General features: G+C 67.9%; 60 protein-coding genes (2 of these 60 cut by a window edge). 59 read left to right on the top strand and 1 reads right to left on the bottom strand.

Annotated features, from left to right (window positions below; all coding sequences use genetic code 11):
- The 32 genes from VNF92_06030 to VNF92_06185 form a co-directional block, all read left to right on the top strand.
- Positions 1 to 507, top strand: the 3' portion of a protein-coding gene (locus VNF92_06030; GenBank protein HVA57429.1) for a proline racemase family protein. 453 nt of this gene lie to the left of the window's left edge; the window shows 507 of its 960 coding nt (coding positions 454-960); its start codon lies beyond the left edge, outside the window; it ends in the stop codon at positions 505 to 507.
- Positions 504 to 1646, top strand: coding sequence for an FAD-dependent oxidoreductase (locus VNF92_06035; protein HVA57430.1), 1143 nt, complete (start codon positions 504 to 506; stop codon positions 1644 to 1646). The genes VNF92_06030 and VNF92_06035 overlap by 4 nt, the downstream gene beginning before the upstream one ends.
- Positions 1643 to 1903 (top strand): (2Fe-2S)-binding protein, encoded by a 261-nt coding sequence (locus tag VNF92_06040; GenBank protein ID HVA57431.1) that lies wholly within the window; start codon positions 1643 to 1645, stop codon positions 1901 to 1903. The genes VNF92_06035 and VNF92_06040 overlap by 4 nt, the downstream gene beginning before the upstream one ends.
- Positions 1896 to 3155, top strand: a complete 1260-nt coding sequence (locus VNF92_06045; protein ID HVA57432.1) for an FAD-dependent oxidoreductase — start codon at positions 1896 to 1898, stop codon at positions 3153 to 3155. The genes VNF92_06040 and VNF92_06045 overlap by 8 nt, the downstream gene beginning before the upstream one ends.
- A gap of 101 nt (positions 3156 to 3256) precedes the next feature.
- Positions 3257 to 4504: an isocitrate dehydrogenase (NADP(+)) gene (gene icd, locus VNF92_06050; GenBank protein HVA57433.1), complete on the top strand. Its 1248-nt coding sequence runs from the start codon at positions 3257 to 3259 to the stop codon at positions 4502 to 4504.
- A gap of 42 nt (positions 4505 to 4546) precedes the next feature.
- Positions 4547 to 6025 carry a leucyl aminopeptidase gene (locus VNF92_06055; protein ID HVA57434.1) on the top strand — a complete coding sequence of 493 codons (1479 nt, stop codon included), beginning with the start codon at positions 4547 to 4549 and terminating at the stop codon, positions 6023 to 6025.
- 59 nt (positions 6026 to 6084) lie between these two features.
- Positions 6085 to 8067: a Plug domain-containing protein gene (locus tag VNF92_06060; protein HVA57435.1), complete on the top strand. Its 1983-nt coding sequence runs from the start codon at positions 6085 to 6087 to the stop codon at positions 8065 to 8067.
- Positions 8068 to 8104: 37 nt separating this feature from the next.
- Entirely contained in the window at positions 8105 to 8986 is an 882-nt protein-coding gene (locus VNF92_06065; protein ID HVA57436.1) for a YicC/YloC family endoribonuclease, read from the top strand.
- Positions 8983 to 9624, top strand: coding sequence for a guanylate kinase (gene gmk / locus VNF92_06070; protein HVA57437.1), 642 nt, complete (start codon positions 8983 to 8985; stop codon positions 9622 to 9624). The genes VNF92_06065 and gmk overlap by 4 nt, the downstream gene beginning before the upstream one ends.
- A 13-nt stretch (positions 9625 to 9637) precedes the next feature.
- The gene (locus tag VNF92_06075; protein ID HVA57438.1) at positions 9638 to 9847 is read left to right on the top strand and encodes a DNA-directed RNA polymerase subunit omega; all 210 of its coding nucleotides are present in this window, start codon (positions 9638 to 9640) and stop codon (positions 9845 to 9847) included.
- 46 nt (positions 9848 to 9893) lie between these two features.
- Positions 9894 to 11114, top strand: a complete 1221-nt coding sequence (coaBC, locus tag VNF92_06080; protein ID HVA57439.1) for a bifunctional phosphopantothenoylcysteine decarboxylase/phosphopantothenate--cysteine ligase CoaBC — start codon at positions 9894 to 9896, stop codon at positions 11112 to 11114.
- Positions 11104 to 12084, top strand: a complete 981-nt coding sequence (locus VNF92_06085) for a uracil-DNA glycosylase family protein (GenBank protein ID HVA57440.1) — start codon at positions 11104 to 11106, stop codon at positions 12082 to 12084. The genes coaBC and VNF92_06085 overlap by 11 nt, the downstream gene beginning before the upstream one ends.
- The gene (gene dnaB, locus VNF92_06090; protein HVA57441.1) at positions 12035 to 13441 is read left to right on the top strand and encodes a replicative DNA helicase; all 1407 of its coding nucleotides are present in this window, start codon (positions 12035 to 12037) and stop codon (positions 13439 to 13441) included. The genes VNF92_06085 and dnaB overlap by 50 nt, the downstream gene beginning before the upstream one ends.
- Positions 13438 to 14835: a DNA repair protein RadA gene (gene radA, locus VNF92_06095; GenBank protein HVA57442.1), complete on the top strand. Its 1398-nt coding sequence runs from the start codon at positions 13438 to 13440 to the stop codon at positions 14833 to 14835. Before dnaB ends, radA begins: the two co-directional genes overlap by 4 nt.
- A complete protein-coding gene (gene ispD / locus VNF92_06100; GenBank protein HVA57443.1) occupies positions 14832 to 15530 on the top strand; it encodes a 2-C-methyl-D-erythritol 4-phosphate cytidylyltransferase in 699 nt (232 codons plus the stop codon). The genes radA and ispD overlap by 4 nt, the downstream gene beginning before the upstream one ends.
- Positions 15527 to 16198 (top strand): L-threonylcarbamoyladenylate synthase, encoded by a 672-nt coding sequence (locus VNF92_06105; protein HVA57444.1) that lies wholly within the window; start codon positions 15527 to 15529, stop codon positions 16196 to 16198. The genes ispD and VNF92_06105 overlap by 4 nt, the downstream gene beginning before the upstream one ends.
- 3 nt (positions 16199 to 16201) lie before the next feature.
- Complete coding sequence (locus tag VNF92_06110; GenBank protein ID HVA57445.1) at positions 16202 to 16678, top strand: low molecular weight protein arginine phosphatase; 477 nt, start codon at positions 16202 to 16204, stop codon at positions 16676 to 16678.
- Entirely contained in the window at positions 16675 to 17490 is an 816-nt protein-coding gene (locus VNF92_06115; protein ID HVA57446.1) for a shikimate dehydrogenase, read from the top strand. The genes VNF92_06110 and VNF92_06115 overlap by 4 nt, the downstream gene beginning before the upstream one ends.
- A gap of 8 nt (positions 17491 to 17498) precedes the next feature.
- On the top strand, positions 17499 to 18230 hold the full coding sequence (locus tag VNF92_06120) for a double zinc ribbon domain-containing protein (protein HVA57447.1): 732 nt from the start codon (positions 17499 to 17501) through the stop codon (positions 18228 to 18230).
- A gap of 18 nt (positions 18231 to 18248) precedes the next feature.
- Positions 18249 to 19259 carry a type I glyceraldehyde-3-phosphate dehydrogenase gene (gap, locus tag VNF92_06125; GenBank protein HVA57448.1) on the top strand — a complete coding sequence of 337 codons (1011 nt, stop codon included), beginning with the start codon at positions 18249 to 18251 and terminating at the stop codon, positions 19257 to 19259.
- A 10-nt stretch (positions 19260 to 19269) separates the two neighbouring features.
- On the top strand, positions 19270 to 20469 hold the full coding sequence (locus VNF92_06130) for a phosphoglycerate kinase (GenBank protein ID HVA57449.1): 1200 nt from the start codon (positions 19270 to 19272) through the stop codon (positions 20467 to 20469).
- Positions 20466 to 21215, top strand: a complete 750-nt coding sequence (tpiA, locus tag VNF92_06135; GenBank protein ID HVA57450.1) for a triose-phosphate isomerase — start codon at positions 20466 to 20468, stop codon at positions 21213 to 21215. The genes VNF92_06130 and tpiA overlap by 4 nt, the downstream gene beginning before the upstream one ends.
- A gap of 82 nt (positions 21216 to 21297) precedes the next feature.
- Positions 21298 to 21714 carry a preprotein translocase subunit SecG gene (secG, locus tag VNF92_06140; protein HVA57451.1) on the top strand — a complete coding sequence of 139 codons (417 nt, stop codon included), beginning with the start codon at positions 21298 to 21300 and terminating at the stop codon, positions 21712 to 21714.
- Positions 21715 to 21716: 2 nt separating this feature from the next.
- Complete coding sequence (carA, locus tag VNF92_06145; GenBank protein ID HVA57452.1) at positions 21717 to 22832, top strand: glutamine-hydrolyzing carbamoyl-phosphate synthase small subunit; 1116 nt, start codon at positions 21717 to 21719, stop codon at positions 22830 to 22832.
- A gap of 89 nt (positions 22833 to 22921) precedes the next feature.
- Complete coding sequence (locus VNF92_06150; protein HVA57453.1) at positions 22922 to 23278, top strand: HU family DNA-binding protein; 357 nt, start codon at positions 22922 to 22924, stop codon at positions 23276 to 23278.
- 139 nt (positions 23279 to 23417) lie between these two features.
- Positions 23418 to 23660 carry a MoaD/ThiS family protein gene (locus VNF92_06155; protein HVA57454.1) on the top strand — a complete coding sequence of 81 codons (243 nt, stop codon included), beginning with the start codon at positions 23418 to 23420 and terminating at the stop codon, positions 23658 to 23660.
- On the top strand, positions 23660 to 24106 hold the full coding sequence (locus VNF92_06160; GenBank protein HVA57455.1) for a molybdenum cofactor biosynthesis protein MoaE: 447 nt from the start codon (positions 23660 to 23662) through the stop codon (positions 24104 to 24106). Before VNF92_06155 ends, VNF92_06160 begins: the two co-directional genes overlap by 1 nt.
- A complete protein-coding gene (gene moaA / locus VNF92_06165) occupies positions 24103 to 25086 on the top strand; it encodes a GTP 3',8-cyclase MoaA (GenBank protein ID HVA57456.1) in 984 nt (327 codons plus the stop codon). The genes VNF92_06160 and moaA overlap by 4 nt, the downstream gene beginning before the upstream one ends.
- Positions 25087 to 25399: 313 nt before the next feature.
- Positions 25400 to 26329, top strand: a complete 930-nt coding sequence (gene mdh / locus VNF92_06170) for a malate dehydrogenase (GenBank protein ID HVA57457.1) — start codon at positions 25400 to 25402, stop codon at positions 26327 to 26329.
- Positions 26330 to 26417: 88 nt separating this feature from the next.
- Positions 26418 to 27101 (top strand): succinate dehydrogenase cytochrome b subunit, encoded by a 684-nt coding sequence (locus VNF92_06175; protein HVA57458.1) that lies wholly within the window; start codon positions 26418 to 26420, stop codon positions 27099 to 27101.
- Between the two features lie 2 nt (positions 27102 to 27103).
- Positions 27104 to 29017: a fumarate reductase/succinate dehydrogenase flavoprotein subunit gene (locus VNF92_06180; protein ID HVA57459.1), complete on the top strand. Its 1914-nt coding sequence runs from the start codon at positions 27104 to 27106 to the stop codon at positions 29015 to 29017.
- Positions 29014 to 29787 carry a succinate dehydrogenase/fumarate reductase iron-sulfur subunit gene (locus VNF92_06185; protein ID HVA57460.1) on the top strand — a complete coding sequence of 258 codons (774 nt, stop codon included), beginning with the start codon at positions 29014 to 29016 and terminating at the stop codon, positions 29785 to 29787. The genes VNF92_06180 and VNF92_06185 overlap by 4 nt, the downstream gene beginning before the upstream one ends.
- A gap of 17 nt (positions 29788 to 29804) precedes the next feature.
- Here the strand turns inward: VNF92_06185 and dcd are convergent, their stop codons facing one another.
- Positions 29805 to 30359: a dCTP deaminase gene (gene dcd / locus VNF92_06190; GenBank protein ID HVA57461.1), complete on the bottom strand. Its 555-nt coding sequence runs from the start codon at positions 30357 to 30359 to the stop codon at positions 29805 to 29807.
- 184 nt (positions 30360 to 30543) lie between these two features.
- Here dcd and ndhC point away from each other — a divergent pair, with 184 nt between their 5' ends.
- The 27 genes from ndhC to VNF92_06325 all read left to right on the top strand — a co-directional run.
- Positions 30544 to 30948 carry an NADH-quinone oxidoreductase subunit A gene (gene ndhC, locus VNF92_06195; protein HVA57462.1) on the top strand — a complete coding sequence of 135 codons (405 nt, stop codon included), beginning with the start codon at positions 30544 to 30546 and terminating at the stop codon, positions 30946 to 30948.
- A complete protein-coding gene (gene nuoB, locus VNF92_06200) occupies positions 30939 to 31562 on the top strand; it encodes an NADH-quinone oxidoreductase subunit NuoB (GenBank protein HVA57463.1) in 624 nt (207 codons plus the stop codon). The genes ndhC and nuoB overlap by 10 nt, the downstream gene beginning before the upstream one ends.
- Positions 31559 to 32263: an NADH-quinone oxidoreductase subunit C gene (locus VNF92_06205; GenBank protein ID HVA57464.1), complete on the top strand. Its 705-nt coding sequence runs from the start codon at positions 31559 to 31561 to the stop codon at positions 32261 to 32263. Before nuoB ends, VNF92_06205 begins: the two co-directional genes overlap by 4 nt.
- A gap of 5 nt (positions 32264 to 32268) precedes the next feature.
- Positions 32269 to 33582, top strand: coding sequence for an NADH dehydrogenase (quinone) subunit D (gene nuoD, locus VNF92_06210; GenBank protein ID HVA57465.1), 1314 nt, complete (start codon positions 32269 to 32271; stop codon positions 33580 to 33582).
- Positions 33579 to 34124: an NAD(P)H-dependent oxidoreductase subunit E gene (locus VNF92_06215; GenBank protein HVA57466.1), complete on the top strand. Its 546-nt coding sequence runs from the start codon at positions 33579 to 33581 to the stop codon at positions 34122 to 34124. Before nuoD ends, VNF92_06215 begins: the two co-directional genes overlap by 4 nt.
- Positions 34124 to 35437: an NADH-quinone oxidoreductase subunit NuoF gene (nuoF, locus tag VNF92_06220; protein ID HVA57467.1), complete on the top strand. Its 1314-nt coding sequence runs from the start codon at positions 34124 to 34126 to the stop codon at positions 35435 to 35437. The genes VNF92_06215 and nuoF overlap by 1 nt, the downstream gene beginning before the upstream one ends.
- Complete coding sequence (locus VNF92_06225) at positions 35438 to 37006, top strand: 2Fe-2S iron-sulfur cluster-binding protein (GenBank protein HVA57468.1); 1569 nt, start codon at positions 35438 to 35440, stop codon at positions 37004 to 37006.
- Positions 37003 to 38283 carry an NADH-quinone oxidoreductase subunit NuoH gene (nuoH, locus tag VNF92_06230; protein HVA57469.1) on the top strand — a complete coding sequence of 427 codons (1281 nt, stop codon included), beginning with the start codon at positions 37003 to 37005 and terminating at the stop codon, positions 38281 to 38283. Before VNF92_06225 ends, nuoH begins: the two co-directional genes overlap by 4 nt.
- The gene (locus VNF92_06235) at positions 38283 to 38780 is read left to right on the top strand and encodes an NADH-quinone oxidoreductase subunit I (GenBank protein HVA57470.1); all 498 of its coding nucleotides are present in this window, start codon (positions 38283 to 38285) and stop codon (positions 38778 to 38780) included. The genes nuoH and VNF92_06235 overlap by 1 nt, the downstream gene beginning before the upstream one ends.
- A complete protein-coding gene (locus VNF92_06240) occupies positions 38780 to 39328 on the top strand; it encodes an NADH-quinone oxidoreductase subunit J (GenBank protein ID HVA57471.1) in 549 nt (182 codons plus the stop codon). The genes VNF92_06235 and VNF92_06240 overlap by 1 nt, the downstream gene beginning before the upstream one ends.
- Positions 39318 to 39611, top strand: coding sequence for an NADH-quinone oxidoreductase subunit NuoK (nuoK, locus tag VNF92_06245; GenBank protein ID HVA57472.1), 294 nt, complete (start codon positions 39318 to 39320; stop codon positions 39609 to 39611). Before VNF92_06240 ends, nuoK begins: the two co-directional genes overlap by 11 nt.
- On the top strand, positions 39611 to 41812 hold the full coding sequence (gene nuoL / locus VNF92_06250) for an NADH-quinone oxidoreductase subunit L (GenBank protein HVA57473.1): 2202 nt from the start codon (positions 39611 to 39613) through the stop codon (positions 41810 to 41812). The genes nuoK and nuoL overlap by 1 nt, the downstream gene beginning before the upstream one ends.
- A complete protein-coding gene (locus VNF92_06255) occupies positions 41809 to 43401 on the top strand; it encodes an NADH-quinone oxidoreductase subunit M (GenBank protein HVA57474.1) in 1593 nt (530 codons plus the stop codon). Before nuoL ends, VNF92_06255 begins: the two co-directional genes overlap by 4 nt.
- The gene (locus tag VNF92_06260) at positions 43401 to 44927 is read left to right on the top strand and encodes an NADH-quinone oxidoreductase subunit N (protein ID HVA57475.1); all 1527 of its coding nucleotides are present in this window, start codon (positions 43401 to 43403) and stop codon (positions 44925 to 44927) included. The genes VNF92_06255 and VNF92_06260 overlap by 1 nt, the downstream gene beginning before the upstream one ends.
- 67 nt (positions 44928 to 44994) lie before the next feature.
- Complete coding sequence (locus VNF92_06265) at positions 44995 to 46362, top strand: phosphomannomutase/phosphoglucomutase (GenBank protein HVA57476.1); 1368 nt, start codon at positions 44995 to 44997, stop codon at positions 46360 to 46362.
- Between the two features lies 1 nt (position 46363).
- Positions 46364 to 48829 carry a UPF0182 family protein gene (locus VNF92_06270; protein HVA57477.1) on the top strand — a complete coding sequence of 822 codons (2466 nt, stop codon included), beginning with the start codon at positions 46364 to 46366 and terminating at the stop codon, positions 48827 to 48829.
- Positions 48826 to 49782: a carbamate kinase gene (locus tag VNF92_06275; protein ID HVA57478.1), complete on the top strand. Its 957-nt coding sequence runs from the start codon at positions 48826 to 48828 to the stop codon at positions 49780 to 49782. The genes VNF92_06270 and VNF92_06275 overlap by 4 nt, the downstream gene beginning before the upstream one ends.
- A 2-nt stretch (positions 49783 to 49784) precedes the next feature.
- On the top strand, positions 49785 to 50930 hold the full coding sequence (sucC, locus tag VNF92_06280; GenBank protein ID HVA57479.1) for an ADP-forming succinate--CoA ligase subunit beta: 1146 nt from the start codon (positions 49785 to 49787) through the stop codon (positions 50928 to 50930).
- Positions 50927 to 51799 carry a succinate--CoA ligase subunit alpha gene (gene sucD / locus VNF92_06285; GenBank protein HVA57480.1) on the top strand — a complete coding sequence of 291 codons (873 nt, stop codon included), beginning with the start codon at positions 50927 to 50929 and terminating at the stop codon, positions 51797 to 51799. The genes sucC and sucD overlap by 4 nt, the downstream gene beginning before the upstream one ends.
- 48 nt (positions 51800 to 51847) lie before the next feature.
- Positions 51848 to 52276 (top strand): nucleoside-diphosphate kinase, encoded by a 429-nt coding sequence (ndk, locus tag VNF92_06290; protein HVA57481.1) that lies wholly within the window; start codon positions 51848 to 51850, stop codon positions 52274 to 52276.
- Between the two features lie 93 nt (positions 52277 to 52369).
- Positions 52370 to 52900: a DUF177 domain-containing protein gene (locus tag VNF92_06295; protein HVA57482.1), complete on the top strand. Its 531-nt coding sequence runs from the start codon at positions 52370 to 52372 to the stop codon at positions 52898 to 52900.
- Between the two features lie 35 nt (positions 52901 to 52935).
- Complete coding sequence (rpmF, locus tag VNF92_06300) at positions 52936 to 53118, top strand: 50S ribosomal protein L32 (protein HVA57483.1); 183 nt, start codon at positions 52936 to 52938, stop codon at positions 53116 to 53118.
- Positions 53119 to 53120: 2 nt separating this feature from the next.
- A complete protein-coding gene (plsX, locus tag VNF92_06305; GenBank protein ID HVA57484.1) occupies positions 53121 to 54143 on the top strand; it encodes a phosphate acyltransferase PlsX in 1023 nt (340 codons plus the stop codon).
- Positions 54140 to 55129, top strand: a complete 990-nt coding sequence (locus VNF92_06310; protein ID HVA57485.1) for a beta-ketoacyl-ACP synthase III — start codon at positions 54140 to 54142, stop codon at positions 55127 to 55129. The genes plsX and VNF92_06310 overlap by 4 nt, the downstream gene beginning before the upstream one ends.
- A gap of 2 nt (positions 55130 to 55131) precedes the next feature.
- The gene (gene fabD, locus VNF92_06315) at positions 55132 to 56073 is read left to right on the top strand and encodes an ACP S-malonyltransferase (GenBank protein ID HVA57486.1); all 942 of its coding nucleotides are present in this window, start codon (positions 55132 to 55134) and stop codon (positions 56071 to 56073) included.
- Entirely contained in the window at positions 56070 to 56807 is a 738-nt protein-coding gene (gene fabG, locus VNF92_06320) for a 3-oxoacyl-[acyl-carrier-protein] reductase (GenBank protein ID HVA57487.1), read from the top strand. The genes fabD and fabG overlap by 4 nt, the downstream gene beginning before the upstream one ends.
- A gap of 67 nt (positions 56808 to 56874) precedes the next feature.
- Positions 56875 to 56972: the 5' portion of an acyl carrier protein gene (locus VNF92_06325; protein HVA57488.1), read on the top strand. It continues 142 nt past the right edge of the window; only the first 98 of its 240 coding nucleotides appear in the window; its start codon is at positions 56875 to 56877; its stop codon lies off the right edge, out of view.

The following is a 56972-nucleotide window of genomic DNA, read 5'->3' on the forward strand; positions in this document are numbered from 1 at the left end:
GCGGTGCCGGGCGTGGGCACGCTGAGCGGCGACGTGGCGTGGGGGGGCAACTGGTTCTTTCTCACCGGGTACGACGCGCTCTCCCTGACCGCTCAACACATTCCCGAGTTGACCCGCATCGCGATGAAGATCCGCGAGGCCATCCGGGCGCAGGACATCACCGGAAGCGACGGCGCCGACATCGATCACATCGAGCTGTTCGGCCCGCCCTCCACCCCCAACGCGGACAGCCGGAACTTCGTGCTCTGTCCGGGCTCGGCCTACGACCGGTCGCCATGCGGCACGGGGACATCGGCCAAGCTGGCCGTGCTCCACGCACGCGGACAGCTGGCGCCGGGCCAACGCTGGGTGCAGGAGAGCATCACCGGCAGCACGTTCACCGCATGGTTGGAGGAACGGGGCGGGCAGCTCGTGCCGCACATCCGCGGCCGGGCGTTCATCACCGCGCAGAGCACGCTCTTCTTCGATCCCGCCGATCCATTCCGCTCCGGGTGGCGCGCCGGATGAGCGGCCCGCCGCGTCCCGACGCCGTGATCGTGGGGGCGGGTATAGTCGGTGCCGCGTGCGCCTATGAGTTGGCACGCGCCGGGTTGCGCGTTATGGTGTGCGACACCGCGTTCCCGGGAAGTGGGGCCACGGCGGCCGGCATGGGGCACATCGTCGTGATGGACGACTCGCCCGCGCAGCTGGCCCTCACGGCGCTCTCGCGGCGCTTGTGGGCCGACCTCGCGCCGGGGTTGAATGCCCCCTGCGAGGACCGCGCGCCGGGCACGCTCTGGATCGCGGCCGACGCGGGCGAGATGCGGGCGGTGGAAGACAAGCGCGCCCTCTGCGCGTCGGTCGGCGTGCGGGCGGAGGTGCTCGATCGTGACGCGCTCGCCGCCGCCGAACCGAATCTCCGGCCCGGCTTGGCCGGCGCGCTGCTCGTGCCCGACGACCGGGTGCTCTATCCGCCCGGCGCTGCCCGGTGGCTGCTCGAAGCGGCGCGCGAGCACGGCGCCGTGATTCGCGCCGGCGTGACCGCCAGCGCCGTCGCCCCGGGATCGGTGACCCTCCACGCCGCCGGGCGCACCGAGAAGACGGACGCCGGGGCGATCGTGCTCGCCGCCGGCATCGATACGGGTTCGCTCATCCCAGGCCTGCCGGTGGTGCCGCGCAAGGGACACCTCGTGATCACCGACCGATACCCGGGGCTGGTGCGGCACCAGCTCGTGGAACTCGGCTACCTGCACAGCGCCCATACGATGACCGGCGCGTCCACCGCGTTCAACCTCCAGCCGCGGGCCACGGGCCAGGTGCTCATCGGCTCCTCGCGCGAACTCGTCGGACGCGACGCGTCGATCAATCGCGCGATCGTCGCCGACATGGTCCGCCGCGCCGTGGAGTTCGTTCCGCGGCTGGGACACTGCCTGGCCATCCGCACCTGGACGGGATTCCGCCCGGCCACGCCCGACGCGCTGCCACTCATCGGAGCCTGGCCCGCCGTCCCCGGTGTCTGGATCGCCGCCGGCCACGAAGGATTGGGGATCACCACGGCCACCGGTACGGCCGCGCTCATCGCCGCTGGGGTGCTGGGGACGGCGCCTCCCATCGATGCCGCACCGTTTCGCCCCGACCGGCCGATGCATGCCGCGGAGGCGGCATGAGCGGCGCGATCACCATCACCATCGACGGCCGCACCCACGAGGTGCGGCCCGGCACCATGGTCGTGGTGGCGCTGCTCGACGCCGGCACGTCGGCCTTCCGCACCTCGGTCCGTGGAGCGCCCCGCGGCCCAGTGTGCGGTATGGGTGTCTGCTTCGAATGCCGAGTGACGATCGACGGGCAGCCCCATCAGCGCGCCTGTCTCGTAACCTGTGAACCGGGGATGGACATCCGCACCGCGAACCTCGCCGATGGCTGACGCCCTGCGCGTGGACGTCGCCGTGGTGGGCGCCGGCCCGACAGGGCTTGCCGCGGCTGCGCGCGCCGCGGAGTCCGGCGCGCGCGTGGTGGTCGTGGACCAGTCGTCACATCTCGGCGGGCAGATCTGGCGCCACCGCGAGCGCGCCGAGCTCTGGGCGGCGGCGCGCGCCTGGATGGACCGCTTCGAAGCGTCAAACGCACGGTATCTCCCGCGCGCGACGGTCGCCGACGCCTGCGGCGGACGGTTGATGGTCGTGACGTCCGAGGGGCCGCTCACGATTCATGCCGCCGCGACGGTGCTCGCCACCGGGGCGCGCGAGCTGTTCCTGCCGTTCCCCGGTTGGACACTGCCCAACGTGTTCGGGGTGGGCGGACTCCAGGCCCTCATCAAGAGCGGCCTCTCGGTGCAGGGCAAGCGCGTCGTGATCGCGGGGACGGGACCGCTGATCTTTCCCGTCGCGGCCACCGTGGCTGCGCACGGGGCACGCCTCGCCGCAGTGTGCGAGCAGGCGCGGCGCCGTGACGTGTTCGCCTTCGGTGCCGGCCTCTGGAATTCGCCGGCCAAGCTGTGGGCCGCGGCGACGTACCGCCGTGCATTCCGCGGCGTGCCGTTTCGCATGGGCACGTGGGTGGAACGCGCCGAGGGGGCGCGGCAGGTGGAACGCGCCACGCTCACCGACGGCGGCCGGCGGTGGACGGTGGAGTGCGACCTGCTGGCCACGGCGTGCGGACTCGTCCCCAACGTGGAGCTGGGAATCGCCCTCGGCTGCCGCATCGCGGGAGGGATGCTCGTCGTGGACGACGCGCAGCGCACGTCGGTGCCCAACGTGTACGCCGCGGGAGAATGCGTGGGGGTTGGCGGTGTGGACCTCGCGCTCCTGGAAGGGGAGATCGCGGGGCTCGCCGCCGCGGGCCAGCCGTCCAACCGGCTGCACCGGGCGCGCGATCGCGCCCGCGCGATGGTCGCGCGCCTCGACAGGGCGTTCGCTCCGCGGGCCGAACTCATCAGCCGCGCCGACGCGGACACGGTGGTCTGCCGCTGCGAAGACGTGCGGGTCGGAGACCTGAACCCCGACTGGAGCGGCCGGGAGGCCAAGCTGGCCACGCGCGCCGGCATGGGCGCCTGCCAGGGCCGCGTGTGCGGAACCGTGCTGGAGCGGATGTACGATTGGGCGCCTGGCACGGTACGGCCTCCGATCGCGCCCGTGTGCGTGGACGCGCTCGCCGCCGGCGGCGACCTGATCGGGTGACGCACAGCCATCGCGGCCGGTTGCCCGCAATCCGGACAAACCTGTAGCTTACGCTGCGCAGAAGGTCGTGCGGTTTCACCGTTCACATACAGGCGCCCCCAATGGCGACGTACAAATACGCAAAGGTCCCCGCACGCGGGGACGGCATCGGCTACCAGGACGGGGAACTCAAGGTCCCCGATCATCCCATCATTCCGTACATCGAAGGCGACGGCACGGGCGCCGACATCTGGCGTGCCTCCGTTCGCGTGTTCGACGCCGCGGTGGAGAAGTGCTTCGGCGGCAAGCGCAAGGTCGCCTGGATGGAGGTGTTCGCGGGCGAGAAGGCATTCACCACCTACAAGGACTGGCTGCCCCAGGAGACCGTGGACGCGTTGCGCGAGTTCCGGGTGTCCATCAAGGGTCCGCTCACGACTCCGATCGGTGGCGGCATTCGTTCGCTCAACGTGACGCTGCGCCAGGTGCTCGACCTCTACGCCTGCATCCGTCCCGTGCGCTACTTCGAGGGCGTGGGCAGCCCGATGAAGGAGCCGGGCCGGCTCGACATCATCGTGTTCCGAGAGAACACCGAGGACGTGTACGCCGGTATCGAGTGGAAGGCCGGGTCCGCCGAAGCCGACAGGCTCATCGCGATCATCAAGAACGAACTGGGCAAGGAGATCCGGGAGCACTCGGCCATCGGCATCAAGCCGATGTCGGAGTTCGGCTCCAAGCGCCTGGTGCGGATGGCCATCCAGTACGCGCTCAACCACAACCTGCCGTCGGTGACGCTGGTCCATAAGGGGAACATCATGAAGTTCACCGAGGGGGCGTTCCGCGACTGGGGCTACGAAGTGGCGCGTGACGAGTTCGCGGGGCTGGTGGTGGCCGAGGGCGATCTGGGCAGGGCGGGGACCGGCGCCCGCGCCGACGCCGTGGTGATCAAGGACCGCATCGCGGACTCGATGTTCCAGCAGCTGCTCCTACGGCCCAGCGAGTACTCGGTGCTGGCCACGCCCAACCTGAACGGCGACTACCTCTCCGACGCCGCCGCGGCGCAGGTGGGAGGCCTGGGGATCGCCCCGGGTGGGAACGTTGGGGACGGCGTGGCGGTATTCGAAGCCACGCACGGGACGGCCCCCAAGTACGCCGGCCTCGACAAGATCAACCCGGGCAGCGTGATCCTGTCGGGGGTGATGATGTTCGAATACCTGGGATGGACCGAGGTCGCCCGGATGATCGTGCGGGGCCTCGAGAATGCCATCGCGGCCAAGCACGTAACGTACGACCTGGCCCGCCAGATGCCGGGCGCAGTGGAGGTCTCCACGTCGGCGTTCGGCGACCAGATCATCAAGGGCATGACCACCTGAACGGCCGGCCTGGACCTATCACCATACACTCATATCCACCCCATGGCCATTCCGATCGCAGCGCGTGCCGCCGAGTTTGGCACGCTCGACACGCCGCTCCTCGCCATCGCACTCGGCGCCGGTGATGCGCTCCCGCCCGCGCTCGCCCCTGTGGACGCGGCCACCCTCGGCGCGATCGGCCGCGCCCTCGCATCGCGTGACTTCCGCGGCGGCCGCGATGAAGTCCTCACGCTCGCCGGCGGCGCGCAAGGCATCCGCCGCGTGCTGCTCGTGGGCACGGGAAAGCCGACGCGGCGCACCGACGCGCTGCGCCGGGCCGCCACGCTGGCGGCCCGAAACGCGGCCCGGCTGGGCACCGGCGCCATCGCCTTCTACGCCGGTCCACTCACCGCCGCCGAGTCCGAAGCCGTGACCGTGGGGCTCATCGCCGGCGGGTGGCGCTACGACGACGTCAAGACGCCGCCGCCGGCCGATGAACGGCGCGCCGCGCTGGCGGCCGGCACCGTCCTCGCTCCCGACCTTGCGGCCGCCGAGCGCGGCGTCGTGACCGGAACGGCGATCGGCGAGGGCCAGTCGCTGGCCCGCACGCTCGGTATGATGCCGGGCAATCTCTGCACGCCTGATTTCCTCGCCGACACGGCGCGTGACATCGCCAAGCGACACGGCTTGCCGTGCACGGTGCTCGGCCGCGCCGACATGGAAAAGGAGGGGATGGGGTCGTTCCTGGCCGTGGCCCAGGGTACGCCGCAGGACCCCAAGCTCATCGCGCTCGAATACCGGAAGGGCCCCAAGAACGGCAAACCGGTGGTGCTCGTCGGCAAGGGACTGTGCTTCGACTCGGGCGGTATCTCCATCAAGCCGGCCGCGAGCATGGAATGGATGAAGTACGACATGTGCGGGGCAGCCGGCGTGCTGGGCGCCATGGAGGCGATCGCCCGCCTGGGGCTCGCCGTGAACGTGGTTGGCCTCGTGGGCTCCACCACCAACATGGTCTCGGCCACGGCGGTCAAGCCGGGCGACGTGGTGAAGAGCCACCTGGGCAAGTACATCGAGATCATCAACACCGACGCCGAGGGGCGGCTCGTGCTGGCTGACGTCCTGTCGTACGCCCGCCGCTACGAACCGACGGCCGTGATCGACGCGGCCACGCTCACCGGTGCCTGCGTGATCGCGCTTGGACACAGCGCCACGGCCGTGCTCGGCACCGACCGACAGCTCGTGCAGGAAGTGCTCGACGCCGGCGACCGGTCGGGCGAACGCGGCTGGGAGTTGCCGCTGTGGGACGATTACAAGCCGCTCATCAAGTCCGAAGTGGCCGATATCAAGAACGTCGGCGGCCGCGCGGCGGGAACGATCACGGCCGCGCTGTTCCTGGCTGAATTCGCCGAGGCGTTCCCGTGGGTTCACCTCGACATCGCCGGCACCGCGTATAGTGAGACCGATCTGGTGACCATCCCCAGCGGCCCCACGGGCGTACCGGTGGGCATCTTCGTCGAGTTCGTGCGGGGGCGGGCGAGCTGACGCGTTCACTGGTCCGCGCCCTCTGGTGTGCCGGCCTCGGCCTCCTGGTCGGGGCCGCTTTGCCTTCGGCGGCCCGCGCCCAGGGGCGGGACACGGTCGTCAAGCGCGACACGTTGGTCAGGCGCGATACCTCGGCCAAACGCGACACGCTGGTGAAAACGGACTCCGCGGCCAGAGCGGCGGCCCGCGTGCCTGGCAACACCGTGCCACCAGCGGACACGACGGTGCGGGCCGACACCGCTCCGCCGCACATACCGCTGCCCGTCGATACGGTGCGGCGCGACACGATCAAGGCACCGTTGGCCCACGCCGAACTGCCGCAGACCGCGGATCCCACGGGCAGCTATCACCTCGACCGGGACGAGATCTTCGCCACCGGTGCCCAGAACGTGGGCGATCTGCTCGACCGGCTGCCCGGCGTCACGCAACTGCGCGCCGGATGGATGGCCGCGCCCATGACGGCGACGTACCTCGGCGACGCGGCGCGGGTGCGCGTGTTCCTGGACGGGGTGGAATACCAGTCCTTCGATCCCCATGCCGGCGGCTCCCTCGACTACAGCCAGATCCCGCTCTGGCCCATCGAGGCGGTCACCGTCGAGCGGTCGGCGAGCGAAGTCCGGGTGTACATGAACACCTGGGAAGTGGACCGCACCACGCCGTACACGCGCACCGACATCACCACCGGCGACCATCAGACCAACCTCTACCGCGGGTTCTTCGGGCGCCGGTTCAAGCACGGGGAGTCGCTGCAGTTCGGGGTGGAACAGTACGGAACGGCTCCCGAACCGCAGGGAGCCACCAGCGATCAGCTTTCGCTTATGGGACGAGTCGGCTGGGCCCATGGTCCGTTCAGCGTGGACGCGTTCATGCTCCAGGTGCGCACCCATCGAGGAACGATCACCGACCCGTACAGCCTCGACTCGCTCGATCAGTTGGATGCGACGCGGCGTGATGCGTATCTGCGGTTCGGGGTCGGGAGTCCGGACCGGGGCCCCTGGTTGCAGGCCATCGCCGCGACGACGCGCTACCAGTTCGCCGGCGGAGCGACGACGGTGCCCACGATCATCGACTCCACCAAGGCGGCCGGCGACACGACGGTGTCCGGCGCCCAGTACCTGCTGACCGGCGGATTCACGCGGTGGGGGGTGCGGGTGAGCGGGGCCGCCCGCTATTTCGCGTCGTTCAATCGCGCGTTCGTGGCTCAGGACAGCGCGCACGACACGACGACCGTCCAGGGATCCCCGGCCGCCGATTCGTCCGGGGCGCCTTCCGTGAAACCCTGTTGCTGGCGCCACGGACTGTTCGTGCCGAGCGTGCGGGCCGACTTCAATCTGTGGAAGTTCTCGGTGTCGGCGTTCGCCGAGGGGCAGGGACCCGATTCCGTGTCGCGCCGCGAGGCGAACGCCGTGTTCGCTCCGTTCAGCTTTCTCCGGTTTGCGGGAGCGGTGGGCTCGGAGCGAGATGCCCGAACTCCGGACAGCCTCCTCACGCCGGGCTACCGGCGCCTCGAAGCCGGCCTCCGCATCCACGACCTCTGGCTGGGCGGCGGCACCATCATGCGAGGCGCGGTGATGCTGGCGGCCCCGGCGCTGGTCAACGATTCCCTCACCCGGGTGAGCGAACCGTCGGCCACGGCCACGTTCATTTCGGTCCGGGGGCGGATCTGGAGGGGCATCAACGCCGACGCTTTTGCGCTCAAGTGGAACGACAGCACGGGGTTCTACCGTCCGCAGTACCAGACCCGGGCCCAGTTGTACATCAGTACATCGCTCCTCGACCGGTTCCCGGACAACTCATTCCATATTTTCTTCGGCGCCACCCACGAGTACCAGTCTGCGACGTACTTTCCCGTCGGCGCCGCCGGAGTGGAGCGGCTGCCGGGCTACCGGACGATCGGGGCTCAACTCGAAATCCGCATCGAACGGGCGGTACTGTCGTACCGGTTCACCAACGCGCTCGGGGAGAAATACCAAACGGTGCCCGGGTTCCAGATGCCACGGCAGTCTTCGGTGTACGGCATACGTTGGTACTTCTGGAATTGACAAGGTCGTTGTGGTGCCGTAACTTACGAGTCTGTCCATGATTCGGAGCATGACGGGATTCGGCACCGCCGACGGCGCGGTGGGCGGCGCACGGGTCACCGTGGAACTGCGCTCGGTCAACCACCGGTTTTTCAATCCCAGCATCAAACTGCCGGGTGCCATGGCGCGATGGGAAGGCGAGGTGCGGGAGGCGGTGCGCCGCGGTATCGGCCGCGGCGCGGTGACCGTCACGGCGCGCGTGGAGGCCGCGGCGTCCGCGAGCGCGGCGATCGACGAACAGCGGTTCGGAGCATACGTGGCGCGGTTGCGCGAGTTGCAGCAGCGGCACGGACTGCCACCGGAGTCGCTCGACGTGGCGGCGGTGCTGCGCCTGCCCGACGTGGTGGTGAGCGGTAGCGCCGAGCCGGCGGTGGAAGGCACGGCCGACGAGTTGGTGGACGTGGTGGACCGGGCCGTGGCGGCGCTCACGGCCATGCGGGAGGCAGAGGGCGCTCGGCTGGCAGTCTACCTCGACGAGCGGCTGGCGATCGTGGAGGGGGCACTGACGCGCATCGGTGCGCGCGCGCCGGAGCGTGTGGTGGAGCAGCGCGATCGCCTGCGGGCGTCGGTCCAGGAGTTGGCCGGCGGCGTGGCGCTCGACGAGGGTCGGCTGGAGCAGGAGATCGCGCTCCTCGCCGATCGGCTGGACGTGAGTGAGGAGATGTCGCGGTTCCGCGCCCACGTGGCGGCATTCCGCGACACGATTCGCGGCGCGAGCGGTGACGGGGTGGGCAAACGGCTGGGGTTTCTTCTGCAGGAAATGCTCCGCGAGGCGAACACCACGGGGAGCAAGGGGAACGATGCGGTGGTGGTGACCGACGTGGTGCTGATCAAGGAAGAGTTGGAACGGATTCGCGAGCAGGTCGAGAATCTCGAATGAGTAATTTTCCCGTCATCCTGTCGGCCCCGTCGGGCGGCGGGAAGACGACGATCGCCCGGACGCTGCTGGCCCGCCGGCCGGACCTGGGATACTCGGTGTCGTGTACGACGCGGAGCCCGCGGGCTGGTGAAGTGAATGGACGGGACTATTACTTCTTGTCGCGCCGGGAATTCATCGACCGACAGGGGCACGGGGATTTCGCGGAGTCGGCGGAAGTGCACGGGAACCTCTACGGCACCCTGCAGGCGGAAGTGGATCGAGTGTTGCAAGCCGGCAAGCACGTGATCATGGACATCGACGTTCAGGGGGCGCTGCAGTTCCGGCGCGTCTTCCCACAATCGGTGACCGTGTTCGTGTTGCCGCCGTCCGGCGAGGTGCTGTTGCAGCGACTGCGGGAGCGCGATACGGAAAGCGGCGCCCAGATGGTGGCGCGGCTGCACTCCGCGCTCCAGGAATTGCAGGCGGTGGATGAGTATCAGTACGTGGTGGTGAACGATGATCTCGGCACGGCGGTAGATCTGGTGTCGTCGATCATCGATGCGGAAGTGGCCAGTCGCGATCGCGTGGCGAACCTGCGGCATCAGGTCACGCAGTTGATCGACCGGTTGGAGCGGGAAATCGAGAACCATTCTCTCTGAACAGGGCCGTCTAATGCGAGTGTTCACACCCAGGGAAGTCGCGCAGCATGCCGCCAACAAGTATCTCGGCGTGCTCGTGGCATCGAAGTACGCGCGCGTCCTCAACGAGTTCCCGCGCGACCGTTCCGCGATGGGCGAGAAGAAGCTCACCACGCGCGCCATGGAAGAGCTGTCCAGCGGAAAGCTCGTCTATCGCGTCGTGCCGCGGCGCCGCGGCGAGTAGCCGCGCCCAGCCATCGCGGGCACACGCCCGCCTCGCTTCGAGTCGCATGAGTCTCGCGTCCCCTCGGCCCTACGCGTCGCGCCGCGTTCTGCTCGGCGTCACCGGCGGAATCGCCAGCTATAAGTCCGCCTGGGTGGCGCGTTTGCTCACCAAGGCGGGCGTCGAGGTGGACGTGGTGATGACCCGCGCCGCCACCGAATTCGTGGGGCCGGTTACGTTCGAAGCCCTCACCGGCCGGCCCGTGCATACCGAGCTGTTCGACCCCGGCCACGCCCTCGAACACATCACCCTCGCCCGCCAAGCCCACGCAATCGTCGTCGCGCCGGCGACGGCCGACTTCCTGGCGCGCGCCGCCTCGGGACAGGCCGACGACCTCCTCACCGCCTGCCTCCTTGCCGCCACGTGCCCGGTGCTGCTCGTGCCGGCCATGAACGACCGCATGTGGGCACACCCGCAAACCCAGCGCAACGTGCGGCACCTGGCGGAACTCGGCTACCACGTCCTGCCGCCGGACGAGGGCCTGCTCGCGGTGGGCGAGGGCAGCGGCCCGGGGCGTATGCCGGAACCCGAGACGATCGTCGCACACGTGGGGCGCCTGCTCGAGACGCGCGGGCCACTCACCGGCAAGCGCGTAGTGGTCACCGCCGGACCGACTCGCGAGGCGATCGACCCGGTGCGATTCATCTCCAACCACAGCAGCGGCAAGATGGGCGTGGCCGTCGCCGCAGCCGCCTGGCGGCGCGGGGCCGACGTGGAATTGATCGCCGGGCCGCTGTTGGTCGAGCCTCCCGTGGGCCCGCGGGTCACCCACGTGGAGACCACGGCCGAAATGGCCGACGCGGTGCGGCGTGCGCTGGGAGCCGCCGACGCGCTGGTGATGGCGGCGGCGCCCGCCGACTTCACCCCGGCGCACGTGGCGACGTCCAAGATCAAGAAGGGCGCCACGGCGCCGACGCTCACCCTCGATTTCACGGTGGACATTCTGGTCTCGACGCGCAGCGCGCGCCGGCCGGGGAGCGTGATCGTCGGATTCGCCCTCGAAACGAACGACGTGCTCGCACACGCACGCGCGAAACTCGACGACAAGGAACTCGACCTGATCGTCGTCAACGACGCCACCGAGCCGGGCGCGGGGTTCGGCGTGGACACGAACCGGGTCACGCTGCTCGATCGCGCGGGTGGAGAGACCCGCCTCGACCTCATGCTCAAGACCCAAGTGGCCGAGGCCATCCTGGACCGCGTAGAGGGAATGCTCGGTGGACGCTAGGGAGCAACTGCGACGGTACCTGGAGCAGCGCCGAGAGATGGGCGAGTCGGAACTCGTGCTCGATAATCTCTCGGTGGAGGACGCCCTGCGTCTGCTCGGCGCCGGGAACCCGGTCCCGGGGGGCAGCGCCGACTGGCGCGCCACGCTCAAGCAGGCGGGCGCGACCCCTGGCGATGCGGCCCCGGTCAAGCCTCCGCCGCGCCAAACACAGCCGCCCGCCCGCGAGCACGAGCCGGCCCCCGAGGCGCGGAACGCGCCGGCCGTCGATCCGATGCGCAAACGCGGGGCCTTCGAGCCGCCGCGGGCCCAACCCCAGTCGACGGCAGCCCCCACCGGCGCTCCGCCCAATGGACTCGTCGTGGGGAATAGTTCGCGCGAACTATTCGGCGCCCAGCAGCAGCCGCAGTACGGCACGTTGGATGAGATCGCCAGAGCGGTGAGTTCCTGTACCAAGTGCGCGCTCCACAAGGGGGCGCGAAACGCGGTGCCCGGTGAAGGCAGCCCGAATGCCGCCCTCATGTGCGTGGGGGAGGCGCCGGGCGCCACCGAGGACGAGACCGGGAGGCCCTTCGTGGGGCAGGCAGGCCAACTCCTCACCAAGATCCTTGCCGCGATCGACCTGAAGCGCGAGGATGTGTTCATCGGCAACGTGCTCAAACACCGCCCGCCCGGCAACCGCAACCCGTTGCCGGACGAAGTCCGGGCCTGCAGCCCGTATCTGATCCGTCAGATCGAGTTGATCCGGCCCAAGGTCATCCTGGCGCTGGGTACGTTCGCCGCGCAGACGTTGCTCGAAACGAAACTCACGATTGGGAAGCTCCGGGGACAGGTGCACCGATACTATGGCGTGCCACTGATCGTCACCTATCATCCGGCCGCCCTGCTCCGAAACCCCTCTTGGAAGCGCCCTACCTGGGAAGATGTCCAGCTTGCCCGCCGAATACTCGACGACACCATCGCCCGTGGGTGACGCGTTCCGCGACCGGCAGCCGCCGTACTCGGAAGACGCCGAACTCGCCGTGCTGGCCGCCATGCTCATGGACCAGGACGCGATCGAGCGCACTGGAGAGATCCTCAACGACTCGATGTTCTATGTCGAGCGCAACCGGCGCGTCTTCCGGGCCATCACGGCGATCTCCCAGCAGGGCACGGTGGTCGATCCGCTCACACTCGCCGAGGAGCTGAACCGGCGGGGCGAACTCGACGCGGCGGGCGGCAAGGAATACATCGGCTTCCTGGTGGACGCCGTTCCGACCGCCGCCAACGTCGAGTATCACGCCAAGATCGTCCTCGAGAAGGCGCTGATCCGTTCGCTCATCCAGGTCTCGACCGGAATCGTCACCGACGCGTTCGCCGGCCAGCATACGGCGGCGGAGCTGCTCGATGCGGCGGAATCGCGGATCTTCCAGGTGAGCGAGCAGCGGAAGAATGCCGGGTTTGTCCGCCTCAAGAATCTGATGTGGCCGGCCATGGAGCACATCGAGTTGCTGCAAAAGGGCGGCAAGACGATCACCGGCGTGGCCAGCGGTTTCACCGACCTCGACGAGATTACGTCGGGGTTCCAGAACTCCGAACTGGTGATCGTCGCGGCGCGGCCCTCCATGGGGAAGACGGCCTTCACGCTCAACCTCGCGCAGCACGCGGCGATCGAGAACAATGTCGCGGTGGCCTTCTTCTCGCTGGAAATGAGCAAGGAGGCGCTGGTACAGCGCATGCTGACCAGCGAGGCCCGCGTGGACGCGCAGCGCCTGCGCAAAGCGACGCTGCGCGACGACGACCTGCCGCGCCTCGCCCGCGCGGCGGGCATTCTCAGTTCGGCGCCGATCTGGATCGACGACTCGCCTGGCCTCACGCTGCTCGAGATGCGTTCCAAGGCCCGCCGCCTCAAGGTGGAGGCCAACATCGGGCTCGTCATCGTCGACTACCTGCAGCTCATGTCCGGGCCTACCAATGCCGAGAGCCGGCAGCAGGAGGTGAGCCAGATTTCGCGCGGGCTCAAAGCGCTGGCCAAGGAACTCGGGGTCCCGGTCGTGGCGCTCTCCCAGCTCTCGCGCGCCCCCGAGCTGCGTACCGGCGAGAACAAGCGGCCACAATTGTCCGATCTGCGGGAATCTGGTGCGATCGAGCAGGACGCCGACCTTATCATGTTCCTCTACCGCCAGGAGTTCTACGACGGTCCCACCGACAAGGACGGCAACTCGCTCGAAGGCAAGTCGGAGGTCATCGTGGGCAAGCAGCGCAATGGTCCCACCGGCATCGTGAACCTGTACTTTCACAAGCACTACACGCGGTTCGAGAACTACACGCAGCGTAACACCGGGCCGTGAGTTCAAAGGCCAGAACCGTGTACCGCTGCACCGAGTGCGGCGCCGACCACCCCAAGTGGGCCGGCCGCTGCGAGACGTGCGGCGAATGGAACACGCTGGTCGAGGAGCCGGTGGCGATGGCCGTGGCGCCCCGCACCGGCGCGCAACGGCGTGCGCTGGGCGCGCGCGGGTTGGGGGGCGGGGGCAGCGTCGCACCCGCGCCGCGCCTGCGCGAGGTGAAGGGGGGCGCCACCGAGCGCTGGGCCACCGGCATCGACGAATTCGACTTCGTGCTCGGCGGCGGACTGGTGCCGGGCTCCATGGTGCTCGTGGGCGGCGAGCCCGGGATCGGCAAATCGACCATCCTGCTGCAGGTGGCGGCCAGTCTGGAACAGGCCGGACGCGCGACGCTCTACGCCTCGGGCGAGGAGTCGCCGCTCCAGGTGAAACTGCGCGCCGACCGGCTGGGCGGCGCCGCAGCCGAGGTGTCGCTCCTCGCCGAGACGAATCTGGAAACCGTTATCGCCACGGCAGCGGAGCGCGCGCCGGCGCTCCTCGTGGTGGATTCCATCCAGACCCTGTTCACCTCCGATCTCGAGGGAGCGCCAGGCAACGTGGGGCAGGTGCGGGAGTGCGCCGCCCGCCTCATGCGCTTCGCCAAGGAGAGCGGCACGGCGGTGATGGTCGTGGGGCACGTGACGAAGGGGGGAGGGATTGCCGGCCCCAAGACCCTGGAGCACATCGTGGACACGGTGCTCTACTTCGAGGGAGACGCCACCCTCGACCACCGGTTGCTCCGCGCCACCAAGAACCGGTTCGGCAGCGTGGACGAGATCGGCGTGTTTCGTATGACCGAGCAGGGGCTGGTGCCGGTGGCCAATCCGTCGGAGCTGTTCCTGGGCGACCGCAACTCATCGGCCTCCGGCAGTGCGCTCACGGCATTGATGGAGGGCTCGCGACCGATCCTGCTGGAAATCCAGGCGTTGGCCACGCGCGCCGGATTCGGTACGCCGCAGCGCGTGAGCACGGGGCTCGACAACCGGCGGTTGGCCCTGCTGCTCGCCGTGCTCGACAAGCGCGCCGGACTCACCTTCGCACAGTTGGACGTGTTCGTGAACGTGGTCGGCGGCGTGCGCCTCCAAGAGCCCGCCGGCGACCTCGCCGTGGCGGCGGCGCTCGCGTCGAGCATCCACGACCGCGCCCTGCCGAGCGACGTGCTGTTCCTGGGCGAGGTCGGGCTCGGCGGCGAGGTGCGCCCCGTGTCGCAGGCGGAACGACGAATCGCCGAAGCGGCCAACCAGGGCATGAGCCGCGTGTATCTGGCCGAACGTGGCATTCCCAAGCGACGCAACCCCAAGGTGCAAACGGTGGGCGTGCGCACGGTGAACGACCTGTTCGAACGGCTGTTCGCGTGAGCCCTCCCCCCCGGAACGTGGGCGCCGTGATCGTCGCCGGTGGCACCGGCACGCGCGTGGGCGGCGCGGAACTCAAGCAGTTCCGGTGGATCGCGGGCAAGCCGATGCTGCTCCACTCGCTGCAGACGTTCATGGCCCACCCGCGCGTGGTGGCCGTGGTGTGCGTGCTTCCCCGCCAGTATGCCGGCGACCCGCCGCCGTGGATCTTCCAGTGCGATGTGGACCGGCTGCTCGTCTCGGTGGGCGGCCGCACGCGCACCGAGTCGGTGTACAATGGGCTCGACGACCTGGCAGACGAGGCCGAGATCGTGCTCGTACACGACGCCGCGCGTCCGTTCGTCGACGCGGCGACCATCGACCGCGTGATCGCCGGCGTGGAGCAGGGCGGTCCCGCCGTGGCGGCGCTCCCCGTGGTGGACACACTCAAGGAAGTGGACGACGCACGAAACGTGGTGCGTACGGTGGATCGATCGAACCTCTGGCGCGCGCAGACGCCGCAAGGGTTCCCGCGTCGCCTCATCGTGGACGTGCACCGCGAGGCGCACGCGCGCCACCTCGATGCCACGGATGACGCCGCGCTGTGCGAACAGTTCGGACATCCGGCGGTCGTGGTGCGCGGTGACGAACGAGCCATGAAGATCACCGAAGAGGCGGACTTCGCGCGCGCCGAGGCGTTGTTTCCCCTGCAGGCATGAGACCGGCCCCCCTCAGCTACCCGTTCTGGTCCCCGCAGGAGGTGCAGTCGGCCCTCCGGCCGGCTCTGGATCAGATGGAACGCCGCAAGGTGCTCGCCTATCCCACCGAGACGGTATACGGGTTCGGCGGGGCGATCGACCGCGAGTCGGTGGGCGCGCTCATCCGCCTCAAGCGTCGCCCCACAGGCAAGCCCTTCCTGCTCCTCGTGGACGGAACGGAAACACTGGCCCGGCTCGATCTCCATATGCCGAGCTACGCCGCGAACCTCGTAGCCCGCCACTGGCCGGGGCCGCTCACGCTGGTGCTCTCCGGGGGCGAGAACCGGGTGCCACCGCAGCTGCGAGGCCCCGAGGGAGGCGTGGCGGTCCGCTGGACGAGCCACCCCGCCACGGCGCGCCTCATCCAGGCGCACGGCGACGCGATCACGTCCACCAGCGCCAACCGCCCGGGGGTTCCGCCGGCGATGACCGCAGGGGAGATTCTGGCGCAGTGGTCTGATGCCGTGGCGCTCGGCGAGCTGCGCGTGCTCGACGGCGGCCGCCTCGCGCCCTCTGCTCCCTCAACCGTGGTGGACTGCATGGGTCGTCATCCCCGCGTGATCCGGCCCGGCGCCATCTCGGCGCGTGTGCTGCGCGAGAGCGTGCCCACTCTGGTCGGAGACGCTTGAGCGGTGCGCCTGCTCTTCGTCTGTACCGGCAATACCTGTCGCAGCCCGCTGGCCGCGGCCATCGCCCACACGGTGGCCGCCGAGCGCGGACTGGACGATATCGACGCATCGAGCGCCGGCACGAGCGCCTGGGAAGGGGCGTCGGCGTCGGACGGCGCGCTGCTCGTTGGGCTCGAGCGCGGGCTCGATCTCAACGCGCACCGTTCGCGGCAACTCGATCGCGAGTTGGTGGAGCAGGCCGATCTCGTGCTCGCCATGGGGCCGCACCATCTGGAACGCATCGAAGCGCTGGGCGGAGCGGGCAAGTCGTTCCTGCTCACCGCCTATGCGTCCCATGGAAAGAACACGCGGCCGGTGAACGACCCGATGGGCGCCGAGTTGGACGTCTATCGCGCTACCGCGGACGAACTGGACCGTGCCGTGCGCCAGACGATCGACCGCCTGATGGCCGAACGCGGGTCCGCCGGGGACACCGCGTGACACTCCGCCCGGGGCGGCTGGTGCTGATCGGCCATCCGGTGGCGCACTCGCTCTCTCCCAAGATCCAGAACGCCGCGCTCCGCGCCGCGAACATCCAGCTCACCTACGAACTGCTCGACGTTGCGCCCGCGTCGCTGGACCGCGTGCTGACCTCGCTGGCCGCCCAGTCAGCCGCCGGCAACGTGACCATCCCGCACAAGAGCCGCGTGGCCGAGCACTGCCACCGGCTGCTGCCGATGGCCCAGCGCACCGGAGCCGTCAATACCTTCTGGACCGAGCATGGCGGCCTCGTGGGCGACAATACGGACGCGGATGGATTCGACGACGCCGTGCGCGACCTGCTCGGCACGCTTCCGCACGACGCCGAGGTCGGCGTGATCGGGGCGGGCGGGGCCGCAGCAGGGATTATCGCGGCAATCGAACGATGGGATGCCTGCCGCGTTCGGCTGTACAATCGGACGGACTTCCACGCGCGCGCGTTGGCGGCCCGATTCGAAGGCATCGCCACCGTCGCACGCTCGGTCCGGGACGCCGTCGCCGGCGTTCCGCTCGTCGTCAACGCCACACCGGTGGGAATGCACGATGACACGCTGTCCATTCCGCTCGACGCGCTGGCACCCGGCGCCGCGGTGTTCGACGTCGTGTACCGGCGCGGTGGCACCGCGCTCGTGCGCGAGGCGCGCGTCCGCGGCCACCGCGCCGGCGGGGGACTTCGCATGCTGGTGGGCCAGGGTGCCCGCTCGTTCGAGCGGTGGTTCGGGTTCGCCCCCGACCGGGATCTGATGTGGGAGGCGGTCCGCGATCTGGGCTGATCCGCCGCATGATTCCGGCGGCCCTCGCTCTCCGTGACCTGCTCCTGCCGGTGGCCTGCGCGGCGTGCGGGCGCCCGCTGGACCTCGGAGAACCGGGCATCGTGTGCGGGCGCTGCTGGGCGCGGCTGGCGGCGTTGCCGGCGCCGCGCTGCGCACGGTGCGGGCATCCCAAGCTGCGCCCCGAGTGCCGCTGGTGCGAACTCCTCCCGCCCTATGTGCGCGCGGCCCGGTCGGTGTGCTGGGTGCACCGCGGCACCGGCCAGGCGATCGTCCACGCGCTCAAGTATCGGGGGTGGCACGCCGTGGCGCCGGGCATGGCTGAACGTCTGGGCCGGCTCGACTGGCCGGACGACGTGCTGGCGGAGCGCGCCGCGGTGGTACCGGTGCCGTTGGCGCCCGCCCGGGAACGCGAACGCGGGTACAACCAGAGCGAACGGCTGGCCCGCGCGCTCGCCCTGTGGTGGGGCCTCCCCGTCTGGCCTCAGGTGCTCACACGCACGCGCCACACGGGAACGCAAACGCAATTGACACCGGAGCAGCGACTGGTGAACGTTTCAGGCGCGTTCAGCGTGCCGGAATTCTCGCGCGGTGCGCTGCGGCGATCGCACGTCGTGTTGGTGGACGACGTGGTGACGACTGCCGCCACGCTCAATGCGTGTGCCGCCGCGCTGCACGCGGCAGGTGCGCGCCTCATCAGTTTCGCAACATTCGGCCGGGCACCCGCGGAGGGCGACCGGTGAACGACATGGGAGACGACGATGGCGACTCGTGTAGGAATCAATGGCTTTGGGCGCATCGGGCGCCAGGTACTGCGCGCGGCCAGACTGCAGGGCGTGCACGACCTGGAGTTCGTGGCCGTCAACGACCTCACGGACACCCGAACGCTGGCCCACCTATTCAAGTACGATTCGGTGCACGGCACCTATGAGGGCGCGGTCTCGGCGTCCGCCGACAGCATCATGGTGGACGGCCACTCGCTCAAGGTGCTGGCCGAGAAGGATCCGGCCAAGCTTCCGTGGAAGGACCTTGGCGTGGATGTGGTGCTCGAGTCCACGGGCCGCTTCACCAAGGCCGACGACGCCCGCAGACACATCGAGGCCGGCGCCAAGAAGGTCCTGATCTCGGCCCCCGCCAAAGGCGAGGACGTGACGATCGTGATGGGCGTCAATCACGACAAGTACGATCCGGCCAAGCACGCCATCATCTCCAACGCGTCGTGCACCACCAACTGCCTCGTGCCGATGGTCAAGGTCATCCGCGACGCGTTCGGCTTCGTGCGCGGCAGCATGACCACCGTGCACAGCTACACGAACGATCAGAACATCCTCGACTTGCCGCACAAGGATCTGCGCCGCGCCCGCGCCGCCGCGGTGTCCATCATTCCCACCACCACCGGCGCCGCCAAGGCCACTTCGCTCGTCATTCCCGAACTCAAGGGCAAGATCGACGGCATCGCAGTGCGCGTGCCCACCCCCGACGTGTCGCTCACCGACCTCGTGGTGGTCACCGAAAAGTCGACGACGGTGGATGCGGTGAACGCGGCGTTCAGGGCGGCCGCCGACGGGCCGCTCAAAGGCATCCTCCAGTACACCGAGGAGGAGTTGGTGAGCGTGGATTACACCGGCAATGCCCACTCCTGCATCTTCGACTCCAAGACCACGGCCGTCATCGATGGCGGGCTGGTGAAGGTGTGCGGGTGGTACGACAACGAGTGGGGCTACGCCTCGCGTTGCGTGGACCTGATGCAGCTCATCGCCCGCCAGCTCTGAGGGCGGGGCGATGAACAAGAGAACGGTTCGCGACCTGCGCGACGCCGAGGTGAAAGGGCGTCGCGCCCTAGTGCGTGTGGACTTCAACGTCCCGCTCGACGACGCCGGCCGGATCACCGACGACACGCGCATCCGCGCCGCGCTCCCCACCATCGAACTCCTGCTCGCTCGTGGCGCGCGCGTGGTGCTCCTCTCACACCTGGGCCGCCCCAAGGGCAAGCCTGACGAGAAGTTCTCGCTGCGTCCGGCCGCCGCGCGCCTCGCCGAGTCGCTTCCCACCCGCCGCGTGAAGTTCGTGAGCGCCACGGTGGGTGCCGACGCCGTAGCCGCCACGCGCGACCCGAGCGCCGACGTCGTGCTGCTGGAGAACACCCGCTTCTTTGGCGGCGAGGAGAAGAACGACGAGGCGCTCGCCCGGCAGATGGCCGAGTTGGGGGACTTCTACGTCAACGATGCCTTCGGCAGCGCGCACCGAGCGCACGCATCCACCGAGGGCGTGGCTCGGTTTCTCAAGCCCGCCGTCGCCGGACTCCTCATGGAACGCGAGCTGCAGTACCTCGGCACCGCACTGACCAACCCCAAGCGGCCCTTCGTTGCGCTGCTGGGGGGCAGCAAGATCTCGGGCAAGATCGACGTGGTCGAGGCCCTGCTCCCCAAGGTCGATGCGCTGCTCGTCGGCGGCGCCATGGCGTGCACGTTCTTCAAGGCCATGGGACTTGAGACGGGCAAGTCGCTCGTCGAGGACGACCGGGTGGCCATGGCCAAGGAGCTGCTGGCGCGGGCCGGCACTCGGCTCATCGTGCCGCACGACGCCACCGTGGCGCCGAGCGTGGACGACGCCGCCAAGGCACACGCCGTGAAGCGCGACGCGATTCCCCCCGGCGAAGCCATGCTCGACATCGGCCCCGATACCGCCGGGTCGTACGCACGCGCGATCGCCACTGCCAAGACCGTGGTGTGGAACGGACCGATGGGCGTGTTCGAGAAGCCGCCGTTCGATGCCGGCACCAACGCCGTGTCCCGCGCCATGGCCGACGCCACGGCCCACGGCACCACCACGATCGTGGGCGGCGGCGACTCTGCAGCGGCCGTCGAGGAAGCAGGACTCGCCGCGCGCATGAGCCACGTGTCCACCGGCGGTGGCGCGTCGCTGGAGTTCCTCGAAGGCAAGACGCTTCCCGGCGTCGCAGCGCTGGACGACGCGGCGTGATCGCGGCGCCCATCTTCGCCGCCAATTGGAAGATGAACCACGGGCCCACCGAGGCCGGGGCGTTCATGCGCGCGTTCGTCGCCCGCTATGCGGCGCGCGACGACCGCACGGTGATGTTCTTTCCGTCGGCGCTCGCCCTGGCCGCGGCGCGCGACGCCGCGAGCGCGCGGCGGGACCTGTGGTTTGGCGTGCAGAACATCTCCGGCGAGGAGAAGGGCGCGTTCACCGGCGAGAACTCCGCCCGCATCGCTCGCGATGCGGGTGCCACGGCCACGCTCGTGGGCCACTCCGAGCGGCGTCACGTATTCGGCGAGACCGATCAAGCCACCGCCGACAAGTGCGCCCAGGCCGTATCGCACGGCCTCACACCAGTGTTCTGCGTTGGCGAAACGCTCGACGAACGTGAGCGCGGACACACCCAATCGGTGGTGTTGCGGCAATTGCGAGCCGGCGTGAGCCGCCTCGACGCCGCACAATTGGGTGGGCTCGTCCTGGCCTACGAGCCGGTGTGGGCCATCGGTACGGGTCGTAACGCGACTCCCGCCGACGCCGCTGCGGTGCACGCCGTCCTGCGCGCGGAAATGGGCGCGCTGGGCGCGATCGGGCACGTGCCCATTCTCTACGGCGGAAGCGTGAAGCCCGACAATGCAGCCGCGCTGCTCGACGCACCGGGTGTGGACGGCCTGCTCGTCGGCGGGGCGAGCCTGGACGTGGAAACCTGGCTATCGGTGGTGGCAAGCGTCTGATGCGGCGTCCTTGACGCGGCGGGCTAAGTCTCGCGATATTTATGGCTTGCGTAGTTTTCCGATCTCCTGATACGATACGCCCATGCTGTACAAGATTCTCCTGTTTCTCCTCGTCGTCGACAGCGTCTTCCTGCTGGCCGCAATCTTGATGCAGGCCGGGCAGGGCGGTGGGCTCGCCGCGACGTTTGGCGGCTCCAGCAGTTCGGCCGAATCCATCTTTGGCAGCCGGCAAACCGGGAATCTGCTCACCAAGGCCTCGTGGTGGTGCGGCGGGCTGTTCCTCGCGCTCGCCTTCATGCTCTCGCTCGCGACGTCGCGGAGCGCCTCCCCGCAGTCGGTGCTGGACAACGCGTTCCAGAATCCGCCCGCCTCGGCACCAGCACCGCTGGGCAGCGGCGAGACCAGCGGCGCGGTACCCTTGCAGACGGCGCCGACCACCACTCAGCCGGCCGCGCCGGCAACGAAGACTCCGCCCACCGACACCAAGAAGAAGCCCTGACGGTGACCACGGCTCAGTATCATCCGGGGTTCCTCCTCCTCGAGGACGGAACCCTTTTTCACGGCACCCTGAGCGCCCCGATTCCGCCCACGGTGGCCGAGGTCGTGTTCACGACCAACATGAGCGGCTACCAGGAGGTCTTCACCGATCCCTCCTACCGCGGGCAGATCGTCGTGATGACGGCGCCGATGATCGGCAACTACGGCGTGAACGACGAAGACCCCGAATCAGCCGGCGTGCAGGTGTCGGGCGTGGTGGTGCGCGAGCTGTCGTCGGCCTACTCGAGTTGGCGGGCGACGAGTGGACTCCCCGCTTGGCTTGAAAATGCGCACGTTCCTATTATTCAAGACGTTGATACTCGTCGTCTCACGCGTCACTTGAGGACTGCTGGCGTGATGCGTGGGGTCCTCGGAACCGGGGACGCACCAGGCGCGGAAGCGATGGCGGCCCTCGAGGCCTGCCCGTCCATGGAGGGGCTGGACCTCGCCTCCCGCGTGACCACGCGCGAGCCATACACGTGGGGCGACCGGTCGGCGACGCATCATATCGTGGCCTACGACTACGGCATCAAGCGCAACATCCTGCGGCTGTTCGAGGAACACGACTGCCGGGTGACAGTGCTTCCAGCCGAGACCCCCGCCCAGGTGGCGCTGGAGTTGAAGCCGCACGGCGTATTCCTGGCCAACGGCCCCGGCGACCCGGCGGCCGTCACCTACGCCCCGCAGACGGTGCGGACCATTGCAACGGCTGGCGTACCCATCTTCGGAATCTGCCTCGGCCATCAGATCCTTGGGCTCACATTTGGCGCCCGAACGGTGAAGATGCCCTATGGCCACCGCGGCGGAAACCATCCGGTCAAGGAGTTGGCCACCGGAAAGGTGCTTATCACGTCGCAGAACCATGGATTCGCTGTGGCCGGGGACGAATCGGGCATTCCGGGAGCGCCGGCGCTGGCTGTGACCCATGTGAATCTCAACGACGGGTCCATTGAGGGGTTGCGGCACAAAGAGTTACCGATTTTCGGGGTGCAGTACCACCCCGAGGCGGCTCCTGGCCCGCATGACGCCCGGCCTCTCTTTGACGAATTCATGGACGTGGTCGAGAATTTCGGGGCTTGACGCGCTCCAAACTCTTGACACACAACACTTAACGTCCATAAGTTCGGGGAGCGCTCCGGCCTTGGAGCGCCTGACCCCGAGGCTCTTTCATGACCAAAGCTGATCTGGTTGAGCACGTCACGACGCAGATTGCCCGTACCGCCGGGCCGATGATATCCAAGAAGGACTGCGCCAGGGTCGTCGACGCCTTTCTCGATGCGATCAAAGAAGCGCTGCACGATCAGAAGAACATTGAGGTGCGCGGCTTTGGCACGTTCAAGATCCGCCACCGCAAGACACGCATGGCGCGCAATCCCCGCACCGGCTCTCCCGTGGAAGTGTCGGCCCGCCCCGTTCCCGTGTTCAAGCCTTCCAAGGAGTTGCGCGCCATGGTGGCGGACATCGAGATGGACGATCTGGACGACGACGAGGACTCCGCCGATTCCATCAAGGCCTCCAAGGCGTAGTCGTTGCAGCGCTTACATGGTCGCCTCGTCGCTTCATGCCGGGGCGATTCGTTTGTGTGGCCCTCACGCTGCCCGCGTGGACCGTATCGCGTGAGGTAAGTGCTTACCTCCCGACACCCGTTCCGATAGCATTCGCTCTATGACGTTGCGCGTGCTGCTGTTTGCCTCTTACGCCGATGCGCTCGGCGCCTCGGAAATCGACGTGGACCTGCCGGCGGGTGCGACGGTGCGCGATCTGATCGCCTCTGTGCACCGGCGCGCGGGGAACGGTCGGATCCCGCCGTCTCCGCTGGTGGCCGTGAACCAGCGTTACGCCTCGCTCGATACGCCGGTGTCCGCAAGTGACGAAATCGCGATCATCCCACCGGTCGCCGGCGGCTGATGCGCAGCGCGATCGTCGACCGCCCGCTCGCCCCGACCGCGCTCGTGGCCGAAGTCTCGGCGCCTGACTGCGGCGCCGTGGTGCTGTTCGTTGGCACGGTGCGCGACACGAATGACGGGCGCGCAGTCACCGGCATCGAATATTCGTCGTATCGCACGATGGCCGAGCGCGAACTCGCGACGATCGTGGATGAATCCGCCACGCGGTTCCATGGCGCGCGGGTGGTTGCGGAGCACCGCGTAGGAATGCTGGGCCTCGGGGAAGCCAGCGTGGCGATCGCCGTGGCTCACGGGCACCGTGGCGCCGCGTATGAGGCTTCGCGCTACGTGATCGAGGAGATCAAGCGCCGGCTTCCGATCTGGAAGCGCGAGCATTACGCCGACGGCACGCGGGAATGGGTGCACGCCAGAAGCGGAACGGCGCGCACCCCGGAGCCGGTCGCGTGAGCGACGCACTGCGCGACCAGTTCGGGCGGAGCATCGAGTACCTCCGCATTTCCGTCACCGACCGGTGCAACTTTCGCTGTCTCTATTGCATGCCTGCCGAGGGCCTGCAATGGCTGCCCAAAGCCGAGATCCTCACGTACGAAGAGATTGCCGCGACCGTGGGGCAGCTCGCCCCGCTCGGGCTGCGCCGGCTGCGGATCACGGGTGGAGAGCCGACCATTCGCCCCGACCTGGAGCGATTGGTCGCCCAACTCAGGGCCGTGCCAGGAATCGAGGACATCGCGCTATCCACCAACGGGGTCAGGCTCGAGGCGCTCGGCCCCACGCTCCGCGCCGCCGGCCTGGACCGCGTGAACATCAGTGCCGACAGCCTGCGCGCCGACCGCATCGCGGCGATCTCGCGCCGCAACCTCGGGTTCGACCCGGTGCGAGCCGCGACGGCGGCGGAACGAGCGGGGCTCGATCCGGTGAAGATCAACATGGTGGTCATGCGCGGAGTGAACGACGACGAGGTCGAGGAGTTCGCGCGGCTCACGTTGGAGCATCCGTGGCACATCCGCTTCATCGAGCTGATGCCGGTGGGCGAGATGCGCGATCTCACGTGGGAGCACGTCGTGCCGAGCGACGAAGTGCTGGCGCGCATCCGGACGTTGGGCGCGCTCGAACCGGCGGCGGGCCCGGCGCGCGGCAACGGCCCGGCGGTCTATTATGCATTCCCTGGTGCGCGCGGCACGATAGGGATGATCACGCCGATGACGCACACGTACTGCGGATCGTGCAACCGAGTGCGGCTCACTGCTGACGGCCGGCTGCGCACTTGCCTGTTCGGCGACCACGAGGTCGATCTGCGCACGCCGCTGCGTGCGGGCGAACCGTTGGAGTCGCACTTCCGCCGCGCGCTCGCCGAGAAGCCCAAGGAGCACGCGCTGTTGCAGATGAAGGTGGGCGGGCTTCGCGCACTGTCGCAGGTCGGGGGGTAGACCGCTCGGCCCGTCCGGCGCGCCGGCAGTTCAACACACGACAGGACTTCGACGCAGCGCGCAGCGCGCAGTGCGAACGGCGGATGCCACCCGAAGGGGACCTCACAGGTCCCCTTTCTTCATGGTCGTCGTCGCCATCGGCGGTGTTGTCGTCGCGCACGCTCGTGTGGCGTGCGCGGCCTTTGGCGGAATCCCGGCGAGATGCGCTCGGCCGCCCAACCGAACCGCCCGAAGCACCGTGCAGCGTTGCTCGCGCTCGCACACCGGAATACTATTCATTGGCTGTTCACTATTTCTTCTTCCCGATGGACTCATGGTCAACAAGATCACGGTGGTCGGCGCAGGCAACGTCGGCGCGACGACCGCTCAACGCGTGGCGGAGAAGCAACTGGCCCGCACGGTAGTCATGGTGGACGTGGCCGAAGGGATTCCGCAGGGGAAGGGCCTCGACCAGTGGGAATCCGCCCCCATCGAAGGGTTCGACACCCGCGTCATCGGCACCAGCGGGTACGAGGAGACCGCGGGGTCCGAACTCGTCATCATCACGGCCGGAATCGCCCGCAAGCCCGGCATGTCGCGCGACGACCTGCTGAACACGAACGCCGGCATCGTGAAGCAGGTGAGCGAGCAGATCAAGAAGAGCTCGCCCAACGCCATCGTCATCGTGGTGTCGAATCCGCTCGACGTGATGTGCTACGTGGCCAAGCAGGTCACGGGGTTTCCGCGCGAGCGCGTGCTCGGCATGGCGGGCGTACTCGATTCGGCGCGCTACCGGGCGTTCCTGGCCGAAGCGCTCGACGTCTCGGTGCGCGATATCCAAGCAATGGTATTGGGCGGTCACGGCGACACCATGGTGCCGCTGATCTCCTATACGACGGTGAGCGGCATCCCGGTCACGCAACTCATCGACCGGAGCAAGCTCGACGCGATCGTGGAGCGCACGCGCGGTGGCGGCGCCGAGATCGTGAAGCACCTCAAGACGGGCTCGGCGTACTACGCGCCGTCGTCCGGCGCCGTCCAGATGGCCGAAGCCATCGTACGCGACCAGAAGCGCATCCTGCCCTGCGCGGCGTGGCTCAACGGCGAATACGGGGAGAAGGGCATCTTCCTGGGAGTGCCGTGCAAGCTCGGGCGCCGCGGGCTGGAGCAGGTGCTCGAGGTCGAACTCACGGCCGAGGAGCGGGCGGCACTCGCAAAGAGCGCCGAGGCGGTGCGCGAACCGATGAAGGCGGTCAAACTCTGAGCGGGACGGCCGATGCGGGAAGGGGGATGAGCGATCCCACTTCCCGCATCCCGCGTTCCGAACCTCTCACCCCGAACGTCCCCACACGATGAGCTGGTTCGTCAACCTGTACCGGTCCACGATCGGAAAGAAGATCATCATGGCGGTCACGGGGCTGATCGGTATCGCCTTCGTGATCGGCCACATGATGGGCAACCTCCAGGTCTTCATCGGCCAGGACAAGTTCGATTCGTACGCCGCATTGCTGCACGGCCCCCTGGCGGAGGTCGTGTGGGTGGTGCGGATCGTGCTCGTCGTGGCGGTGCTGCTCCACATCCTCATGGCGTGGCAGCTCACGCGGCGCGCCAAGGCGGCACGACCCGTGGGGTACCGCAAGCGCGAGCCGCAGGTTTCCACGCTCGCGTCGCGGACCATGCGGTGGGGCGGCGTGCTGCTGTTGGCGTTCATCGTATTCCACATCCTGCATTTCACGGTCGGGGCGATCGATCCGGCCGGCGCATTCCACACCACCGACTCCGCCGGGCGTCACGACATCTACGGCGACGTGGTGGCGAGCTTCCGCATCTGGTGGGTCTCGGGGTTCTACCTGCTGTCGATGGCGTTCCTCGGGCTCCACCTCTTTCACGGCGCCTGGAGCTCGCTGCGCACGCTGGGCGTGGTGCGGCCCTCCGAACATCCGCTGCACCGGCGCATCGCCGCCGTCGTGGCCATCGCCGTCTGGCTTGGCTTCACCCTCGTTCCGCTCGGCGTCCTCGCCGGCATCGTGCACTAGCCATGGAACTCAAGTCGCGCATTCCGCCGGGTCCCATCGACGACAAGTGGGGCACGCACAAGTTCGCCATGAAGCTCGTGAACCCCGCCAACAAGCGGAGGCACACGGTGATCGTGGTGGGGTCGGGGCTGGGCGGCGCGGCGGCCGCCGCGTCGATGAGTGAGCTTGGCTACCTGGTGAAGAATTTCTGTTTCCAGGACTCGCCGCGGCGGGCCCACAGCATCGCCGCCCAGGGCGGCATCAACGCCGCCAAGAACTATCCCAACGACGGGGACAGCATCTGGCGCCTGTTCTATGACACCGTGAAGGGCGGCGATTTCCGCTCGCGCGAAGCCAACGTGTACCGGCTGGCCGAAGTGAGCGTGCAGATCATCGACCAGTGCGTGGCGCAGGGCGTGCCGTTCGCGCGCGAGTACGGCGGGCTGCTCACCAACCGGTCGTTCGGCGGCGCGCAGGTGTCGCGCACCTTCTACGCCCGCGGCCAGACGGGGCAGCAACTGCTGCTCGGGGCCTATCAGGCGCTGGAAAAGGAGATCGCCAAGGGCGGCGTGACGATGTACCCACGCACCGAGATGCTCGACGTCATCGTCGTCGATGGGCGGGCGCGTGGCATCGTGGTGCGCGACCTCGTCACGGGCAGGATCGAGAGCCATCTGGCCGATGCCGTGGTGCTGGGCACGGGCGGCTACGCCAACGTGTTCTTCCTGTCCACCAACGCCAAGGGATCGAACGTGACGGCCGCGTGGCGCGCCTACAAGCGCGGCGCGGCGTTCGCCAACCCGTGCTTCACGCAGATCCACCCGACCTGCATTCCAATGAGCGGCGAGCACCAGTCCAAGCTCACGCTGATGAGCGAGTCGCTACGCAACGACGGCCGGGTGTGGGTACCCAAGAAGGCGGGCGACACGCGGCCGCCGAATCAGATTCCCGAAGCCGATCGCGACTACTATCTCGAGCGGAAGTATCCGAGTTTCGGCAACCTCTCGCCCCGCGACATCGCCTCGCGCGCCGCCAAGGAGGTCTGCGACGAGGGACGGGGCGTGGGCCCCGGTGGACGTGGCGTGTATCTCGACTTCGCCGACGCCATCAAACGGCTCGGCCGGGACACGATCGCCGAGCGATACGGCAATCTGTTCGAGATGTACGAGCGGATCACCGCCGAGAATCCGTACCAGGTTCCCATGCGCATCTACCCGGCGGCGCACTACACCATGGGCGGGCTGTGGGTGGACTACAATCTCATGAGCACGATTCCGGGGCTGCACGTGATCGGCGAGGCGAATTTTTCCGACCACGGGGCCAACCGCCTCGGCGCGAGCGCGCTCATGCAGGGGCTGGCCGACGGCTACTTCGTGATCCCGCTGACTATCGGCGACTACCTGAGCAGCAACAAACTGGAGCCCGTGACGGCCGACCACCCCGACGTGCAGGCCACCGAGGCGGCGGTCGTTGAACGGACCCAACGCCTGCTCTCGATCAAGGGCCAGCGCACGGTCACGTCGTTCCACCGCGAACTGGGCAAGATCATGTGGGAGTTCTGCGGAATGGCGCGCAGCGCCGACGGGCTCAAGCACGCGCTCACCGAGATCCCCAAACTGCGCGAAGAATTCTGGCGCAACGTGACGGTGCCCGGCACCGGCGCCGAGTTGAACCAATCGCTCGAGCACGCCGGACGCGTGGCCGATTTCCTGGAGCTCGGCGAACTGATGTGCCTCGACGCGCTGCACCGCGAAGAGTCGTGCGGCGGCCACTTCCGCGTGGAGCACCAGACCGCCGATGGCGAGGCCAGACGCGACGACGAACACTTCGCCTACGTCGCGGCGTGGGAGTACCAGGGCGACCGCAAGGAGCCCGCGCTGCACAAGGAACCGCTGGAATTCGAGAACGTGCACCTGGCCACACGGAGCTACAAGTGAACCTCACCCTTCACGTGTGGCGGCAGCCGGCCCCGAACGCGGCGGGCCGCTTCGACCGCTACGAGGCGCGCGACGTCAGCCCCGACATGTCGTTTCTGGAAATGCTCGACGTGGTCAACGAGCGGCTGATCGGGGAGGGCAAGGAGCCCATCGCGTTCGACCACGACTGCCGCGAAGGCATCTGCGGCATGTGCGGCATGATGATCAACGGCACCGCCCACGGGCCGATGAAGATGACCACCACCTGCCAGCTGCACATGCGCAGCTTCAACGACGGCGACGAACTGTGGCTCGAGCCGTGGCGGGCCCGCGCGTTCCAGGTGGTGAAGGACCTCGTGGTGGACCGCAGCGCCTTCGACCGGATCATCCAGGCCGGCGGGTTCATCACGGCGCCCACCGGTTCGGCGCCCGAAGCGAACAACCTCGCCGTGCCCAAGCAGAGCGCCGAAGACGCGATGGATGCCGCGGCGTGCATCGGATGCGGCGCGTGCGTCGCGGCCTGTCCCAACGGCTCAGCCTCGCTGTTCACGGCGGCCAAGATCTCGCACCTGGGTCTGTTGCCCCAGGGCCAGGCCGAACGCTACCGGCGGGCGCTCAAGATGGTCGCCCAGATGGATCTCGAGCAGTTCGGCGGCTGCACGCTATTCGGCGAGTGTCAGGAGGCATGCCCCAAGGGCATCAGCATCGACTTCATCGCGTGGATGAACCGCGACTATTTCTCGGCCGTGGTCACGGAGCGCGAGGAGAAGACCATGGGCGGGGCCGGGTAGCCCGCGCCCCGCGTGGGTCAGATCTTTGGCAGGGTCACGCCGCGCTGGCCCTGGTACTTGCCCTTCTTGTCGGCATAGGAGACTTCGGGCGGCTCGTCCCCCTTGAAGAAGAGCACCTGCGCGATGCCCTCGTTGGCGTAGATCTTGGCCGGCAGCGGTGTGGTATTCGAGATCTCGAGCGTCACGAACCCCTCCCACTCGGGCTCGAACGGAGTCACGTTCGTGATGATCCCACAGCGGGCGTAGGTGGACTTGCCGACCGTCACGGTCAGGATGTCGCGCGGAATCCGGAAGTACTCCACGGAGCGGGCCAGCGCGAAGGAGTTGGGGGGCACGATGCAGATGTCCCCTTCGAACTCCACGAAGCTCCGCGGGTCGAAGTTCTTCGGATCGACGATCGAGCTCAGCACGTTGGTGAAGATCCGGAACTCCCGGGCCACCCGCATGTCATAGCCGTAGGAGCTGACGCCGTAGGAGATGACGCCGGCTCGGACCTGGCGGTCCTCGAAAGGCTCGATCATCCCGTGCTCCTTGGCCATCCGGGTGATCCAGCGGTCGGACATGACGCTCATGACGGAGTGTGGGGCGAGGGGAACGGAGGGTGGCGCGGCCAACCGCGCGCCGGAATGTACCCGTCGGCGGGGCAGGCGCCAAGCATGTCGTCAATCGCCGCGCAATCCGGTTGACCCCTGTGCGACGGATGGATAACTTTTCCGCGCTGGAGTTAGTGAAAGTTTTCACGAAGTTCGGAGCGCTATGGATCGCACGTATTTCCCCGTCCTGCTCCTGCTCGGATTCGTCATCGTCAACGCGGTGGCGATGCTCGGGTTATCCGCGCTCACGCTGCGGTCGCGCCCCACGCCGGTGAAGCAAACCGCGTATGAGTCGGGGATCCCGCCGCTCGGCGACGCCCGCGAGCGATTCTCCGTGAAGTTCTACATGGTTGCGGTGCTGTTCATCATCTTCGACATCGAGACCGTGTTCATGATCCCCTGGGGCGCGCACTACCAGCAGCTCTCATGCGCCGTGCCGCTCGTCGGCGGCGCGTGTCCTGCCGGCCAGATCTCGTTCTTCGGTCTCGGGGAAATGCTCGTGTTCGTGGCCATCCTCCTCGTCGGCTTCATCTACGTCTGGAAGAAGGGTGCCCTGCAATGGGACTGACCCCGAGCCCTGAGTCGGCCGTCTCCTACGCCCCGGTCTCGCAGGAAGGCTGGGTGGCGACGAAGCTCGACTTCCTGGTCAACTGGGCTCGCGCCAACTCCCTGTGGCCGATGCCATTCGGCACGGCCTGCTGCGCGATCGAGTTCATGGCCAGCGCGGCCAGTGACTTCGACCTCGCACGATTCGGCATGGAGCGGATGAGCTTCTCCCCGCGGCAGGCCGACGTGCTCATCTGCGCGGGCCGCGTGCCGTTCAAGTTGGCGCCCATTCTGCGCCGCATCTGGCAGCAAATGCCGCAGCCCAAGTGGGCCATCTCGATGGGCGCCTGCGCGTCATCGGGGGGCATGTTCGACAACTACGCGGTGGTGCAGGGCATCGACACGATCATTCCGGTGGACGTCTACGTGCCCGGCTGCCCGCCCCGCCCGGAAGGTCTGATCTACGGCATCATGCTCCTGCAGGAAAAGGTCAAGAAGGAACGCGCCGCCGACAAGACGCTGCGCAACGAGATGGACCCCGACCCCAAGAGCCAGTTGTACATCCCGCCGTCGTTGATCGACCAGATCTCCGAGCCGTTCGGAAACTCGGTGCATCAGACCCGGTCCAGCCTGTGAGCAACGCCTTCCAGCCCGTCGTGGCGGGGAGTGCGTGCGCGACCGACGCGCCTGCGCCGGCCACGCCGCGCAACGTGCCGCTGGCCGGCGGCGACGCCAACCCGTCCGCCGCCGCCCTCCAGCGCCAGTTCGGCGATGCGGTCGCCGGTACATCCGTGGTGCGCGGGGAGACCAACGTGGTCGTCGCCAACGCGAGGCTGCTCGATGTCGTGCGCTGGCTGCACGACGATCCGTCGCAGCGCTACGAGTACCTGTCGGACGTGACGGCCGTGGAGTTCCGCGACCCGGAACAGCCCATCGAGGTCGTCTGGCACCTGCGCTCGTTGGCCTACCGGCAGTTCCTGCGGCTCAAAGTGGAACTGCCTCGCGGCGCCGAGCTGACCGTGCCCAGCATATGGACGGTGTACGCGAGCGCCGATTGGATGGAGCGCGAGTGTTACGACATGTTCGGGATCACCTTCGCAGGGCATCCCGATCTGCGGCGCATCCTCATGTGGGAGGACTACCGCGAGGGGTTCCCGCTGCGCAAGGACTTTCCGCTCCGTGGGCGGTTCAGCCGGTCGGAACAGCTTCGCCAGGCACTGGCCGCCAACCCGGAAGCTCGGTACTCCATGGAAGAGTTGTCGGTGGCCGATGCCTTCGCGGATCTGCCCACCGAGATGCGCCGCCGCCTGCGCGCCGGCGAGAAGGCGGGGGAATAGCGGACATGCCGACGACCAAACGCACGGTGGAAGTCGACCTGTCCACCAGTGGCCTCGACGCACAGGGGCGTCCGGTGCGGGTGCCGCTCGTCACCGACGATCGCGGCAACGTGGTGCCCATGGAAGCGCCCGATGCGCTGGAGCCCGACCTCGCCGGCGAGCACATGCTGATCAACATCGGCCCGCAGCACCCGGCCACGCACGGCGTGCTCCGGCTGGTGCTGGAGCTGGACGGCGAGACGGTGGTGCGATGCGTGCCGCATATCGGCTACCTGCACTGCGGATTCGAGAAGATCGGGGAGTACCGCACGTACAACCAGATCATCCCGTGGACGGACCGCGAGGACTACCTGAACTCGCCGGGCAACAACGTGGCGTTCGCGCTGGGCGCCGAGCGCCTGTTCGGGATCGAGATCACGGAGCGGTGCAAGGTGCTGCGCGTGATCGCCATGGAGCTATCGCGCGTCATGTCGCACCTCGTGTGGTGGGGCACGACCTGTATCGACATCGGCGCGTTCACGCCGTTTCTCTGGCTGTTCGAGGAACGCGAACGCATCTATGAGCTTTTCGATATGTGGATCGGCGCCCGGCTCACGACCTCGCTCACCCGCGTGGGCGGGATGGGGGCCGACATCCCCGACGGATGGATGGACAAGCTCACCGGATTCGTGCGGAGCTTTCCCAAGACCATCGACGAAGCCGAGCGGATGCTCTCCAAGAACGCGGTGTGGGTGGGCCGCACGATTGGGCTCGGCGTGATGTCGGCCGACGAGGCGCTCAACTACGGCCTGTCGGGCCCCATGCTCCGTGCCTCGGGCGTGGCCTACGACGTGCGCCGCGACTTCCCGTATCTGGACTACGAGACGTACGACTTCGACGTCCCTGTGGGCACGAGCGGCGACGTCTACGACCGGTACCTGGTGCGCGTGGAGGAGTTGCGGCAATCCGTGCGGATCCTCGAGCAGGCCATCCGGCGGCTGCCCGACGGGCCCGTGAACGTGGACGACCACCGCGTCGTGCTCCCGCCCAAGCACAAGGCGACCAGCGATATGGAGTCGATGATCCATCACTTCAAGCAGGTGATGGAAGGGCCGCGGCCGCCGATCGGTGAGTGCTACGTCGCGGTGGAGAGCCCCAAGGGTGAGAAGGGCTACTACATGGTCTCCGACGGCACGCCAAAACCGGTGCGGTGGCGCATCCGGCCGCCGTCGTTCGTCAACCTGTCCGCCATTCCCAAGATGGTGGAGGGGCACTTGCTGTCGGACGTCATCGCGATCAATGCGAGCATCGACATCGTCATGGGAGAGATCGACCGGTGAGCACGCGAGAGATGGGCGGCGTGGACGCGCCCGCGGACACATCGCACGGCACGCACGCCGAGTCCTACACGCCGGTGTTCGTGGGTCCGCGGCGCGAGCAGCTCGACGCCGTGCTCACCCGCTATCCGACCAAACGAGCCGGCCTCCTGCCGGCGCTGTGGATGGTGCAGGAAACCCGCGGCTGGATCAGCGAAGAGGGCATGGCCGAGGTGGCCCAGGTCCTGGAACTCACCCCGGCATACGTGAAGGGCGTGGTCACGTTCTACACCATGTACCATCAGCACCCGGTGGGTAAGTACTTCATCCAGGTGTGCACGACCTCGCCGTGCGCCGTGTGCGGCGCCGAGGGCGTGCGCGACGCCTTCCTGCGCCATACCGGCTGTGAGGAGTTGGGCGTCACGTCGGACGACGGAAGATTCACCGTCATCGAGGTCGAGTGCCTCGGCGCGTGCGGGTTCGCCACGCCGGTGATGATCAACGAACGGTTCCTCGAATCAGTGACGCCGGAGAACGTCCCGGACATCCTGGCAGGTCTGGCGTAATGGGATATCCGCACAAGCCCCACGAGCGCGAAGCGGTGGTCCTCTCCAAGTACTTCGGCGATCCCGAAGCGGCCACGCTCGACGGCTGGAAGAAGCGTGGCGGGTACGCGGCGCTCCAGAAGGCGCTCGGCATGTCGCCGCCGGAGATCGTGAGCATCGTCAAGGACTCCGGGCTGCGCGGGCGCGGCGGCGCCGGCTTCCCGACCGGCGTGAAGTGGTCGTTCATGAAGCTCGACGACGGCAAGCCGCACTACCTCTGCTGCAACGCCGACGAGTCCGAGCCGGGGACGTTCAAAGATCGCGAGATCATGCGCTGGACGCCGCACGGCCTGATCGAAGGGTGCGCCATCGGCGCCTACGCGATCGGCGCCGAGACGTGCTACATCTACATCCGTGGCGAGTTCACCGATCCGCTGGAGCGCGTGGAAGCCGCCCTCAAGGAAGCGTACGCCGCCGGCATCCTCGGCGCGAACGCCATGGGCACCGGCAAGACGATCAACATCTACATCCACCGGGGCGCCGGCGCCTACATCTGCGGCGAGGAAACCGCCCTCATGAATTCCATCGAGGGGCGGCGCGGCAACCCGCGCATCAAACCGCCCTTCCCGGCGGTGTCGGGCGTGTTCGGCCAGCCAACCACGATCAACAACGTCGAGACGTTGGCCGCGGTGCCGCACATTCTCAACAACGGCGCCGACTGGTACAAGAAGTTCGGGCGCCCGGACAACCCGAAGAGCCCGGGCACCAAGCTGTTCTCGGTGTGCGGCAACGTGCAGCGCCCCGGCAACTACGAGGTCCCGCTCGGCTTCCCGTTCAAGGACTTCCTGTACGACCTCTGCGGCGGCCCCAAGCCCGGCCGCCGATTCAAGGCCATCATCCCCGGCGGCATCTCGGTGCCCATCCAGACACTGGATGAAGCCGAGGCCAGCTTCATGGATTACGAAGGGTTCGTGGAGCAGGGCACCATGCTCGGCTCGGGCGGCGTGATCGTGATCGACGACGCCCAGAATCTGGTCAAGCAGATCGCGCGCGCGGCTCGGTTCTTTGCCCACGAGAGCTGCGCCCAATGCACCCAGTGCCGCGAGGGCACCTCGTGGACGACGCGCATCCTCGAGCGAATCGTGGCCGGCGACGGATCCAGCGAAGACCTCGACACACTCCTCGAGATCGCGGACAACATGACCGGCAAGACCATCTGCGTGCTCAGCGACTCGTGCGCCGTGCCGGTGGTCTCGGGCATCCACAAGTTCCGCGGCGACTTCGAAGCGCTGATCAAGAAGAAGACGGTCCATATGGTCCCGGCGGTGGCGTAGATGGCCGATGCAAAGTTGATCAACCTGACGATCGAAGGGCGGACGGTGGCGGTGCCGGCGGGCACCTCGATCCTCGAGGCGGCCAAGGCGGCGGGGATCCTCGTGCCCCACTACTGCTACCACCCCGGGCTCCCGGTGGCCGGCGTGTGCCGCATGTGCTTGGTGGAAGTCGAGAAGGCGCCCAAGCTGGCGCCGTCGTGCGCCACCGCGGTGGCCGAGGGGCAGGTCGTGCACGTCCATTCGCCCAAGGCACTCGAGGCGCGCAAGGGAGTGCTCGAGCTCCTGCTCATCAACCATCCGCTCGACTGCCCGATCTGCGATCAGGCAGGCGAATGCGAACTGCAGGACTACACCTACCAGGAAGGGCGAGCCGAGGGCCGGCTGCGCGACGGCAAGCGGTTCAACCCGGTGGAGGACTTCGGCGGCGACGTCATGTACGTCACCAACCGGTGCATCCTCTGCACGCGCTGCGTGCGGTTCATGGACGACGTAGCCCACGACGCCGCGCTCAACGTCAGCGAGCGCGGCGACCGCGCGCTGATCGGCAAGTTCGAGGGGAAGGACCTCACGCACCCGTGGGCCGGCAACGTGATCGACCTCTGCCCGGTGGGCGCCCTTCTCTCCAAGGACTCGCTCAACAAGGTGCGCGCCTGGGAAGTGGATCGCACCGCGTCCATCTGCCCCGGCTGCTCGCAGGGGTGCAACATGATCATCGAGACGCGCGACAACATGGTCGTGCGCCTGCGACCGCGTCCCAACGACGCCGTGAATCAGTACTTCATGTGCGATCAAGGGCGGCTCGACTATCGCTGGATGAACCGGCAGGACCGCGTGGAGCTGCCCATGGTGCGCCAGGGAGCCACGCTGGCCGCGGCTGACTGGGAAGCCGCCGTGTCAGCCGCCGCGTCGGTGCTCAAGGACAAGCGGGCGTACCTACTGGCCTCCCCGGGGCTCCCCAACGAAGCGCTGTTCCTGCTCTCTCGGCTCGTCAAGAAGACCGGCGGGGCGGGGGCGTTCCGTGTGCGTCAGGGCGACGAAGCGCCGCTGCCGGGCGTGCCCGATCTGGCTCGTCGCGCCGATCTCGCCGCCAACGCCCGCGGCGCCGAGATGCTGGGCCTCTCGCGCCGGCCGGCGCCCCTGGCCGATCTGCAGCCCGGCGACGTGCTGATCGTGGCCGATGAAGAACTGGCCGGACTGGACGCGCCTGACGTGGCCAGGGCCGGTGCAATCATCGTCATCGGCACGACGCTCCCTGTGTGGGCGCGTCATGCCGCTTCGGTCGTGCTGCCGATCACCAACATCGCGGAAGAAGAGGGGACGTTCACCAACCTTCGGGGTCGCGTACAGCGGTTCCACCAGGCGAAGTCGGGCCCTGGCTTCTCGCGTCCGAGTTGGCTGGTGGTCGCCGACCTGCTCGCCGCGTTGGGCGAGTCCGCCAACTATCGGCAGGCCCAGGACGTGTTCGCCGCGCTGTCGGCGTCGCACCCGGAATTCGCCGGCATGTCCTACGATTCGCTGGGACTCAAGGGCGCGCTCGTGACGAGCGCCGCTGCAGGGGCGGTGGCATGAACGCCTTCATCCATCCGCTGCTGCAGGTGGCGAGCCCGCAGCTTCCACCGCCGTCGATCACGGTGTACCTCGTGGCCACCGCGATCAAGATCCTGGTCGTCTTCACGGTCTACCTCACGGGCGTGGCGCTGCTCACGCTGGCCGAACGCAAGGTCTCGGCCTGGATCCAGGACCGGCACGGGCCCAATCGCGTGGGACCCGGTGGCCTGCTCCAACCGGCAGCCGACGGGCTCAAGAATTTCATGAAGGAGGAGACGTACCCGGGACAGGCCAACCTGCCGCTGTTCGTGCTCGCGCCCGCAATCGCGTTCATTCCGGCGCTCCTCACGTGGTGCGTGATCCCGTTCGCATCGCCGCTCCCCACGCGGTGGGGGCTGATCGACATGGTCGTTGCCCCGCTGCCGGTGGGCTATCTGTTCATCCTGGCCATCTCGTCGCTCGGCGTGTACGGCATCGTGCTCGCCGGGTGGAGTTCCAACAACAAGTACGCGCTCCTGGGCGGGTTGCGGTCCAGCGCTCAGATGGTGTCATACGAGATCGCGATGGGCATGTCCACGATCCCGGTGCTGCTCCTGTCCGGCAATGTGGCCCTCAACGACATCGTGCTCCAGCAGGCGCGCGGGATGTGGAACGTGCTCGGGCTCACGATCGCGTTCCTGATCTTCCTCGTGGCGGCGTTCGCCGAGACCAACCGCCTGCCGTTCGATCTTCCCGAGGCGGAATCCGAGTTGGTGGCCGGCTATCACTCGGAGTACAGTGCGATGAAGTTCTCGATGTTCTTCATCGCCGAGTACGCGAACATGGTGACGGCCAGCGCGCTGATGGTCACACTGTTCTTCGGCGGGTGGGATATTCCGGGACACTGGGACGTCGCGCCCTGGAGCGCCTGGAAGACCCTGGCCACGGGCGGATTCTTCGTCTTCAAGGTGCTGTTCTTCCTGTTCTTCTACATGTGGATCCGTTGGACGCTGCCGCGGTTCCGCTACGACCAACTGATGGCGCTGGGCTGGAAGCTCATGCTCCCGCTGTCGCTGGGCTACATCGTCGTGATGGCGAGCGCCATCCTCGGGCTCGACGCCTCGGGCGTGGCCCGCGGGTCGTGGGCGTTCGGTCTGTCCCTGCTGGCCCTCAATGTGGTGCTGGTGGTCATCCTGTTCTTCCTGATCGATCGCGGCCGGCTGATCAGTCCGGCCTATTCCAGACTCGAGAAGCGCGACGTCGACAAGCTGCAGGCCGTCGCATCGCGTTCGTCGTTGACGACGGAGGGCCGTAACTGATGGCAATCGGCATCAAGGTCGTCGACCGCCCGATCGAGCAGACGAGCTACATTCGCGCCACGCTCAAAGGCATGGCGCTCACCGCCAAGCACCTGCTCAATCCGCAGAAGGTGACCACGCAGTATCCCGAGCAGAAGAAGTCCCTCTCGCCTCGGTGGCGGGGGACGCATCGGATGCTGACCACCGAGGACGGCAAGGCCAAGTGCGTGGCCTGTGGGCTGTGCCCATCGATCTGTCCGGCCAACTGCATCAAGCTCGTGCCCGGTGAGGATGAGAAGGGCAACCGGTATCCGCTCCTGTTCGAGATCGACGAATTCCGGTGCATCTTCTGCGGGTACTGCCAGGAGGTCTGTCCGGAGGAAGCGATCCACGTCGGGCGGCATTACGAGAACTCGGAATACAGCCGGGAGGGGTTCGTGTACGACCTCGAGCGGCTGACGGCGCAGACGCACCCGGTATGCGAGATGTGGGATCCTGCCGACCCCAAGGGGGAGTGATGCCGGACGCCCCCTCGCTGTTCTACGCGTTTCACTTCTACCTGTTCGGCCTCATCGCGATCGTGTCGGCCGTGGTCTTCGTGACGCGCCGCAGTCCCGTGGCGGCCGCCATGTGGCTGGTGGTCGTGATGTTCTCTCTGGCGGCGCTCTACGTGATGCTGGACGCCCAGTTCATCGGCGTCATCCAGGTGCTGGTCTATGCCGGCGCGATCATGGTGGTGTTCCTGTTCGTGGTCATGCTGCTCAACCTCGGGCAACCATCCCAGACGGCCGACGCCCGCGGATTGGGCTGGAAGCTCGCCGCGGGCGCGATGGGCATTGGGCTCGTCGCCGAACTGTTCACGCTCGTCCACGGCGTATCGGCCGCTCCGTACACGCTCCCCGAGGGCTACGCGGCCACGCAGGTGGCCACCCAAGGCGCCATCGCGCCGTTCGCCGGGGCGCTCTTCCATCAATATCTGCTCCCCTTCGAAATCACGAGCGTGGTGCTCCTTGCCGCCATCGTCGGCGCCGTGGTCCTGGGAATCCGGAGGACCGATGCTCGCTGAGTCGCTGTTCTTCTCCGCTGTGCTGTTCGCGATCGGGGTGGTGGGCGTGCTCACGCGCCGCAACGCCATCATTCTCTTCATGTGCGTGGAACTGATGCTCAACGCCGTGAACCTGACGTTCATCGCGTTCGCGCGCGAGTACGGCGCCGGCGGACAGGTCTTCGTCTTCCTCGTCATGACCGTCGCAGCCGCCGAAGCCGCCGTGGGCCTCGCGATCATCATCGCGCTCTTCCGTCACCGGCACACGGTCGACCTTCAGAACATCAACCTGCTGAAGGGCTGATGCTCCTTCAAACCGCCGTCTCCCCGGGCGCCCATCCGCTGGCCGGCACCATCGCCGCCTGGATGTGGGCCATCCCGCTCCTGCCGCTCCTGGGATTCCTGATCAACGGAGCGCTGTCGCTGTTCGCCGTGGCGCGATGCGGGCCGGCCGATCCGAGCGCCGCGTCGCACGACACGCACGGCGACGCCGGGGCCGACGCCCATCCCGCCGTCCACGACGAGCACGCGGCCACGCGTCATCGCTTCGCCGCCATCACGAGCGTCGTGGGGCCGGGCGTGCTGGTGGCCGCCTTCCTGCTCGCCTTCTCGATCTTCCTCACGATGCGCGCCGTACCCGACATGACGGCGCCCTTCGTGCAACGCTACTTCTCGTGGATGCCGGTGGGTGACCTGTCCATCGACGCGGCGTTCCGCCTCGACCAGCTCTCGATGGTGATGGTGCTCGTCGTGACTGGCGTCGGGATGCTCATCCATCTGTTCAGCGTCGGCTACATGCGCGAAGACCCGGGGTATCCGCGGTACTTCGCGTATCTGAACCTGTTCGTCTTCTTCATGCTCGTACTGGTCCTCGGCGCCAACTACCCGATCCTGTTCATCGGCTGGGAGGGCGTGGGCCTCTGCTCATATCTGCTCATCGGATTCTGGTTCAGCGAGAAGGCCAACGCCGATGCCGGCAAGAAGGCGTTCATCGTCAACCGCATCGGGGACTTCGGATTCCTCATCGCGATGTTCCTGCTGTTCGCGAACTTCAAGACGCTGGACTTCAGCCAGTTGCAGGCCCAGTCGGGGCAGATCGTCTTCGGGGGCGCGCTGATCACGGCCATCTGCCTGTTCTTCTTCCTCGGCTGCGCGGGGAAGAGCGCCCAGATTCCGCTCTACATCTGGCTCCCCGACGCGATGGCCGGCCCCACCCCCGTGTCGGCCCTGATCCACGCCGCCACCATGGTGACGGCGGGCGTGTACCTGATCGCGCGCAGCAATTTCCTGTTCGCCGCGGCGCCCGTGGCCGGGCTCACCGTGATCGCCGTGGGCGCGGTCACCGCGCTGTTCGCCGCCACCATCGGCCTCAAGCAGTGGGACATCAAGAAGGTGCTCGCCTACTCCACCGTCTCGCAGCTCGGCTACATGTTCGTGGCCGTCGGGGCGGGGGCGTACGTGGCTGGCATTTTCCACCTGATGACGCACGCCTTCTTCAAGGCGTTGCTCTTCCTTGGTGCCGGCTCGGTCATCCACGTCATGCACGAGGCGTACCACCACACGCACAACCACGACGACGCCCAGGACATGCGCAACATGGGTGGCCTCAAGCAGTACATGAAGGTCACCTGGATCCTGATGTGGATCGCCACCCTCGCCATCTCGGGTATTCCCCCGTTCTCCGGCTTCTTCTCCAAGGACGAAATCCTGGGCACCGTGTTCGCCCGCGCCCAGGGAAGTACGCTCGCCCAGGCCAGCTGGCTGGGCGTGCCCGGCACGGCGGTGCTCTACGGCGCGTATGCCCTCGGACTCGCCGCGGCCCTGCTCACCGCCATCTACATGACTCGCCTCATGCTCTACACCTTCCACGGCCCCAACCGGACCGGGGAGAAGGAGCGCGCGCACCTGCACGAAGCCCCGTGGATCATGACCGGGCCGCTCGTCGTGCTCGGCATCCTCGCCGCAGTGGGCGGCTGGTTCAATCTGCCGGAGATCATCACCCGCGCGATTCCGCTGGGGCCCTCCGGCCTGCTGGAACACTGGCTCGACCCCGTGGTCGGGGCCGGCACTGCCCGGGTGATCGGCACCGGCGCCCAAACGGCCCCGAGTACCGAAGGAATGCTCATCGCGGTGGCGGTCGCCATCGCCATCGCGGGCATCGCCACCGCCGTGGTCGTGCTCAAACCGGCGGCACTCGTTCCCAAGTCGCAGGCCAAGCCCGAGGAAGGATTCGACCTCGTGCTCGCCAACAAGTATTACGTCGATGAGATCTACGATGCGACGGTAGTCGAGCCCGTCTACGCGGTCTCGCGCAATGTGCTCTGGCGCGGAATCGACGTTGGGCTGATCGACGGACTCTTCGTGAACGGCAGTGCCTGGGCGGCCCGCTTCGCCGGCTGGGTCGGATCACAGCTCCAATCGGGGCAGCTCGGCACGTACGCGTGGGTGCTCGTGCTGGGCGTGCTGCTCGTGCTCGGCGCCTTACGCCACTCGGTGCTGCCATGAACGAGTTCCTGACCTCCATCGGCTACATGCACTGGGTGCTCCCGGTGTTGCTGGTCGTGCCGACGCTGGGCGCGATCGCGATCTGGCTGCAGGGTCTCCCCGGCGGCGCCCCCGGCGACGACGACGTGGTCTCGGGCACGGCCACGACGCCGCGCATGATCGCCCTCGTCACGTTCGTCATCGAATTCGTGATCTCGCTCGGTCTCTGGTGGTCATTCGTTCCCGCGGCCGTGGGGTGGCAGGCCCTATACAGCATTCCGTGGATTCCGTCGTGGGGCATTCGCTTCACCGTGGGGATCGACGGGATCTCGCTGATGATGATCCTCCTCACCACGTCCATGATGGTGCTGGCCGTGTTGGGCAGCTGGACCAGTATTCGCAAACGCGCCCATTCGTACTACGCCTTGCTGCTCATCCTCACGGCGGGCATGCTCGGCGTGTTCATGGCGCTCGATCTGTTCCTGTTCTACGTGATGTGGGAAGTGATGCTCGTGCCGATGTACTTCATCATCGGCGTGTGGGGCGGGGACCGTCGCCTCTACGCGAGCCTCAAGTTCTTCCTCTACACGATGGTCGGCTCGCTGCTCATGCTGGTCGCCATCATCTACCTCGGACTGGCCGCCAAGTCGCGCCTCACCGGCATCCCGAACTTCGGCTACGACGCGGTCCTCGCTACGGCCACGTTCTCACCGACCGTCGGGCTGTGGCTGTTCGGCGCCTTCTTCCTGGCCTTCGCCGTGAAGGTGCCGATGTTCCCGTTCCACACATGGTTGCCCGATGCGCACGTCGAGGCGCCGACGGCGGGGTCAGTCGTCCTGGCCAGCATCATGCTCAAGCTGGGAACGTTCGGATTTCTGCGCCTCGCCGTGCCCCTCTTTGCCGGCGCGGCCACCAACCCGACGGTGCGGGGCATCGTCCTCACGCTGGCCGTGGTCGGCATCGTCTACGGCGCCCTCGTATCGCTGGTGCAGCCCGACTTCAAGAAGCTCGTAGCCTATTCGTCGGTCAGCCACCTTGGGTTCGTGATGCTCGGCATCTTCGCGCTCACCGTGCAGAGCGTGCAGGGCGCGCTCATGGTGATGATCAACCACGGCATCTCCACCGGCGCGCTGTTCTTCCTGATCGGCATGATCTATGAGCGGCGCCACACGCGCCTCATCGAAGACTACGGCGGGCTCGCGCGCGTCGTCCCGATGTTCGCGACGGCGCTGACCCTCGTCGCCCTCAGCAGTATCGGCGTGCCCGGCACCAACGGCTTCGTCGGCGAGTTCCTGGTACTGATCGGCGCTTTCCGCAACTACCCCGGGTTCGCCTTCATCGCCACCACCGCCGTCATCTTCTCGGCCGCGTACCTGCTGTGGGCCATCCAGCGCATCCTGTTCAATCGGTTGGATAAGCCGGCCAACGCCCACATTCCGGACCTCAACCGCCGTGAAATCGCCCTGCTCGTGCCCCTGCTCGCCGCCATCGTCTGGCTCGGCATCTACCCCCAGCCCGTTCTCCGGCGCATGGAACCTACGGTGGAGCGGTTCGTGCAGACCGTGCAGACGCGGGCCATGATGAGTGACGATACGGGAGGGATCAGGTGATGCCTCCGTTCGATCTCTCCGTCCCGTCGCAGCTGATGGCGGCCCTCGGCCCCGACCTCGTGCTGATGGGGGGCGCCATGCTGCTCCTCCTCTGGGCCGCGTGGCGGCCGGCATCGGTGGCCCACCAGCGCAGCGTGGGAGTCGCCAGCCTCGCGCTCACCGTAATCACCGGCGCCTACGTGGTGTGGAGTCTGTACCAGCAGCGCACGGCGACCGCTGGGCCGATCGCCGTGGACAACTTCCGCTGGATGGCCGACCTCGTCATCCTGCTCGGCACCGTATTCGCCATCGCGCTCACGATTGACGACAACGACCGGATGGGGCTCACGGTAGCCGAGTCGCACGTGCTCATCCTCCTCGCCTCCGCGGGGATGATGCTGCTGGCCGCCGCCCAGGATCTGATGATCGTGTTTCTCGGCATCGAGTTGATGTCGTTGTCGGTGTACGCATTGGCGGGCATCAACCGGCGCAGCGCGCGCGGAGCGGAAGGCGCGCTCAAGTACTTCCTGCTGGGCGCCTTCGCCACGGCCTTCCTGCTCTACGGCATGGCGCTCGTGTACGGCGCCACCGGAGCGACCAACCTGATCGACATCGCCGACCGCGTGAATACGCTCGGCCTCGCGCACAGTCCGCTGCTCATCATGGGCATCGGTCTCATGCTCATCGGGTTCGGCTTCAAGGTAGCAGCGGTTCCGTTCCACATGTGGGCGCCCGACGTGTACGATGGTGCGCCCTCCCCGATCACGGCCTACATGGCCGCGACGGTCAAGGCGGCGGCGTTCGCCGCGCTGCTGCGCGTCTGGACGGAGGCGTTCCCAACCGTCTACCACGCCTGGCATCCGGCCGTGGCCGGGCTGGCCATCGCCACAATGGTCGGGGGCAACGCCATCGGGCTCGCCCAACGCAACATCAAGCGCATGCTCGCGTACTCCAGCATCGCGCACGCCGGATTCCTGCTCGTCGCGCTCGCCGCCGGCACCACGCAGGCCACCGGCGCCGTGCTGTTCTACCTCCTGGCGTATACGCTCGCCACGTTCGGCGCGTTCGCGGTCATCATCGTGATGTCGCGACCGGGCGACCGGCCGGTGATGGTCGACGACTTCGCCGGGCTCTGGTCCGTGCGGCCATGGCTGGCCCTGGGCACGGGGGTCCTGATGCTGTCCCTGCTCGGCTTCCCGATCTTCGGTGGCGCCGGATTCTTTGCCAAGTGGTACGTGCTGCAGGCCGCCCTCCAGGCCCCCGTTCCGCAGACCATGCTCGCCGTGGTCCTCGTGCTTACCACCGTGGTGTCGGCAGGCTATTACCTCTCCGTGGTAATGGTGATGTTCATGAAGCCGCGTCCCGACGACGCGGCCGTCCCAGGCCCCATCGCTGCGCTCACCCGGGCCGTGGTCGTGGTGACCGTGCTCGCGATCCTGGTGCTCGGCGTCGTACCCGACAACTTCGCCGGGTTCGCCCAGGCGGGCGCGATCGCGCCACCACCGGTCAACGTGGCGGGGAGCACGCCGTCTCCCGTCGCCCGCTAACCCGGCGGCGGCCACGAGGAGGAGGGACGGGGCCTGCGACGGCCCCGTCCGCATTTCGAGGACTACGATGACCGTTGAATCAGGAATCTTTCGCGAATACGACATTCGAGGCGTGGTAGGCAAGGACCTCACCACCGAGGCGGCTCGCGCCGTCGGCGCCGCCTATGCCCGCTATCTCGCCGAGCGTGGGAGCGCCGGGCCCCTCGTCGTCGGGCGCGACAACCGGCCCAGCGGCGGTGCCCTTCGCGATGCCCTGGTGGAGGGACTCACCGCGCGCGGCGTGAACGTGGTTGACATCGGCGTTGTGCCCACGCCGCTCATGTACTGGAGTCTCAACCACCTTGATGTCGCCGGCGGTATCCAGATCACCGGCTCGCATAATCCACCCGAATTCAACGGCTTCAAGATCTGCCGCGGCACGACCTCCGTGTACGGGGCGGAAATCCAGGAGTTGTACCGCCTGACGCAGCAACCCGGTGGGCCCACCGGAGCGGGCACGGTGCGCACCGAACAGGTGATCGACCGCTACGTGGACGACATCGTCGCGCGCATCGGACCTCTGGCGCGCAAGGTGAAGGTGATCTATGACTGCGGCAACGGGGCAGGGGCGCTGGTCGCGCCGCGCCTCTTCGCACGATTGGGCGTGGACGGCCGCGGCCTGTTCTGCGAGAGCGACGGCACGTTTCCCAATCATCACCCCGACCCGACCGTTCCGGCGAACCTCAGCGCGCTGATCGCTGCAGTGCGCGCGGAGGGCGCCGAGTTGGGCATCGCCTTCGATGGCGACGCTGATCGCATCGGCGTGGTCGATCAGGATGGAGAGATCATCTGGGGTGACCGGCTCCTGATCGTCTACGCGCGTGACGTGCTCCGCCGCACCGGCCGGGGGCAGTCCATCATCTTCGACGTGAAGTGCTCGCAGGCCCTCCCCGACGCCATCCGTGCCGCGGGGGGCGAGCCCGTGATGTGGAAGACCGGGCATTCGCTGATCAAGGAGAAGATGAAGGCACTGCACGCGCCGCTGGCCGGCGAGATGTCGGGGCACATGTTCTTCACCGAAGGGTTCTACGGTCACGACGACGCGCTGTACGGAGCGGGCCGCCTGCTGCGCATCGTGGCCGATGCCGGCCGCACCGTGCGTGAACTGCTCGCCGACGTGCCCGCCTCCTTTGCCACGCCCGAGATCCGCATCGATTGTCCCGACAATCTCAAGTTCGACGTCGTGGCCCGGGCCGTCGCGCATTTCCGCGCCACCCGCGACGTGATCGACGTGGACGGTGTGCGCGTGCTATTCGGCGACGGCTGGGGCCTGATCCGCGCGTCGAACACGCAACCCGTGATCGTGGCCCGGTTCGAAGCACGCACGCCGGAACGGCTGGACGCCATCCGCGCCGAGATGGAAGGCTGGCTGCGCGCGCAGGGCGTGCGGGTGTGACGTGACGTCGCGGCGGTGGCTCGCTTTCGCCCTGATCGCGAGCGGCATCACGCTGCTCGCCGCGCGGGAAGCCTCGCAGTTCTACGCCGGCTATCGCTGGTACCAGGCGCTCGGCGCGCTTTCGGTCTGGCGGGCCCGGCTCATCGCACTCATCGTGCTGCGCGCCGCAGGCGGACTCGCCGTCGGACTCTTCGCCTTCGCCAACTTCTACGCCGTGCGACGGTCGGTCGTGTCGCTGGTGCTCCCGCGCCGGGTCGGCAACCTCGATATCGGCGAAGAGGTGTCCAGCCGAATGCTCACCGGCATGACGGTACTCGTCGCGCTCATCGTGACCCTGCCGCTGGCCCTCGCCCTTCAGGACTGGACCGGCCTGCTGCTGGCCAACGCCGGACGCCCATTCGGCGAGAGTGATCCCTACTTCAACGCCGACCTCGGCTTCTTCACCTACCGGTTGCCGTTCGAACAATCGCTGTTCATCTGGGCCACGGCCTGCGTGCTCTGCGTGTTGGCGGTCGTGGTGTTCCTGTACATCCTCACGCCGGGCCTGCGACTGGAGCGCGGCCGCCTGCACATCTCCGAATACGTGCGGCGCCACCTGGCTGTGCTCGCCGGCGTGTTGATGCTCCTGCTCGCCTGGCACTTCCGCCTCGAAATGTACGGCCTGCTGCTCCAAGGCTCGGGGCCGGACGGGACGTTCACGGCGCTCGACCACCACGTCGGCATTCCCGGCGAGTTGGTGCTCGCCATGGTGACGCTGGCCGCGGGATTCGTCGTCATCTGGGCCGGTTGGACCGGGCAGCGACGACTCATGTTCACCGCTGTGGCCGGCGTGCTCGCCACCGGCGTCGTCACGCGTGACATCGCACCACTCATCGGCAGCCGATTTCCCGATGAGCCCGACCCGGTGCTCCGGGAGCGGCCGTACGAGGCCACGCGCGCCGGGTACACCCGTCGCGCGTACGGCGTGGACCGCGTCGTGATCGGCGATTCGGCCGACGCCTATGCCACGCTCGCCGCGGCGGCCATCGGGGTGCCGGCCTGGGACGCCCTCCCGCTGGCTCGCGCTGTCGAGGCCGAATCGCGCCTCGGCCGCGGCGCACGTGTCGGGTGGCGCGGCGGCCCCGACGGCATCATCGGCGTCGTCACCTCACCGGAGCCGCCCCCTGATCCGGGGGAGGCAGCCCCCGTGGGCATCGCCGTGCGCACGGTCGCGTCGGCCGCCGACGACCGTGGCAATCCCGCGCGCGTGCCGGAGCCGGGGAGCGAGGACGACGCGATCGTCCTCGCCCCGTCGATCGTCCTCGATTCCACCTCCGGATACGTGGTCGTGTCGGACTCGGCGCGCCACGTGAAGGGCGTGCCGCTCACCTCGCCCATCGAGCGGCTTGCCGAAGCCGTGAGCGTGCGCAATCCGCGCCTCTGGGTGCAGGAACTGCCGGAGCCGGGCCCGGTGCTCGTCACGCTGCGCGACGTGCGCGACCGCGTCGCAGCCTTGGCGCCCTTCTTCGTGCAGGCCAGCCGCGTGGAGCCGCTCCTGCTCGGCGACTCGCTATACTGGGTGATCGACCTCTATTCGGCCTCGTCCGCGTACCCGTTGAGCCAGCGGCTCGTCATCGACGGCGCCGTACGGAGCTACTTCCAACACGCGGCGACCGCGCTCGTACTCTCGCAGACCGGCGAGGTGTGGATCCTGCCCGACCCCGTGCTCGATCCTATCGCGGCCACGTGGGCCGGCGAATTCCCCCGGTTATTCGTGGACCGTGCGTCCCTGCCGGCGGCCGTGCTGGCCGCGCTGCCCCCGGCCGCCGACGCCGCACGCACGCAGGCGCTCGCCTTCGGACGGTTCGGCCCGCGCGCGAACGTGGGACGGCCCATCCATCTGCCCGTGGTCGACGGCGCCGATAGCAGCCTTGCCGCACAGTGGCCGGTGTTCGCGCTTCCCGGTGGGGGCCCGACGGCCATCGAGATTCCGATGCTCGATCAGGGCGAGCGCGTGCGCGGTGTGCTGGTGAGCGAAGGAGGGCCCGACCACCGCACGGTGTGGCTGCCAGCCGCCGGCGCCAGCGGCCCCCTCTGGCACAACGTGCTCGACCGCCTGGCGGCCGCTGACAGCGCAGCCCGCGCCCCGAACGTCAGCGCCGTGCACGGCGTCGTGCGGGCGTTCATGCTCGGCGACCACCTGGCGTACATGCAGCCCGTGTACCAATGGACCCCGGGCGCGGTGCCGCGCCTCCTGCACGTGGTCTACCTCGTGGGCGACTCGGTGCGCGTCGCGCCGACCCTTCGGCAGGCGAGTGGCGTCGTGATTCCTCCGCGAGGCGCGTCGCCGGGGTCGCCGGTGGAAACGCGCCGCCTCACGGCCCGGCTCTATCAGGACATGCGCGACGCCCTGCGGCGCGGCGACTGGCTGGCGTTCGGCCGCGCGTTCGACGCCCTGGGACGGCTGCTCGGCGTGCGAGCGCCATGACCGCCGGCCGCGCGGTGCAGACCGCCATCGTTGCCATTGGCGGCAACGCGCTCGCCCCCCAGGGCGAGCGGTGCACCATCTACGACCAGTTCCGCCACACTCGCGAGAGCCTGGCGCCGATCGTCGATCTCATTCTCGCGGGATGGAACGTCTGCATCGTGCACGGCAACGGGCCGCAGGTGGGCGACGAGTTGGTGCGCAACGAGCTGGCCCGCCGCGACGCCAGCCCGCTGCCACTCGGCGTGCTCGTGGCCGAAACCGCAGGCTGGATCGGCTACATGATCCAGCAGTCGCTCGACAATGCGCTGCGCCGGGCCGGGCACCCGCGGGACGTGGTCACGCTGATCACGCAGGTGCACGTGGACCCGCACGACCCGGCGCTGCAGATGCCGACGAAATTCATCGGCCACGCCCTGACGCCGGAGCGGGCGCGACAGGTGGAGGCCGAAGGCTACGCCGTACGCCCCGACGGGCGCGGACGGCTGCGACGCGTCGTGGGAAGCCCGACGCCGCTTGCGGTACATGAGGCGCGTGTAGTCCAGCGTCTCCTCGAGTCGGGCACCGTGGTAATCGCCTGTGGGGGCGGAGGGGCGCCCATTTACGAGGATTCGTCGCTAGGTTGGGAGGGGGTCGACGCCGTGGTGGACAAGGACCTGGCGGCGGCCGTGCTCGCGCGCGACCTCGGCGCCGAGATGCTGCTGATTCTCACCGATGTGGACGCGGTATACGCCGAGTGGGGCACGCCCCAGCAGCGAGCGCTGCCGCGGCTCACAGTGGAAGAAGCGGTTCGCATGGATGGCGCGGGCGCATTCGGCGAGGGCAGCATGGCGCCGAAAATCCGTGCCGCAGTGGACTTCGTGCGCCGCACCGGCGGCCGTGCGATCATCACAGAGCTGAGCCGGGGCCGCGAAGCGGTCCGTGGCGAGGCCGGAACGACCATCACACCGGAGTAGGCGTGAACATTCACGAATATCAGGCCAAGGACATTCTGCGCGCTCAGGGCGTGCCGATTCCCCCGGGGGAGGTGGCGACGACCCCCGATCAGGCAGAAGCGATTGCCAGAACCTTCAACACTGCCGTGGTCGTCAAGGCCCAGGTGCACGCGGGTGGGCGGGGCAAGGCGGGCGGAGTGAAACTCGCCAAGGATCCGGCCGAGGCCAAGGCCGTCGCGGCCAAGATTCTGGGCATGCAGATCAAGGGGCTCACCGTTCACAAGGTACTCGTGACGCCTGCCGAGGACATTGCCAGTGAAGCCTACGTCGGCGTGATTCTCGATCGCGCTTCCAAAGCGCCCGTGTTCATGGTGAGCCGCGCGGGCGGCATCGACATCGAAGAGGTTGCCGCCAAGACGCCGGAAAAGATCACGAAGCGGCGCGTCGATACGCGCTACGGGTTGCAGAGCTTCCAGGCCATGGAACTCGGCTTCGCGCTGTATGACGACCTCAAGCAAGCGCGGGCCGCTGCATCGATCATGCAGAAGCTCTACGCCGCGTTCATGAGCAGCGGTGCCTCCCTGGCCGAGATCAACCCGCTCGTCACCACGCCGAACGGCGATGTCGTGGCGCTCGACGCCAAGATGGTCATCGACGACAATGAACTCGACCGCCGCCCCGAGATCGCCGCCCTGCGCGACGACAGCGGCGAAGCGCCCAGCGAGGTCGCCGCCCGCAACGCGAACCTCACGTTCATCAAGCTCGACGGCGACGTGGGTTGCGTGGTCAACGGCGCCGGGCTCGCCATGGCTACCATGGATCTCGTCAAATACTACGGCGGCCACCCCGCCAACTTTCTCGACATCGGCGGCTCGTCCAATCCGGAGAAGGTCGTGAACGCACTCCGCATCATCACCGCCGACCCCAACGTGAAGGCCATTCTCTTCAACATCTTCGGCGGCATCACCCGCACCGACGACGTGGCCAACGGCATCGTGACCGCCACCAAGGCCAATCCGCTCAAGGTGCCGATCGTGATCCGCCTCACCGGCACCAATGAGGACATCGCCGTCAAGATCCTCAAAGCCAATGGGTTCTCGGCCTCGGCCGACATGGACGAAGCGGTGAAGCACGCCGTGGCCCTCGCCAAGGGAGGAAAGGCCGCGTGAGCATCTTCATCGACAACTCCACCACGGTCATCGTACAGGGCATCACGGGTCGCGATGGCTCGTTCCACGCCAAGCAGATGCTGGAGTACGGCACCAGGGTCGTGGGCGGCGTCACGCCCGGCAAGGGCGGCCAGACGTTCGAAAAGACCGTGCCGATCTTCAATACGATGCGCGACGCTGTCGTGGCCACCGGCGCCAACACGAGCGTCGTGTACGTGCCGCCGATGTACGCCGCCGACGCGATCATGGAAGCGGCTGATGCCGGCATCAAATTCATCGTCGCCATCACCGAAGGCGTGCCCGTCCTCGACATGACCAGGGTGTACCCCTTTGTGCAGGAGAAGGGTGCGCGGCTTCTCGGCCCCAATTGCCCGGGCCTCATCACGCCCGGTCAGTGCAAGGTCGGCATCATTCCCGGTCGCATCTGCGCGCCGGGCGATGTCGGCGTCGTGAGCCGGTCCGGCACGCTCACCTACGAGATCGTGTACCAGCTCACCCGCGCGGGTCTCGGCCAATCCACGTGCGTCGGCATCGGCGGCGACCCGATCAACGGCACCAACTTCATCGATTGCCTCGCGGCATTCGAGAAGGACCCGCACACCAAGGCGGTGGCGTTGATGGGTGAGATCGGCGGCACCGACGAGCAGCAGGCCGCCGAGTTCGTCAAGCAACACATGACCAAGCCGGTGGTCGGATTCATTGCCGGGCAGACCGCGCCGCCAGGCCGCCGCATGGGCCACGCCGGCGCCATAATCTCCGGGTCGTCGGGCACCGCGGCTGAGAAGCTCGCCGCGTTCGAGGCGGCCGGCATGGGCGTGGCCAAGCGCCCCATCGATTTCGTGGATCTCATCAGGGCACGCCTCAAGTAGGTGCGCCCGCACGTCGCTTTTTTCACAATGACTCGGAACATTCACCCAATGGCTGCCAACTATACGCTGACCATCGTCAAGCCGGACGCCGTCGGCGCCGGCAAGGCCGGCAAGATCATCGCGCACCTCGAGGCGCAGGGCTTCGTGGTGCGCGCGGCCCGCCTCATGCACCTTACAACCGCGCAGGCGGGCGAGTTCTACGCCGTGCACCGCGAGCGGCCGTTCTATGCGTCGCTGGTCGCCTTCATGACGTCGGGCCCCTGCCTGCCGATGATCCTCGAGAAGGCCGGTGCGGTCGCCGCGCTGCGCAAGGCGATTGGCGCTACCGACCCCGCCGAGGCCGAGGCGGGCACGGTCCGCAAGCTCTACGCCGAGTCCAAGGAGCGGAACGCCATCCACGCCTCGGACAGCGATGAGAACGCCGAGCGCGAGGCCCGCTTCTTCTTCGCGGAGAGCGATACCATCGCCGCACGATAGGATTCCGGCGCGGGGCCGATGTGCCTCCCGCGGGAACCCCTAACTTCACGCGTGGCGCAGACTTGTGAAGCCCCTGCAAGACAAGTAGTTTTGATGGCTATGCTGTCCTTTGACATTCGCGACCTCGAGTCTGCCGCCGTTACCGTAAACGGGGAAGTGCTCCCCGACGACGCCATCTGGCAGGCGGGAGACCCGGTGCCATCGGGCGCCATTCGCGTAGCCGGGCGCCTTTCGGCGGCCGGCGCGGGGCGGTTCTACTGGCACAGCCGCATCGCGGGCACTGCCGTGCTGCCGTGTCGGCGCTGTTTGACTGAAACGTCGGTTGCGGTGGAGGACGAGGCGCACCTCATCTTCGCCGAGGCCGGCGACGCCAAGACCGACGACGAGGTTGACGATCCGGACGTGTACAGGTTCGATCGTCGGGCCAAGGAACTCGATCTGCGCCCGGCGGTGCGCGAACTCTGGCTGATCAACGCGCCGGCGTTCGTCCTCTGCCGGGAGGACTGCCCGGGTCTCTGTCCCACTTGCGGCGCCGATCTCAATGCCGGACCGTGCAGCTGTCCCCCCACGCACGACGCGCGGTGGGACGCCCTGCACAAGCTCGATTCCTCCTCCACGACGTAAATTCCGTTCTGACTCTCTAACGATCCGATCGACCCATGGCCGTCCCGAAGCGCAGAACCTCCAAGCGAAAGAAGCGCGCCCGCAACACGCACAAGAAAGCGGCGCCCATCGCCCTCCAGAAGTGTCCCCGCTGTCAGGCGATGAAGCGCCCCCATCGCGTGTGTGACGAATGCGGGTACTACGCCGGCAAGCAGCGAGTCGCCGCCAGGGAAGCCTGACGTTGGCGCGGATCGCGTTGGACGCCATGGGGGGAGACCACGCCCCACAGGCGACCGTTGCCGGCGCGCTACTCGCCGCCGCCGAGCTCGATCCCTCGCACGCAATCCACCTCGTCGGCCAGGCGGCGCTCATCGAGCGCACGCTCGACGCGCTGCTGCGCGGTGAATACGCCGCGTTCGCCGCGCATCGTGCACGCCTCAACGTCGTCGACGCTCCCGACGTCATCGAGATGGCCGAGAAGCCCAGCGCGGCCATCCGCGGCAAGCCCAACAGCTCCATGATGGTGGGGCTCCGCATGCACGCCGAAGGCCGCTGTGACGCGTTCGTCTCGGCCGGCAACACCGGGGCCCAGATGGCCGCCTCGATGGTCCTCCTCAAGCTGCTCGACGGGCTCAAGCGGCCCGCCATCGTCACGCTCTTTCCCACCGCCCAACAACCCGTCGTTGTGCTCGATTCGGGCGCCAACGTCGACTGCACGGCGGTGGAACTCGTTCAGTTCGCGCGCCTCGGCAGCGTCTACGCCCATGACATGCTCGGCCGCCAGAATCCGGCGGTCGGGCTGCTGAACATCGGCGAGGAAGCGGAGAAGGGAAACGCCGTCTGCAAAGAAGCGCACGCCCTCCTCGCCGAATCCGGCCTCAATTTCGTGGGCAACGTCGAAGGACGCGATCTCCCCGCCGGCCGTAATCATCAGGGCCCGGTCGACGTCGTCGTGTGCGACGGATTCGTGGGCAACGTGGTCCTGAAATTCTACGAAGCCGTCGCGCCGCTCATGGTTGGACTGCTCGTCAAGGCCGGCCTGGAGCAAGAGCGGATCACGGCCGCCCTGCGACAGCTCGACTACTCCGAGTACGGCGGCGCTCCGCTCCTCGGCGTGCGCGGGGTGAGCATCATCTGCCACGGCCGCTCGTCGCCGCGTGCGCTCAAGAACGCGATCAACGTGGCCGTCCAGGCCGTGGAGAGCCGTCTCGTGGACCATATCGGCAACCGGCTGAACGCCGCCGCCGACGGGGCCGCCGCATGAAGCGCCCCATCGCATATTTCGCGTCCACCGGACGCGGCGTGCCCGAGCGCGTGATGACCAACCACGACTTCGCGGCGATCGGCATCGAGACCTCCGACGAGTGGATCGTCGGGCGAACCGGGATCCGCGAGCGCCACATCGCCGCCCCCGGCGAGACCACCTGCACCATGGCAGCGGTCGCGTCGCGGCAGGCCATGGAGCGCGCCGGCGTGCACGCCGGCGACATCGACACGATCGTGCTCAGCACCGCCACGACCGACCGGCTCCTCCCGTCCACGGCCGTGGATCTGCAGGCCGAGTTGGGCGCCTCCCGCGCCGCAGCGTTCGACATCAGCGCCGCCTGCGCCGGGTTCATCTACGGCACCACGGTGGCCGAGGCGATGATCGCCGCCGGCAGCGCCGAGACGGTGCTCGTGGTGAGTGCCGAGCGCATGAGTTCGATCATCGACTGGACCGACCGCGCCACCTGCGTGCTGTTCGGTGACGGCGCCGGCGCGGCGATCGTGCGCCCCGCCGAACGCGACCGCGGCATCCTCGGCTCCTACATCCGCAGCGACGGCACCCTCGCCAACCTGCTGTACCGGCCAGCCGGAGGCGCTGCCCATCCGTTCGACCAGCAGGTACTCGACGACCGCAGCTCCTACGTGAAGATGGCGGGGCGTGAGGTCTTCAAGCACGCCGTGCGGTCCATGGCCGACGCCTGCGACCGTGTGCTCGATGCCGCCAAGCTCACCAGCGCCGATATCGACTTGCTCATTCCGCACCAGGCGAACGTTCGCATCATCGAAGCCACCGCCAAGCACGCCAACATGCCCATGACCAAGGTCTACGTGAACGTGGACCGCTACGGCAACACGTCCTCGGCATCCATCCCGATCGCCCTGGACGAAGCCCTCCAGACGGGGCGAATCAAGGAAGGCAGCACCGTCCTCCTCGTCGGGTTCGGCGCCGGATTCACCTGGGGCTCGATGGTCATCCGGTTCTGAGCATGCGCTTCGTCCTGATCTTTCCAGGGCAGGGCTCGCAGATCCCTGGAATGGGCAAGGATCTGGCGGCCGCATTCCCGGCGGCCCGGAGCGCGTTCGCGGCCGTGGACGACGCACTCGGCGCGCGCATCAGTGCACTCTGCTTCAACGGGCCGGCCGACGAGTTGACCCTCACCCTCAACGCTCAGCCGGCGCTGCTCGCGCACGGCGCCGCAGTGTGGGCCGTAGCCCGCGAGGCGCTGGAGGGCCGCGTGGACGCCGCCGCGGGACACTCGCTGGGCGAGTTCACGGCCTACCACGCCGCCGACGCGCTGACGCTCGGCGCCGCCGCCCGCCTCGTCCGGCGCCGCGGCGAACTCATGTATGAAAGCGGCATCGCCCGTCCCGGCGCCATGGCGGCGATCCTCGGCGAGACCCTCGAGCCGATCGCGGCCATTTGCGCGCAGGCCACCCGCGAGGCGGGACTCGTCGTGCCGGCCAACTATAACTCGCGCGAGCAGGTCGTGATCAGCGGCGAACCGGCCGGCGTGGACCGCGCGATGGCATTGGCTAGGGAGTTGGGAGCGAAGCGCGCCATCAAACTCAACGTGAGTGGCGCCTTTCATTCGCCCCTCATGGAAACAGCTTTAGATGGCTTTTCCCAAGCCATTGACAAGTCGTGCTTTACGGAGGCACGCTTTCCGGTGTACTCCAATGTCACGGCCGACGCCGGTATTTCCGCGGGACGAGCGCGCGCGCTGCTGGCCAGGCAACTCACGAACCCCGTGCGGTGGACCGACGAGATTTCTACCATGGCGGCTGCGCACCCCGACTCGACGTACGTGGAAATGGGCCCCGGCACGGTGCTCGTGGGGCTGCTCAAGAAGATCGCGCCGCAACTCCGGACGATGAGTTGCGGCGGCCCCGCCGACATCGACAAGCTCATGGAGATCGCGGCCGCATGAACATCGACCTCACGGGAAAGTCGGCCCTGGTCACGGGAAGCACCCGCGGTATCGGGCGGGCGATCGCCGATGCGCTGGCCGGCTGCGGCGCGCGGGTCGGCGTCGTTGGGCGCGACCCGGCGCGGGCCCATGAGGCCGCCGCTGCCATCTCGCCCAATGCGCGCGGATTCGCTTGCGACGTGGGCGACACCGCGTCGGTTGCGGCTCTGGTGGCCGCAGCCGAGGAGGCATTCGGCGGGCTCGACATCCTGGTCAACAACGCTGGCATCACGCGGGACAACGTGCTCTTCCGCCTCAAGGACGATGACTGGGACGCGGTGCTGGACGCCAATCTGCGGGGGGCGTTCGCGAGCATGCGGGCCGCGGCGCGGGGCATGATGAAGCGCCGCTGGGGGCGGATCATCAACATCTCCAGCATCGTGGGCCTCGTGGGGAACAAGGGGCAGGCGAATTACGCGGCCAGCAAGGCGGGGCTGGTCGGGCTCACCAAGTCGGTGGCCAAGGAGCTGGCCTCGCGCAACGTGCTGGCCAATGTGGTCGCGCCGGGCTTCATCCTGACCGACATGACCGCGGCGATGACCCCCGAAGCCCGCAGCGCGCTCGCGCAGCAGATTCCGTTGGAACGACTGGGCACGCCCGAGGATATTGCGGGCGTGGTGGCGTTCCTGGCGTCGGACCACGCGTCGTACATCACGGGGCAGGTTGTCGTGGTGGACGGCGGCATGGTCATGTGACTCACAGGTGTGATTCGTCGCTGCTAGATTACTCTGATTGACCACCCTTTCCGGAGAGCCACGTCCCATGGCTGACAATGCACAGAAGGTCCGCGACATCATCGAGAAGGAGCTTGGCGTGGAGCGCGAGAAACTCACCAACGAGGCGAGTTTCATCGAGGACCT

Source organism: Gemmatimonadaceae bacterium, from assembly GCA_035533015.1.
Lineage (GTDB): Bacteria > Gemmatimonadota > Gemmatimonadetes > Gemmatimonadales > Gemmatimonadaceae > JAGWRI01.

Coding starts and splice junctions, on each gene's coding strand:
- fabD (HVA57486.1), top strand. CDS start 55,132: ATGCGCTTCGTCCTGATCTTTCCAGGGCAGGGCTCGCAGATCCCTGGA.
- VNF92_06160 (HVA57455.1), top strand. CDS start 23,660: ATGCGCAGCGCGATCGTCGACCGCCCGCTCGCCCCGACCGCGCTCGTG.
- VNF92_06075 (HVA57438.1), top strand. CDS start 9,638: ATGCGAGTGTTCACACCCAGGGAAGTCGCGCAGCATGCCGCCAACAAG.
- gmk (HVA57437.1), top strand. CDS start 8,983: ATGAGTAATTTTCCCGTCATCCTGTCGGCCCCGTCGGGCGGCGGGAAG.
- VNF92_06225 (HVA57468.1), top strand. CDS start 35,438: ATGGCCGATGCAAAGTTGATCAACCTGACGATCGAAGGGCGGACGGTG.
- VNF92_06155 (HVA57454.1), top strand. CDS start 23,418: ATGACGTTGCGCGTGCTGCTGTTTGCCTCTTACGCCGATGCGCTCGGC.
- VNF92_06045 (HVA57432.1), top strand. CDS start 1,896: ATGGCTGACGCCCTGCGCGTGGACGTCGCCGTGGTGGGCGCCGGCCCG.
- nuoK (HVA57472.1), top strand. CDS start 39,318: ATGCTCGCTGAGTCGCTGTTCTTCTCCGCTGTGCTGTTCGCGATCGGG.
- nuoF (HVA57467.1), top strand. CDS start 34,124: ATGGGATATCCGCACAAGCCCCACGAGCGCGAAGCGGTGGTCCTCTCC.
- nuoD (HVA57465.1), top strand. CDS start 32,269: ATGCCGACGACCAAACGCACGGTGGAAGTCGACCTGTCCACCAGTGGC.
- VNF92_06265 (HVA57476.1), top strand. CDS start 44,995: ATGACCGTTGAATCAGGAATCTTTCGCGAATACGACATTCGAGGCGTG.
- VNF92_06040 (HVA57431.1), top strand. CDS start 1,643: ATGAGCGGCGCGATCACCATCACCATCGACGGCCGCACCCACGAGGTG.
- VNF92_06105 (HVA57444.1), top strand. CDS start 15,527: ATGAGACCGGCCCCCCTCAGCTACCCGTTCTGGTCCCCGCAGGAGGTG.
- dnaB (HVA57441.1), top strand. CDS start 12,035: ATGTCCAGCTTGCCCGCCGAATACTCGACGACACCATCGCCCGTGGGT.
- nuoH (HVA57469.1), top strand. CDS start 37,003: ATGAACGCCTTCATCCATCCGCTGCTGCAGGTGGCGAGCCCGCAGCTT.
- VNF92_06180 (HVA57459.1), top strand. CDS start 27,104: ATGGAACTCAAGTCGCGCATTCCGCCGGGTCCCATCGACGACAAGTGG.
- coaBC (HVA57439.1), top strand. CDS start 9,894: ATGAGTCTCGCGTCCCCTCGGCCCTACGCGTCGCGCCGCGTTCTGCTC.
- VNF92_06235 (HVA57470.1), top strand. CDS start 38,283: ATGGCAATCGGCATCAAGGTCGTCGACCGCCCGATCGAGCAGACGAGC.
- ndhC (HVA57462.1), top strand. CDS start 30,544: ATGGATCGCACGTATTTCCCCGTCCTGCTCCTGCTCGGATTCGTCATC.
- gap (HVA57448.1), top strand. CDS start 18,249: ATGGCGACTCGTGTAGGAATCAATGGCTTTGGGCGCATCGGGCGCCAG.
- secG (HVA57451.1), top strand. CDS start 21,298: ATGCTGTACAAGATTCTCCTGTTTCTCCTCGTCGTCGACAGCGTCTTC.
- VNF92_06255 (HVA57474.1), top strand. CDS start 41,809: ATGAACGAGTTCCTGACCTCCATCGGCTACATGCACTGGGTGCTCCCG.
- mdh (HVA57457.1), top strand. CDS start 25,400: ATGGTCAACAAGATCACGGTGGTCGGCGCAGGCAACGTCGGCGCGACG.
- VNF92_06120 (HVA57447.1), top strand. CDS start 17,499: ATGATTCCGGCGGCCCTCGCTCTCCGTGACCTGCTCCTGCCGGTGGCC.
- VNF92_06310 (HVA57485.1), top strand. CDS start 54,140: ATGAAGCGCCCCATCGCATATTTCGCGTCCACCGGACGCGGCGTGCCC.
- VNF92_06035 (HVA57430.1), top strand. CDS start 504: ATGAGCGGCCCGCCGCGTCCCGACGCCGTGATCGTGGGGGCGGGTATA.
- fabG (HVA57487.1), top strand. CDS start 56,070: ATGAACATCGACCTCACGGGAAAGTCGGCCCTGGTCACGGGAAGCACC.
- VNF92_06275 (HVA57478.1), top strand. CDS start 48,826: ATGACCGCCGGCCGCGCGGTGCAGACCGCCATCGTTGCCATTGGCGGC.
- VNF92_06055 (HVA57434.1), top strand. CDS start 4,547: ATGGCCATTCCGATCGCAGCGCGTGCCGCCGAGTTTGGCACGCTCGAC.
- icd (HVA57433.1), top strand. CDS start 3,257: ATGGCGACGTACAAATACGCAAAGGTCCCCGCACGCGGGGACGGCATC.
- rpmF (HVA57483.1), top strand. CDS start 52,936: ATGGCCGTCCCGAAGCGCAGAACCTCCAAGCGAAAGAAGCGCGCCCGC.
- VNF92_06240 (HVA57471.1), top strand. CDS start 38,780: ATGCCGGACGCCCCCTCGCTGTTCTACGCGTTTCACTTCTACCTGTTC.
- VNF92_06175 (HVA57458.1), top strand. CDS start 26,418: ATGAGCTGGTTCGTCAACCTGTACCGGTCCACGATCGGAAAGAAGATC.
- dcd (HVA57461.1), bottom strand. CDS start 30,359: ATGAGCGTCATGTCCGACCGCTGGATCACCCGGATGGCCAAGGAGCAC.
- VNF92_06150 (HVA57453.1), top strand. CDS start 22,922: ATGACCAAAGCTGATCTGGTTGAGCACGTCACGACGCAGATTGCCCGT.
- VNF92_06065 (HVA57436.1), top strand. CDS start 8,105: ATGATTCGGAGCATGACGGGATTCGGCACCGCCGACGGCGCGGTGGGC.
- VNF92_06260 (HVA57475.1), top strand. CDS start 43,401: ATGCCTCCGTTCGATCTCTCCGTCCCGTCGCAGCTGATGGCGGCCCTC.
- VNF92_06130 (HVA57449.1), top strand. CDS start 19,270: ATGAACAAGAGAACGGTTCGCGACCTGCGCGACGCCGAGGTGAAAGGG.
- ndk (HVA57481.1), top strand. CDS start 51,848: ATGGCTGCCAACTATACGCTGACCATCGTCAAGCCGGACGCCGTCGGC.
- nuoB (HVA57463.1), top strand. CDS start 30,939: ATGGGACTGACCCCGAGCCCTGAGTCGGCCGTCTCCTACGCCCCGGTC.
- nuoL (HVA57473.1), top strand. CDS start 39,611: ATGCTCCTTCAAACCGCCGTCTCCCCGGGCGCCCATCCGCTGGCCGGC.
- VNF92_06295 (HVA57482.1), top strand. CDS start 52,370: ATGGCTATGCTGTCCTTTGACATTCGCGACCTCGAGTCTGCCGCCGTT.